We start from the raw sequence: 53109 nt of genomic DNA on the forward strand, positions 1-53109 counted from the left end.
TCCGGCGCGAGCGCGTCTTCGCCGCTGGGTGATGGGCCCCACCGGGTTGAAACTTCACCTACCGGACACCATCTCCCCGTGCCGGCATGGTGGGATGGGTCAGTGAGGTTCTCGTCCGACGAAGGTGAACAGCGGTACGACGCCGTGGTCGGTGTCGCGTCGCGCACCGTCGTCGGCCTCGACTTCGACGGCACGCTGGCCCCGATCGTCGAGGACCCCGCGAAGGCGCACATCCACCCCGCGGCCGGGGAGGCGCTCGTGGAGCTCGCCGCCGAGGTGGCCGCGATCGCGGTGATCACCGGACGACCGGCCCGGCAGGCGCTCGACCTGGGTGGCCTGGAGGAGGTCGGCGACGCCCTGCAGGCCGCCGGCAAGGAGCTCTTCGTCTTCGGCCAGTACGGCAACGAGCGGTGGAGCTCGGGGCGGCGCCGGATCCTCGGTGCGCGCCCGCCGCGGGGCCTGGCGACCTTCGAGCGGGACCTGCCGCGGACCCTGCGCCTGGCCGGCGCGAGCGAGGCCTTCGTCGAGGACAAGGGGCTCGCGGTCGCCGTCCACACCCGGCGCCTGCCCGACTCCGAGGAGGCGTTCGAGCGGCTGCTGCCGCCGATGCGCGAGCTTGCCCGCGCCCACGGCCTCGTCCTGGAGCCGGGACGCTCGGTCATCGAGGTCCGCTCGGCGGGCTCGCACAAGGGCATGGTGGTCAACCGGCTCGCGGCCGTGCTCGATGCCGAGGGCTTCGTCTTCGCCGGCGACGACCTGGGCGACGTGGAGGCCTTCGAGGCGGTCGACGAGCTCGGTCGGCAGGGCCTCGCGACCCTGCGCGTGTGCTCGGCCTCGGACGAGCAGAGCGCGCTGGTGGAGATGTCGGACGTGGTGGTGCGCGGGCCGGACGGCGTCCTCGAATTCCTCCGCGGCCTCGCCGCGGACGCGCGCGCCCGCCGCTGAGCCCCCCCCCGCCGCGCCTGATCTCACATCCCGGACGTGGATCTCGCCATTCGGGATCTCGATTCGTGGTGGGTGACCTGTCACCCGTACATTGATCTCGCTCATCCAGAGGGACTGAGGGAACGGCCCGAAGAAGTCCCGGCAACCGCCGCGAACTCCCGGACGCGCCAGCACGCTGGCGCGGACGTCGCGGAAACGGTGCCAAATCCGACCCGGCGAGAGTCGTCCGGGACAGATGAGAAGGAGGAATCCATGAGCGCCGTTGTGACCGAAGAGGCCACGTCCACCGCCAGGTCGTCCGCGTCCGGCCTCCGCGAGGGCGCCTTCGGGCACGCCACCGCGCTGTCCTGTCGCGAGTGCGGGCACCGGGTCGACCTGGGCCCGTTCTACGCCTGCCCCGAGTGCTTCGGGCCGCTGGAGATCGCCTACGACTTCCCGGCCGTCACCCGCGAGGAGATCGAGGCCGGTCCGCGCAACATCTGGCGCTACAAGGCGCTGCTGCCGGTCCCGAACGACATCGAGACCAGCCCCAACACCGAGCCGGGCTTCACCCGCCTCCTGGAGGCCGACAACCTGGCCCGCGAGCTCGGCATCGCCAAGCTGTGGGTGAAGGACGACTCCACCAACCCGACGAACTCCTTCAAGGACCGCGTCGTCGCCTGCGCCCTCAGCGCCGCCCGCGAGCTCGGCTCGACCGTGTTCGCCTGCCCCTCGACCGGCAACCTCGCCAACGCGGTCGCCGCGGCCGGTGCCCGCGCCGGCATCAAGACCGTCGTGTTCATCCCGAGCAACCTCGAGCAGCCCAAGCAGGTCAACTCGGCGATCTTCACCGAGAACCTCGTCGCCGTCGACGGCAACTACGACGACGTCAACAAGCTGGCCTCCGAGATCGCCGGCGAGGAGGAGGGCTGGGCGTTCGTCAACGTCAACGTCCGTCCCTACTACGCCGAGGGCTCGAAGACGCTGGGCTACGAGATCGCCGAGCAGCTCGGCTGGCGCCTGCCCGACCAGGTCGTCATCCCGGTCGCCTCCGGCTCGCAGCTCACCAAGGTCGACAAGGCCTTCCAAGAGCTGATCAAGCTCGGCCTGGTCGAGGACAAGCCCTACCGGATCTTCGGCGCCCAGGCCGAGGGCTGCGGCCCCGTCGCCACCGCCTTCAAGGCCGGCACCGACGCGATCCGCCCGGTCAAGCCCGACACGATCGCCAAGAGCCTCGCGATCGGCAACCCGGCCGACGGCATCTACGTCCTCGACATCGCCCGTCGTACCGGTGGTGCGATCGAGGAGGTCAACGACGACGAGATCCGCGCCGGCATCGTCCTGCTCGCCCGCACCGAGGGCATCTTCACCGAGACCGCCGGCGGCACGACCACCGCGGTCACGAAGAAGCTCGTGGAGACCGGTCAGCTCGACCCGGAGCTCGAGACGGTCATCATCAACACCGGCCACGGTCTCAAGACCCTCGACGCGGTCTCCGGCCACGTCAGCGCCGCCGCGACCATCGCCCCGACCTACAGCGCCTTCAAGGCGACCGGTCTCTGAGCACCCCCACCACCTGAGCACGAAGGAACACCCATGGCAGTCAGCGTCCGGATCCCCACCATCCTCCGCACCTACACCGGTGGCGAGTCCGAGGTGAGCGCCACCGGCGCCACCGTGTCCGAGATCCTGGACGACCTGGACGCCAACTACGCCGGCATCAAGGGCCGCATCGTCGACGAGGACGGCAAGCTGCGCCGCTTCGTCAACGTCTACGTCAACAACGACGACGTGCGCTTCGAGCAGGACCTCGCCACCCCGACGCCGGACGGCGCCGAGGTGTCGGTGATCCCCGCGGTCGCGGGCGGCTGCTGACCCACCCGAACCGACGAGGACGCCGCGGACCGGTCTCGGTCCGCGGCGTTCTCCTCTTTCGTACGACTTTCGTACGACGCCGGGCCGGTCCTGCGGCGGCCGGTTGGCTCAGAGCGTCGCCCGTCGCGCGATCAGGTGCGCCCGCTCGGCGTCGTTGCGGCACAGCGCGATCGCCGCGTCGTAGGCCCGCCGGGCCTCGTCGATCCGGCCGAGCCGCGCCAGCAGCTCGGCCCGGACCGCGGGCAGCCGGTGGGTCGGCAGCGCCACCTCGGCCAGGGCGGCCAGCCCGGCCTCGGGTCCGTCCCGCTCGGCGAGCGCCACGGCGCGGTTGAGGCGCACCACCGGCGAGTCCTGCAGGGCCACCAGCTCGTCGTACCTCTCGACGATGCGGTGCCACGCCGTGTCCTCGGCACGGAACGCGATGGCGTGCTCGGCGGCGATGAGCGCCTGCAGGAGGTACGGCGCCGGCGGGGCCGTCACGAGCGGGCGGAGCAGGTCGAGGGCCTCCAGCACCTCTGCGTGGTGCCAGCGGGTGCGGTCCTGGTCGGCGAGCAGGACCAGCTCCCCGTCGACCACGCGGGCGCCGCGGCGGGCGTGCAGCAGCACCATCAGGGCGAGCAGCGCGTCCAGCTCGGACCGGTCGACCTCCGCCGGCAGGACCGAGCGCAGGACCCGGACCAGGCGGATCGCCTCGCCGGCGAGGCCGGGGCGGTGCACGTCGGTGCCGCTGCCGGGGGCGTAGCCGGCGGTGAAGGCGAGATAGGCGATGTCACCGACGACCCCGACGCGTTCGGCCAGTCCGGCCGTGTCGGGGAGCGTGAACTCCGCGCCGGCCAGCTTCTTGCGGGCGCGGGTCAGTCGGGCGGCCATCGTCGCCGCGGGCACGAGGAAGAGGCGGGCGATGTCCTCGGTCGGTACGCCGAGGACCAGGCGCAGGGTGAGCGCCGCCGCGGCCTCGGGCGACAGCCGGGGGTGGGCGCACAGCAGCACCAGCCGGAGCCGTTCGTCGGTGAGCACCTCGCCTCCGTCCGCCATCACCCGCTGGGCCGCCTCGGCGGCGTACGCGTCGACGACGAGCAGCGGCAGCTTGGTCGCGTGCACCGACTCCGACCGCAACCGGTCGAGGACCTTGCGCCGAGCGGTCGTCAGCAGCCACGCGGGGGGATTGTCCGGGACGCCGTCGACCGGCCAGTGCCGGGCCGCAGCCTCGAACGCGTCGGCCAGCCCGTCCTCGGCGAGGTCGAGCCGGCGGAAGCGTGCGACGAGCAGGGCCAGCAGCCGGCCCCACTCGTCGCGGTGGAGCCGGCCCAGCGCGTCGGCGCTGCTCAACCGCTCGCCGGCCAAACCGTCAGACGGGCTGCTCGACGGCCGGCCGGACGTCGACGGTGGTGTCGCCGTCGGCCAGTACCGCGCAGATCTCGAGCAGGTCGTCGAGGTCGTCGCTCTGCACGGAGTAGTAGCCGCCGACCTGCTCGACGGCCTCGGCGAACGGGCCGTCGGTGACGGTGACGTTGCCGTCGCTACCGCGCGCGACGCGCTTGGTCGCGCGGGAGTGGGTCAGCTCGGCGCCGCCGGTCACGGTGTGGCCGCGCTCGGCGAGCAGCCGCGAGAACTCCTCGTGGCGGGCGAACATCGCGACCCTCTGCTCGTCGGTGGCGTTGTCCCAGACGTTCTCGTCGGCGGTGAGGAGGACGACGTACTCGGTCATGGTGGTCTCCATAGGTGTGATGGAAGGGAGTCTTTCACCGCGATGACGCGCGGGGACGCCCCCGATCGACAACCGACGGGAAAAAATCAGCCCAGCAGTTGCGCGGCCAGGGCCGCGCTCGCCGGGTAGTCCACCTTGCTCACCGGGGTCCGCGGCACCGTGTCGACGAAGAGCACCGCCTTGGGCACCTTGTAGTTGGAGATCAGCGCGCGGCAGTGGTCGCGGACGTCGTCCTCGTCGAGCTGGACGCCCTCGCGGCGCTGGACGAGGGCGGTGACCTGCTGGCCCCAGCGCTCGTGCGGGGTCCCGACCACGACGGCGTCGAAGATGTCCTCGTGGCGCAGCAGGACCGCCTCGACCTCCTCGGGGTGCACCTTCTCGCCGCCGGTGTTGATGCAGACCGAGCCGCGGCCGAGCACGGTCACGGAGCCGTCCTCCTCGCGGCGCGCGAAGTCGCCGGGGATCACCCACCGGACGCCGTCGACCTCCTTGAAGGTGGCGGCGGTCTTGACCGGGTCCTTGTAGTAGCCGAGCGGGACCGGGCCGGTGCGCGCGAGCATGCCGTCGACGCCCGGCGGGCACGGCTTCATCTCGGGGTCGAACACCTCGACCTGGTCGTTGACCGTGAAGCGCGGCGCCGCCGAGCCGCCCTCGGAGCCGTCGTCGACCCGGGAGCCGGCGGCGCCGGACTCCGAGGAGCCGTAGGAGTCGAGGATGAACCGGCCGGGCAGCGCGCGACGGATCTCCTCGCGCACCCCGTCGGACAGGGGAGCGGCGCCGTTGGAGACCGCGGCCAGGCTGGAGAGGTCCCAGCGGTCCGGCTCGGCGAGGATCGCCTCGGCGACCGGGCGGCCCATCGCGTCGCCGAGGAAGGTCAGCGAGACCACCTTCGCCTTCTCGACGAGGTCGAGGATGCCGGTCGCGCTGAAGTTGGGCTCCGTGTAGAGCGCGATCGTCTGGCCCGCCACGTGGCCGTTGCCGAGGATCCACTGGCTGCCGCCGTGCATCATCGGGCCGCAGGCGAGCAGGACCATCGGGTTCTCGACCGCGACCGCCTCCTCGACCAGCTGCTCGACCGAGTCGAGCGGAGCGCCGTACCGGGCCGCGTTGAGCGCCGCCCGGATCAGGTCCTCGATGCGCCACACCACGCCCTTGGGGTTGCCCGTGGTGCCGCCGGTGTAGAGGACGTAGTGGTCGTCGGCGCAGCGGCCGTTGACCGGGCGCTCCGGCGAGGCGGCGGCGAGCGCGGCGTCGTACCCCTCGCCGAGGACGACCATCTCGCGCAGGGTGGGCGTGTCGAGGGCCGTGACCGCGTCGACGTACTCGGGCGCGATGATCGCGGCGACGCAGTCGGCGTTGTCGTAGAGGTACGCGAGCTCGTCGTGGAGGTACTTGTAGTTGATGTTGATCGGCACGGCGCGTGCCTTGAGGCACCCGTAGAGCGCGTCGACCCACTCGATCCGGTTGGTGGCGTGGACCGCGACGTGCTCACCGGGCCGGATGCCGAGTCCGGTCAGGTGGTTGGCCAGGCGGGTGGCCCGGTCGTCGATCTCGGCGAAGGTCCAGGCCCGCTCCATCGTGAAGACGGCGACCCGGTCGGGGACGGCGTCGGCCATCGCCTCGAGGATGTCGGCGAGGTTGATCGGGCGCGGGGCGGCTGTGGCGGCGGTCACAGCTGACAGCCTGCCAAACTAGAACAAGTTCTCGCTAGCGTTCTCGGACAGAATGGGACCATGGCCTCGCACCACTACGCCCTCGACCTGACCTGGCAGGGCAACCGCGGCACGGGCACCTCCGGCTACCGCGACTACGGACGTGACGTCCTGCTCCGGGCGGCCGGGAAGCCCGACCTCGCAGGGTCCGCCGACCCGACCTTCCGCGGCGACGCCACCCGCTGGAACCCCGAGGAGCTGCTGCTCGCCGCGCTCGCCCAGTGCCACCTGCTGTCCTACCTCCACTCGGCCGTCAACCACGGCGTCGTCGTGACGTCGTACGACGACAGCCCGGTCGGCACGATGGCCCAGGTCGGCCAGGGTGGCCACTTCACCGAGGTCGTGCTCCGGCCGCGGGTCACCGTCGCCGACGTCGCCATGGTCGCGACCGCGCGGGAGATCCACGGCGAGGCGAGCACGAACTGCTTCATCGCGGCGTCGGTGAACTTCCCCGTCCGGCACGAGCCGGTGATCGAGGTCGCGCCGGCCTGACATCCCCGGGCCACCGGGCCGCCACGATCCGTTCAGGACGGTCTGGTTCAAAGCGTCCATGAGTCGTACCCGCAAGGCCCTCGTCGGCGCCGGTGTCGCGCTCGCCGGCATCGGGGTCACCACCGGCGGCGGTCGGGAGCTGCTGCGCCGCCAGGCCGCGATCGCCCGGGCCCGGATCGGCAAGCCGCTCGGCGAGCAGGCGTTGCCCGCGGACAAGACGTGGAAGCGGAAGTCCTACGCCGGCGCGCCCCTCGAGCTGCTCGTCCTCGGTGACTCGATCGCCGCCGGGCTGGGCGCCGAGCGGCCGAAGGACACCCTCGGGGCGCGGATCGCCCGGGGCCTGGCGCGGGAGCTGCACCGACCGGTGCGGCTGCGGACCGCAGCGGTCGTGGGCTCGGAGACCTCGGCCCTCGCCGGCCAGCTCGACGGCCTGCCGGACGGCTACCTGGCCGACGTGGCCGTCATCGTGGTCGGCGGCAACGACGTCACCCACCGCGTCCCCGTCGCCACCTCGGCCGCCCAGCTGGAGGAGGCCGTCGTACGGCTGCGGGCGCAGGGCACGGAGGTCGTCGTCGGCACCTGTCCCGACCTGGGGGCGCTGCGCCCCGTCCCGCAGCCGCTGCGCTCACTGGGCTCGCGGATGTCGCGCCAGCTCGCCACGGCGCAGGCGGAGGTCGCCGTCCGCAACGGCGCGCACGCCGTGTCGCTGGCCCGGGTGGTGGGCCCGTTCTTCATCACCAACCCGGACGAGATGTTCAGCCTCGACCGCTTCCACCCCAGCGCGCTGGGCTACAAGCGGACGGCGAAGGCGCTCGTCCCGTCGGTCCTGCTGGCGCTCGGCCACGCCGTCGACCTGCCCTTCGGGCACCACCCACCCCGCTCGTAGCCTCGGTCCCGTGACCACCGTGCTGCTCGCGACCTTCGACCTGATGCCCGAGGGCGAGCCCGGTGGCGAGCTGCTGCTGGCCGCCCTGGCGGAGCGCGGGATCGAGGCCCGCTGGGTGCGCTGGGACGACCCAGACGTCGCCTGGGCCGAGGCCGACCTGGTCGCGGTCCGCTCGACGTGGGACTACCACCGCCGCCTCGCCGCCTTCCTCGCGTGGGCGGAGCGGGTGGAGGCGGTGACACCGCTGCTGAACGGTGCGGAGGCCTTCGCCTGGAACGCCGACAAGGCCTACCTGACGGAGATCGCGGACGTCGTACCCACGGTGCCGACGGCGCTGCTCGACGACACCGACCTCGCGGGTGGGCTGGCGCGGGCGTTGGAGCGGTGGGGGCGCGTCGTCATCAAGCCACGTACCGGCGCCGGTGGCGTCGGCGTGGTCGTCGCCGAGAGCGTGGACGACGGCCGGCTCGAGGGCCTGGTCGCGGGTCCGTGGATCGTGCAGCCGGTCGTCGAGTCGGTGCGGACGACGGGGGAGTCGTCGGTCTACGTCCTCGACCGCGCGCCCGTCGCGCAGGTCGACAAGGTCGCGGCGGCCGGGGAGCTGCGCGTGCACGAGCTGTACGGCGGCAGCAGCCGCCCGGTCGCCCTCGACCCGGGCCGCGCGCGGGTCGCGGCGGACGCCGTGCGGGCGGTGGAGGCCCGCACGGGGGCCGAGCTCGCCTACGCGCGCGTCGACCTGATGGCCTGGCAGGACCAGTGGGTCGTGAGCGAGCTGGAGCTGATCGAGCCGGGCCTCTACCTCGACGTGGACCCGGCGAACGCGGGACGGTTCGCCGAGATGGTCCGCGCCCGGCTGAATCCGGCCTGAGAAGAGCCCCTTCTCCTTGCACTCGCCATGGTCGAGTGCTAAACATGATGCTGGCACTCTCGCCTTGAGAGTGATAACGGACATCGCGAAGGAATCGCAGGAGTTATGTCGAAGCTGATTGCTTTCAACGAGGAGGCCCGGCGTGGCCTCGAGCGGGGTATGAACACGCTCGCCGACGCCGTCAAGGTCACCCTTGGCCCCAAGGGCCGCAATGTCGTCCTGGAGAAGAAGTGGGGCGCCCCCACGATCACCAACGACGGTGTGTCCATCGCCAAGGAGATCGAGCTCGAGGACCCCTACGAGAAGATCGGCGCCGAGCTGGTCAAGGAGGTCGCGAAGAAGACCGACGACGTCGCCGGTGACGGTACGACGACCGCGACCGTCCTCGCCCAGGCGCTCGTCCGCGAGGGTCTGCGCAATGTCGCCGCCGGCGCGAACCCGATGGGTCTCAAGCGCGGCATCGAGGCTGCCGTGAGCGCTGTCTCCGAGCAGCTCCTCGGCATGGCCAAGGACGTCGAGACCCGCGAGCAGATCGCCGCCACCGCCACCATCTCCGCCGGTGGCGACGCCACCGTCGGTGACGCCATCGCCGAGGCGATGGACAAGGTCGGCAAGGAGGGCGTGATCACGGTCGAGGAGTCGAACACCTTCGGCATCGACCTCGAGCTCACCGAGGGCATGCGGTTCGACAAGGGCTACATCTCGGCCTACTTCGTCACCGACCCCGAGCGCATGGAGACCGTCCTCGAGGACGCCTACGTGCTCATCGCCAACAGCAAGATCAGCAACGTCAAGGACCTGCTGCCGCTGCTGGAGAAGGTCATGCAGTCGGGCAAGCCGCTCGTCATCCTCGCCGAGGACGTCGACGGCGAGGCGCTGTCGACCCTGGTCGTCAACAAGATCCGCGGCACGTTCAAGTCCGTCGCCGTCAAGGCCCCGGGCTTCGGCGACCGCCGCAAGGCCATGCTGCAGGACATCGCGATCCTGACCGGCGGCCAGGTCATCTCCGAGGAGGTCGGCCTCAAGCTGGAGTCGGCCGGCATCGAGCTGCTCGGCCAGGCCCGCAAGGTCGTCATCACCAAGGACGAGACCACCATCGTCGAGGGTGCCGGTGACCAGGCCCAGATCGAGGGCCGGGTCAACCAGATCCGCGCCGAGATCGAGAACTCCGACTCCGACTACGACCGCGAGAAGCTCCAGGAGCGCCTCGCCAAGCTGGCCGGCGGCGTGGCCGTCATCAAGGTCGGCGCGGCCACCGAGGTCGAGCTCAAGGAGCGCAAGCACCGCATCGAGGACGCCGTCCGCAACGCGAAGGCGGCCGTCGAGGAGGGCATCCTCCCCGGTGGTGGCGTCGCGCTGGTGCAGGCCGCTGCCGCCGCGTTCGAGAAGCTCGAGCTCGAGGGCGACGAGGCCACCGGTGCCGCGATCGTCAAGGCGTCGGTCTCCGCGCCGCTGAAGCAGATCGCGATCAACGCCGGCCTCGAGGGCGGCGTCGTCGCGGAGAAGGTCGCCAACCTCCCCGCCGGCCAGGGCCTCAACGCCGCGACCGGTGAGTACGTCGACCTGCTGGCCAACGGCATCATCGACCCGGCCAAGGTGACCCGCTCGGCGCTGCAGAACGCCGCGTCGATCGCCGCGCTGTTCCTCACCACCGAGGCCGTCGTGGCCGACAAGCCGGAGAAGGCCGCCCCCGCGGGCGACCCGACCGGTGGCATGGGCGGCATGGACTTCTGAGCGAAGCGAACGAGCTTCGACTCGGCTGAGTCCGGTCGCTCCCTGAGCACCACCAGCAAGGCCCCTGCTCCGGCAGGGGCCTTGCGCCATTTCTGTGGCAGGGTCGATCCCGTGAGTGTCACCGGGCTCCTGCTCGCCGCCGGCGCCGGCTCCCGGATGGGGATGCCGAAGGCACTGGTCCGCGACGACGCGGGCCGGCCGTGGCTGACCCGAGCCGTGACCGTGCTGCTCGAGGGCGGCTGCGACGAGGTCACGGTCGTGCTCGGCGCATCCGCCGACGAGGCGGAGTGGGTGCTCGCCGACGGGCTGGGCGACCTGACCCGGGTCCATGCCGTGCGGGCACTGGCCTGGCAGGCCGGCATGGGCGCGTCCCTGCGCACCGGCCTCCGGGAGCTGGCCGGCACCGGCCACGACGCCGCACTGGTCCACCTCGTCGACCTGCCCGACGTCACCGCCGCGGTGGTCGCTCGGGTGCTCGGGCAGGCGGACACCGGTCCGTCGGCGCTCGCGCGGGCGTCGTACGACGGCACGCCGGGGCACCCCGTGCTGCTCGGGCGCGAGCACTGGGCGCCGGTCGGCGACGCGGCGTCGGGGGACCGGGGTGCGCGCCTGTACCTCTCGGTCAACGACCCGCAGCTCGTCGAGTGCGGCGACCTGGCGTCGGGAGTCGACGTCGACGAGCCAACCTCGGACCAACGACCCGCTCAATAGCCTCGCCCCATGGACGCCCGTGTCGCCGAGCTGGCGCGCCGTTTGGGGGAGACCGGCTACCTCTGCGACGACGACCTGGCGACCGTCCTGTTCCTGTCCCTGGAGATGGGGCGTCCGCTGCTGCTCGAGGGAGAGCCGGGCACCGGCAAGACCGCGCTGGCGGAGGCGATCGCCGAGGCGCTCGAGCGGCCGCTGATCCGGCTGCAGTGCTACGAGGGCATCGACGCGACCCAGGCGCTCTACGACTGGGACTTCCCGCGCCAGATCCTGCACCTGCGCGCCCTCGAGGCGGTCTCCGGAGGCGCGTCGGCCGGTGGACGCGGTGACGTGGAGGAGGCCGAGAAGAGCCTGTACGACGAGCGCTTCCTCCTCGCCCGCCCGGTGCTGGCCGCGCTGCAGCAGAGCCCCGCGGTGCTGCTGGTCGACGAGGTCGACCGCGCCGACGACGAGTTCGAGGCGTTCCTGCTGGAGGTGCTGTCGACGTACCAGGTCACGATCCCCGAGCTCGGGACGGTGCAGGCCGCGACCCCGCCGACCGTCGTGCTCACCTCCAACCGCACCCGCGAGCTGCACGACGCCCTCAAGCGCCGCTGCCTCTACCACTGGATCGACCACCCGGGGCTGGACCGCGAGGTGGCGATCGTCCGCTCGCGCGCCCCCGAGGTGAGCGCCGAGCTGGCCCGGCAGGTGGTCCAGGTCGTGCAGCAGCTGCGCCAGGGCTCCGACCTGCTCAAGCCGCCCGGTGTCGCCGAGACGCTCGACTGGGGCCGCGCGCTGCAGCACCTCGGCACCGTCGAGCTCGACGTCGAGACGGCCGCCCTGACGCTCGGCGCCCTGGTGAAGTACCGCGACGACGCCGAGCGGGTGCGCGCCGCCCTCGACCGGATGCTGGCCCGATGAGCACGCCGCTGCTGGTCCGCGACGCCGACGAGGTCCTGCTCGGCTTCACGACCGCGCTGCGCGCCGCCGGCGTCGCGGTCACCCAGGACCGCACCCGCACCTATCTCGACGCGGTCGCCCTCGTCGGGATCGCCGACCGCGACGCCACCCGGACCGCCGGCCGGGCGACGCTCTGCGCCACGCCGGAGGACGTCGAGCGGCACGACCGCGTCTTCGACGAGTGGTTCGGCCGCGACAACACCGCGCCCACGCTGCGACCCCGCGGCGCCCAGCCGCGGACCGGGGTGGGCCTGCTCCCCGACGACCAGGGCGACGGCGCGGGTGCCGACCCCGACGACGACCCGGTGCGTGCGGCGGCCAGCGCCGCCGAGGTGCTGCGGCACCGTGACGTCGCGACGCTCGACGCCACCGAGCGGGCCCTGCTCGCGGGGATGTTCGCCTCGCTGCGGGTGCGGTTGCCGCGACGCGCCACTGCTCGTCGTACACCTCGCCGGAGGGGTGACGTCGACGCCTCCCGCACCCTGCGCGCCAGCCTGCGCCGGATGGGGGAGCCGGACCGGATCCGCTACCGGCGCCGGGCGACGCGCAACCGCCGCGTCGTGCTGCTGGTCGACGTGTCCGGGTCGATGAGCGGGTACGCCGACGCGCTGCTCCGCCTCGCCCACCGCATCAGTGCCGCCTCCGGGTCGGCGGCCGGCGAGGTCGAGGTCTTCACCCTCGGCACCCGGCTGACCCGGATCACCCGCCCGCTGCGGCTGCGGGACCCGGACCGCGCGCTCGCGGCCGCCGGGGAGGTCGTCCCCGACTGGTCGGGCGGCACGCGTCTCGGGGAGACGCTCCAGGCATTCCTCGACCGCCACGGGCAACGGGGAATGGCGCGCGGTGCGGCCGTGGTGGTCTTCAGCGACGGCTGGGAACGTGGGGAGCCACGGCTGCTCGGTGAGCAGGTCGCCCGGCTGCACCGTCTCGCGCACACCGTCGTGTGGGTCAACCCGCACCGGGGGAAGGACGGCTACGCGCCCGTGCAGCAGGGGATCGTCGCCGTCCTGCCGCACGTCGACCACTTCCTCGCCGGCCACTCGCTGGCGACCTTCGCCGAGCTCACGGAGGTGCTCGCCGATGCGTGAGGTGCTGCCCCAGTTGCTCGCCTGGTGGGAGGCCGGCGAGAGCGTCGGCATGGGGACCGTCATCGCCACCTTCCGCTCCGCCCCGCGCCCGCCGGGCGCGTCGATGCTGGTCGGTCCGGACGCGTCCGCGGTCGGCTCGGTCTCGGGCGGTTGCGTCGAGGGCGCCGTGTACGACGTCGCGCAGTCCGTCGCCGCGTCCGGCGTCCCCGAGCTGCACCGCTACGGCGTCTCCGACGACGACGCCTTCGCCGTCGGCCTGACCTGCGGCGGGATCCTCGACGTCTACGTCGAGAAGGTCAGCCGGGAGACCTTCCCCGAGCTCGGTGAGGTCGCGGCCGACATCGAGGCCGGCCGGCCGGTCGCGGTCGCCACCGTGGTCGACCACCCGGACCCGTCGTACGTCGGCCGGCGGGTGCTCATCCGCCCGGACGCCGACCTCGACGGCGGCCTCAGCGGCAGCCTCGGCAGCGCGCGGATCGACGCCGCCGTCCACGACGACGCCCTCGGCCTGCTCGCCGCCGGGCACAACGGCACCCTGTCCTACGGCCCCGACGGCGAGCGCCGGGGTGAGGGGCTGCGGGTGTTCGTGTGGGCGTTCGCGCCCGCCCCGCGGCTGCTGGTCTTCGGTGCGATCGACTTCGCCGCCGCCGTCGCGCGGGTCGGCGGCTTCCTCGGCTACCGGGTGACCGTCTGCGACGCCCGGCCGGTCTTCGCCACCACGAGCCGCTTCCCGGGCGCCGACGAGGTCGTCGTCGACTGGCCACACCGCTACCTGCAGGCCGAGCAGGAGGCCGGCCGGATCGACGGGCGCACCGTCATCACGGTGCTGACCCACGACCCGAAGTTCGACGTCCCGCTGCTCGAGGTGGCCCTGCGCCTGCCCGAGGTCGGGTACGTCGGGGCGATGGGCTCGCGTCGTACCCACGACGACCGGATGGAGCGGCTGCGCGAGGCCGGCGTCAGCGAGGCGGAGCTGCGGCGGCTGCACAGCCCCATCGGCCTCGACCTCGGTGCGCGCACCCCGGAGGAGACCGCGATCAGCATCGCCGCGGAGATCGTGGCCGGGCGCTGGGGAGGATCGGGGGAGCCGCTCGCCGAGCGCGAGGGCCGGATCCACGCGTAGGCGCCCTACCTCCGAAGGGGAGTGATCACCGTCACACCCCGGGAGTAGTGTGCTGGCATGGACGAGCTCCAGGAGCGGCGGAGGGCTGCGCTCTCGGCGTGGACCACCTTCGTCGAGCAGGGCGACCGCGCGGCGCCGCTCGTGCGCCCGGAGATCCGGGACAGCTGGGAGCGGTCCGGCGCGGTCGTCGCCCGCGACGTCGTCGAGGCGCCGCTGGCCGACGAGTCGGAGACCCGCTCGTTCTGGCAGGGCTCGCCGCTCCAGGTCGCCGTCGAGCGGGTCGAGGACGAGCTGCGCCGTACGGCCGAGGACGGCGACCTGGTGCTCGCCGTCACCGACCCGGACACCCGCGTGCTGTGGACCTACGGCGGCCGGGTGATGCGCCGCAAGGCCGAGACCGTCAACTTCGTGATGGGCGGGCGCTGGGACGACCAGTCGGTCGGCACCAACGCCCTCGACCTCGCCAACCGGCTCGACCGGCCCGCGATGGTGTTCAGCGCCGAGCACTACGCGCCGATCGTGCACAACTGGGTCTGCTGGGCGGCGCCCGTGCACGACCCGGTCAGCGGTGCCAAGCTCGGCGTGCTCGACATCTCGACCACCTGGGACCGCACCCACCCGATCGGCCTCGCCACCGCGCGGGTGCTGGCCCGACTGGTCGAGCAGGCCCTGCCCCGCACCCAGCAGTACCTCCACGAGGCCGCCCCCGGCGACGAGCTGGTCGAGCCCGGTCTCGTCCTCAGCCTGCTCGGCACCGCCGAGGCCCGGATCGACGGCCAGCGCCTCCTGCTCAACCGCCGGCAGACCGAGATCCTCGCCCTGCTCGCGTTGCACCCCGACGGGCTCTCCCTCGACCAGCTCCACGCGATGCTCTACGGCGATCACGCGGTCACCTTCTCCACCCTCAAGGCCGAGGTCTCCCACCTGCGCCACGCCCTCGCCGGCCAGCTCGCGTCGCGGCCCTACCGCCTGCTGATGCCGATCGCCACCGACGTCGACCACGTGCTCGGCCTGCTCCGCCGCGGCGAGGTCGCGGCCGCCGTCGAGGCCTACGGCGGCGACCTCCTCCCCGGCACCGAGAGCCCGGCCCTCGTCGAGATGGGCGAGTACGTCGCCGTCGCCGTCCGCGAGGCGCTGCTGGCCGACCCCCAGCCCGACGCCGTCCTGCACTACGCCGAGCTGGCGCCGTACGACACCGCGGTGCTGGAGGCCTGCCTCGCCCGCCTCGCCCTCGACGGTCGTGTCGCCCACCCCTCGGTCCCGTTGCTGAAGGCGCGGTTGGCGGTCGCCGACGTCTGACCCGGTGGTCGAGGAGGTCGCGCAGCGACCGTCACGAGACCCCTGGCTCCGGTGCACCCGTTGTGCCCTTCGGTTGGGTGGGTGGTCGGGTCTTCAAACGCAGCGACGAGCGGCATGGGTGCGGGACTGGGTCGCGCGGTCGGGTGCGGTCCGGCAGCCCGTGTTCACTCGTTGCACCACTTGTTCTGCACACCCCGTCGAGGGACTTTCCCCTGTCCACAGGCGGGTTTCCGTCGCTTCTTTGTGTCGGAGGTCGATGGGAGAATCCAGTCATGGATCTCGGAACCAGCGGCACCGCGACAGCGGTTTCGACAGCCTCGCTGCTGTCGTGGATCGCTGACGACGCCGAGGTCCGTGACCACCTCCTGATCCGGGAGTGGATGAACATCGCCGCCTGGGCTGAGGCCAACATCGTCGAAAGTCCCGAGGGTGCAGCGACGTTGACGGAGGGCTATCTCGACACCGGTGTCCCGATCGCCGGCCCGGGTGCCCCGCTCGTGAGCGAGTTCCGGTTGATGGAGCTGATCGCGGTGCTTGGCAGGTCGCCGGATGGTGGCCGGTCGTATGTGGGTCAGGTCATCGAGTGCGCCTGGCGCCTGCCGCTGCTGTATGCCGCCGTGGTGGACGGCCGGGTGGCGCCGTGGCGGGCCCAGCGCATCGCTGACCTGACGAGGTCGCTGCCGGCAGAAGCCGCGGAGTTCGTGGACCGGCACCTCGACGCCGCCGTCGGTGGGGTCGGCTGGGCGCAGCTCGAACGCCTCGTCACCGAGGCGATCCTCCGGTTCGACCCCGAACGCGCCGAGGCCGAACGGCAGGCCGCGAACGAGCACCGTCACTGCAACATCACCGACACCGATGAGCACGGCGGCGTGCACCTCGAGGCCTACCTCGATGCGGCCGACGGCCACGACCTCAACCAAGCCATCTCCCGGGAAGCAGCACTGCGGGGCCAGCTCGGCGACACCGACTCCCTCGATGTGCGTCGGGCGAAGGCGGTCGGTGCGATCGCCCGCCGCGACCTCGCCCTCGACCTGCTGATCGCCGACGAGACCACCGGCGAGGTCATCGCCCAAGCGCCCGGACGGCGGGTCGAGCTGAATGTCCACATCACCGACACCGCCCTCACCGGCGACAACAACGTCGGGCGGTGTGAGGAGACCAGGTCACCCGTCCAGACGGCCCAGGTGAAGGAGTGGCTGCAGGTCCCCGGCACGACCGTCATCGTCCGGCCCGTCATCGACCTGGCCGACTGCATCCCGGTCGACTCCTACGAGATCCCCGACCGCCACCAGCGACGCGTCCGGCTGCGCGACCACACCTGCCGGTTCCCCAACTGCCCCCAACAAGCGGTCCGCTGCGACCTCGACCACGCCAAGCCCCATGGCGAGGGCGGGAAGACGTGTCCCTGCAACCTCGTCCCGCTCTGCCGCAGGCACCACCGCGCCAAGACCCACAGCCAATGGCGCTACCTCGTGATCCAGCCCGGCCACTACCTGTGGACCAGCCCCCACGGCCACCACTTCCACGTCGGCCCCGCCGGCACCACGATCCTCGACGGCTACTGACCACCAAGCCCCACACCCCGCCCCACCGGCGGGGCCACCGGCATGTCCGGGCGACAAATCGGACGACAGGCGGGCCGGCGCGTGACGAGACTGGCCAGGTGACCGCACCTGACGCGCCCGACGACGTGCTCTGGGAGTCCGCCGTCCCCGGGAACGGCGTCGTACGCACGGTCATCGTCGACGGCGTCCACGCTGCCCGCTTCGACGACCTGAACGGTGACGGCCGCGAGATCGAGGTCAGCGTCTTCGTCCGGCGCGACCGGACCTGGTCGCGCGTCGGCCACCAGGACGACGTCGGGATCCCGGCAGTCGACGAAACACCGCTCTTCGGATGGATCGGCACAGGCGGCTGGGCGGTCGGTCGGGCGACGCCGGGGGACCGGGTGGAGGTCGACTGGATGGGCGAGCGCGCCGTGGTCGGCGTCGACGCCGGTGGATGGTGGTTGGCGGTGGTCTCCGGGGAGGTGCCGGAGGAGGATGACGAGCTGTCCTGGACCGGGCCGCGCACCCGCTCCTTCACTTGACCAGGTAGGCGGGGTGGTCCTCGTCCATCAACCAGTCCCGTGTGATGTGCACCTTCGTCAGCCGCTCGAGCAGCGTCCACGACGCCGGCCCGGTGTCGTTCTCCAGGTCGAGCCCCTTCTCCTCGGGCAGGTGCTTCGACTTGAGATAGTCCTGGCCGAGGAAGGGGTCGAAGCTGCGGACGACCTTGCCGTCGCGCGCGACGAGGACGTGGTCGTCGCCGTTGACGGTGTTGCCGTACGACGCGGCGAGGCCACCGATACGGCTGAGCGCGACGACCCTGTCCTCGTCGACGAGCCCCCAGGTGAAGAGCACGACGCCGCCGTCGTGCTCGGCCACGCGGATCGCCCAGAAGCGCTCCGGGCTGACCTTCCGGCGGTTCGGGCCCAGGGCCTCGAGCGCCTCGGCGGCGGTGGCGTCCGGTACGACGACGATCTGGTAGCCGGAGGAGAACGAGTCGTCCGTGGCGGCCCAGCTGTAGGGCCGGCCGGGCTCGCGGGCGAGCTCCTCGTTGAGGTAGTCCAGCTCGTCCTCGGAGAGCGTCCAGCGCCCGGAGCCGATCTCGACGTAGGCGGGGGCGTGGCAGGCCGTGAGCGGTTCCCCGTCGTCACCCGGAGGCATCAGGAGCCCGACCTGCACGCCGCCCGACCAGCCGACGGTGAGGTCGTCCTGGAGGGCCTGGCCCGCGCCGTCCGACTGGGCGCAGTGCAGCGTCGGTGGATCGAGCGGCTGTTCGGTCCCCGTGCTGTTCGAGTAGTCCACCCTGACGTTCAGCCAAGGTCGCTGGCCGTCGCCGCCGACCGACTCCACCACGATGTCGATCAGCAGCCCGGGGGAGATCTCCTGCTGCCCGCCCGACGCCGGGGTCGGGCGGCGCTCGTTGAGCTCGTCGACGATGTCGTCGGGCACGGTCCAGGCCTGCATGGTGCTTGACGAGCGCTCGCCCCGCAGGGTGAGGTCGATCGTGACCTCGCCCGTGCACTTCGGGATCGAATCGCCCCTCGCGCCCCCACCGAGCATCGACAACCGCTCCTGGTACTCGACCGAGCCGTCGGCTGGGACGCGCCCAGGCCTCGGCGCCTCGCCCTCGACGGTGGCGCCGAAACCGCTCTCCTGCCCGTCGCAGGAGAGCTCGAGCTCAGGGATCACCCGCGACCTCGCGCCGGTGTTCTCGACCCGGACCGCCATCGCCAGCCACGCACCGCTGTCGTCGCCGTCGACCCCGACGACGTCCGCCCGGATCCGCAGCGTGTCGTCCCAGTCGACGTACTCTCCGAGGGGGTACTTCCCCTCCTCGAAGACCACCGGCGAGCCGGTGACGAAGCCCGGGTCCTCGCCGTAGGCGCCCGGGGTCGTCGGGTCGTTCGTGCCGCAGGCCGCCAGCATCGTCGCCGCACCCAGCACCAGCGCCGGCACCACGCCCCGAGACCACCTCATGGCCGCAGACCGTAACCGCCAACGCCCCCGCGCCGGGGCAGAACAGGAAGAACCGGGACCCCGACCCGGCGCGCAACCATCTGCCAACCTCACCATCCCTAGCGTGAGCCGCATCACAGGTCCCCTCGCGCTCAAGGGAGAGTCATGGCCCGGATCAACCTCACCGTCGACGGCCAGCAGGTCGCCGACGACGTCGAACCCCGGATGCTCCTCGTGCAGTACCTCCGGGAGAAGCTCGGCAAGACCGGCACCGTCATCGGTTGCGACACCAGCAACTGCGGCGCGTGCACGGTCCACCTCAACGGCAGGAGCGTGAAGTCCTGCAACGTGCTGGCGGTCCAGGCCGACGGCGGGGAGGTCACGACCATCGAGGGCCTGGCCGGGGAGGACGGCCAGCTGCACAGGGTGCAGGAGTCGTTCCGGGAGTGCCACGGCCTGCAGTGCGGGTTCTGCACGCCCGGGATGATCATGCAGACCGTCGACCTGCTCAACGAGAACCCGAGCCCCTCCGAGGAGGCCATCCGGCTCGGCCTCGAGGGCAACCTGTGCCGCTGCACCGGCTACCACAACATCGTGCGCGCCGTTCAGCACGCCGCCGGTACGACGGAGGGGGCATCGGCATGACCGCGACCCAGGAGCCCACGACCGGCCAGGAGATCGGCCGCGACCGGCGACGCAAGGAGGACCAGCGCCTGATCACCGGCCGGACGCGGTGGACGGACAACATCACGCTGCCCGGGATGCTCCACCTGGCGATGGTCCGCAGCCCGTTCCCGCACGCGCGGATCACGAACATCGACACGGACGCGGCGAAGGCCGCGACCAACGTGGTGGCGGTGCTGACCGGCGCCGACCTCGACGAGGGCCAGGGCGCCTGCATCAACGCGTGGCCGGTCGTCACCGACCAGGTCACCCCGGCGCACCTGCCGATGCCGACCGACCGGGTCGCCTTCGCGGGCGAGACGGTCGCCGTCGTGGTCGCCCGGTCCGCCGCGGAGGCGCGCGACGCCGCCGAGCTGGTGGAGGTCGACTACGAGGAGCTGCCGGCCGCGCTCGACCTCAAGGAGGCGGCCACCGCGCACGAGACCGGGGGAGCGATCGCGCACCCCGACCTCGGCACCAACGTCAGCGCCGTCTGGCGCTTCGACTCGGCCGAGGCCGGGACCGGCGGCGACGTCGAGGCCGCGATCGCCGAGGCGCGCGCCAACGGCATCGTCATCGAGCGGGAGTACCGCCAGCAGCGGCTGATCCCGGCGTTCATGGAGCCGCGCAGCACGGTCGTCGACCCGACGGGCGAGCAGATCACGGTCTGGTCGGCCACCCAGGTCCCGCACATCCTGCGCTTCGCGATCGCCGCGACCACGGGCGTCCCCGAGTCGAAGATCCGGGTGATCGCCCCCGACGTGGGTGGCGGCTTCGGCGGCAAGCTGCAGCAGACGCCGGAGGAGATGATCACCTTCGCGGTGGCCCGCCGGCTCGGCAAGCCGGTGAAGTTCACCGAGACCCGCAGCGAGTCGCTGCTCACGGCCCACCACGGGCGCGACCAGTGGCAGCGGCTCACCCTCGCGGCGACCAAGGAGGGCCGGGTCACCGGCCTCAAGGTCGACCTGCTCGCGGACCTGGGCGCCTATGTCGCGATCGTGGGCGGCGGGGTGCCGGTGCTGGGCGCGTTCATGTTCAACGCGATCTACAAGTTCCCGGCGTACCAGTTCCAGACGACCAACATCCTCACCAACAAGACCTGGACCGACGCCTACCGCGGCGCCGGCCGGCCCGAGGCCACCTTCGCCATCGAGCGGCTGATGGACGAGCTCGCGGCCGAGCTCGGCAAGGACCCGCTCGAGGTCCGCGAGATGAACTGGATCAAGCACGAGGAGTTCCCGTTCACCACGGTCGCCGGCCTGGAGTACGACTCCGGCAACTACGAGGCCGCCACCGCGCGGGCCAAGGAGATGTTCGGGTACGACGCCCTCCGCGCCGAGCAGGCCGAGCGACGGGCCCGTGGCGACAAGGTCCAGCTCGGGCTGGGCGTCTCGACCTTCACCGAGATGTGCGGCCTCGCGCCGTCCCGCGTCCTGGGCAGCCTCAACTACGGGGCGGGCGGCTGGGAGCATGCCGAGGTCCGGATGCTCGCGACCGGCAAGGTCGAGGTCGTCACCGGGGCGTCGGCCCACGGACAGGGGCACGAGACGGCGTTCAGCCAGATCGTGGCCGACCGGCTCGGCGTACCGTTCGAGGACGTCGAGATCCTGCACGGCGACACGCAGATCTCCCACAAGGGCCTGGACACCTACGGGTCCCGCAGCCTGGTCGTCGGCGGAGAGGCCCTGGTGCGGGCGCTCGACAAGGTCATCGAGAAGGCGCGGCCCGTCGCGGCCCACCTCCTCGAGGCCTCCGCCGACGACCTCGAGTTCAGCGGCGGCCGGTTCACCGTCAAGGGGACCGACCAGGGCATGGCGATCCAGGAGATCGCCACCGCCGTCTTCGCCGCGCACAACCTGCCCGACGGGATGGAGCCCTCGCTCGACTCCGAGGCGACCTACGACCCGGTGAACTTCAACTACCCCCACGGCACGCACCTGTGCGCGGTGGAGGTGGACACGGAGACCGGCCAGGTCAGGCTGCGCAAGTACGTCTGCTGTGACGACATCGGCGTGGTGATCAACCCGCTCATCGTCGCGGGCCAGGTCCATGGCGGCCTGGTGCAGGGCATCGCCCAGGCGCTCTGGGAGGAGGCCGTGTACGACGACAACGGCACCCTCGTCACCGGGTCGTTCGTCGACTACCTGCTGCCCACGGCGGCCGACACGATCAGCTTCGAGATCGACCACACCACCTCTCCGTCGACCACCAACTCGCTCGGCACCAAGGGCGTCGGCGAGGCCGGCACGATCGCCTCGACGCCGGCCGTCGTCAACGCGGTCGTCGACGCGCTGCGCCCGCTGGGCGTCCACGACGTCGCGATGCCGTGCACGCCCGAGCGGGTGTGGCGGGCCATCAACAGCGGGTCGTCCGGTGGCCGGACGACGGAGTCGGCCATGCCCCACTTCGACGAGTCGGAAGGAGGGGTCCAGTGATCCCCGCAGCCTTCGAGTACGTCGCCCCGACCTCGGTCGAGGAGGCCGTGGCCGCGCTGGCCGAGCACGGCGACGACGCCAAGATCATCGCCGGCGGGCAGAGCCTGCTGCCGGTGCTCCGGATGCGGCTCAACGCCCCGGAGTGGGTCATCGACCTCGGTCGCATCGACAGCCTGCGGGGTGTCCGCGACGCCGGCGACCACCTGGTGATCGGCGCGATGACGACGCACCACGACGTCGGCCAGGACCCGCTCGTCCACGAGCACGCCCTGCTGATCAGCAAGGCGATCACCCATCTCGCCGATGCCCAGGTCCGGCATCGGGGCACCTTCGGCGGCGCGCTCGCGCACGCCGACCCCGCGGGCGATCTCGGGGCGCCCGCGCGGGCGCTCGGCGCGACCTTCGTCGTGCAGGGGCCCGGTGGCACCCGGGAGGTGGCGGCCGAGGCCTTCTTCGTCGACCTCTTCGAGACCGCGCTGTCCGACGACGAGATCCTCACCGCGGTGAAGGTCCCCAAGTACGACGGCTGGGGGGCGTCGTACGAGAAGTTCGTCCGGATCGCGCACCAGTGGCCGATCGTCGCGGTGGCGGCGACGGTCCGGCTCGACGGCGACACGATCGCGGAGGCGCGGATCGGGCTGACCAACATGGGCTCGACCCCGCTGCGTGCGGAGGCCGCCGAGCAGGCGCTGGTCGGGCAGCCGGCGACCGAGGAGGGCGTGGCCGCCGCTGCCGCGCTCGCCGCGGAGGGCACGAACCCGCCCAGCGACCTCAACGGCGACGCCGACTACCGCCGCCACCTCGCGACCGTGCTGACCCGTCGGGCCGTGCTCGCGGCGGCAGCCCGGAGCTGAGGAGCAGGATGGACCTCAGCCACTCCTTCACCGTCCCGACCTCGGTCGAGGCGACCTGGGCGCACTTCCAGGACATCGGCGCGCTCGCCGAGTGCTTCCCAGGCGCCCAGGTCACCGCCGTCGGCGAGGACGCCGACGGCAACCCGACCTTCGAGGGCACCTGCAAGGTCAAGCTCGGCCCGATCGCGCTCGTGTACGCCGGCGCGGGCAGCTTCGTCGAGCGCGACGAGGCCGCGCGCCGGTTCGTCGTCGACGCCAAGGGCCGCGACAAGCGCGGCAACGGCACGGCGGGCGCGAAGGTCACCGTGACCATGGCGGCCGCCGACGGCGGCTCCACGCAGGTCGACGTCGTCACCGACCTCGCCATCACCGGCAAGCCGGCCCAGTTCGGGCGTGGCGTGATGCAGGACGTCTCCGACAAGCTGCTCGGCCAGTTCGTGACCTGCCTCGAGCAGCGCCTCGCCGCCGAGGCGGCTCCGGAGGCTCCGGTTCAACAACCGAATTCGTCGTCCGCCGCGGCCGGGGACGACAAATCCGGTAGTGGCGTGGCGGATCAGGAGCCCCCGCGCCCGGCGCCCGCACGCCCAGCCGCGCCGGCCAACGACGACGACGCGCTCGACCTGGGCTCGGCCGTCCTGCCGGTGCTCCTCAAGAGCTACGGCAAGCAGGCGGCGATCGCGGTGCTCGCGCTGATCGGCCTGCGCCTGCTGGTCCGGACGCTGCGCAGGTAGCAGGACAGCACGCACCTGTCCGTTCGGGCAGGTGCGTGCCAACCTCGTTGCAACGTTCGAGGAGCAGTGTGGTGCCTGTCACATCGGCGAAGGGATCACCATGGTGCTCACGGCAACTCCGGCCCGACCCCGGCTCTCGGGCGGTGCCGACGAGGAGCCGACCGGGCTGGTGAAGTTCCACGCGCCGGAGGTGGTCTTCGGCACCGGGTCGCTCAGCGAGGCCGGCTTCGCAGCGGCCCGGCTCGGCGCGCGTCGCCCCCTGGTCGTCACCGACCCCGGCATCATCGCCGCCGGCTGGGTCGACGAGCTGCTCGGCCACCTGCGGGAGGCGGGCCTGCGTCCGGTGGTGTGGTCGCAGGTGACCCCGAACCCGCGCGACCACGAGGTCCGGGCGGCGTTCGCGCACTACCTGGAGTGGGAGTGCGACGTCATCATCGGCATCGGCGGCGGCTCCTGCGCCGACGCCGCGAAGGGCGTGGCGGTGCTGTCCGGCAACGGCGGCGACATCCTCGACTACCGCGGCGTCGACCGGATGACCCAGCCCATCCCGCCCCTGCTGATCATCCCCAGCACGTCGGGCACGGGGGCCGACGTCAGCCAGTTCTGCATCGTCACCGACACCGCCCGCTCGGTGAAGGTGACGATCATGGGCCGTGCCCTGGTCCCGGACATCTCGATCACCGACCCGCGGCTGCTCGTCACGATGCCGGACCTGCTCAACGCCGCGACCGGCCTCGACGCGCTGACCCACGGCATCGAGGCGTTCGTGTCGCTGGCCCACAACCCGCTCGCCGACACCCACGCCCTCAACGCCGTCGGCCTGGTCTGCGGCCACCTCCGCTCCACCATCACCGACCCCCTCGAGACCGAGCACCGCCGCAAGATGGCGCAGGCCAGCCTGCAGGCCGGACTCGCGTTCTCCAACGCGATCCTCGGTGCCACCCACGCGATGAGCCACCAGGTCGGCGGCCTGCTCGACGCCCCGCACGGGGTCGTCAACGGCGTGCTGCTGCCGCACGTGATCCGCTACAACGCCCGCGCGACGCCCGACCGCTTCGTCGCGCTCGCCGCGGCGGCCGGGCTCGACGTCGCGGGGATGCCCGGGGAGGAGGCCGCGGACCTGCTCGCCGACCACGTGCGCCGGCTGGCCGACGACGTCGGAGTGCCACGGGGGCTGCGCGAGCTCGGGGTGACGGAGGCCGACGTACCCCGCCTCGCGGACACGACCCTCGACGACGCGTGCCTGACGACCAACCCGCGTGCCGCCACGTTGCACGACGTGGAGAAGCTCTTCCTCGAAGCGCTGTGACGGGGCGCGCCATGACCGAGCAGCTCGACCTGGCGACGCTGACCGGGGTCCGGTCCGGCAAGCGGTCCTACTACCGCGCCTACGTGCGCTCCGACGAGCGCATGCAGCGGGCGGTCCGCGCGATGGACTCGATCTCCCGCGGCCTGGTCAGCACCGTGGAGGGGCCGCGAGGACTGCTCGAGCAGGTGGCGCGGGCCGCCGCGGAGCACCTCAACGCGGCGTGGCTGATCCTGGGCCTCGCCGACGGCCAGCTCCCCGGCGCCCGGCCCCGCTTCCTCGTCGTCGACGGCACGCGCGGCGCACTGGTCGACGACGACACCCACCTGCCCCCCGGGGTACGACGCGAGCTCGGCGCCATCCGTGCCGGGCACGCCACGCGGACGCCCCGCGACGACTCCTGGGTGCGGGTGCCGATGACCCTCGCCGGTGACCCCATCGGCAGCCTGGTCGGGCTGCACGGCCTCGACGACGAGCCGGAGCCGGGCGACCTGTCCGTGCTGCGCATCCTCGCCAACGAGGCCGCCGTCGCGCTGCACACCTCCGAGCAGTACCAGGCCGGTCTCGCGCTGCACCGCCGCGCCCAGCGCCTGTACGACGAGACCGCCGCCCAGGCCCGCGACCTCGCCGAGCGCACCCGCGAGCTGCGCCACGCGGAGGAGCGGCTGCTGGTGGCCCACCAGCGCGAGCTGCTCGACCACGAGCGGCACCGGATCGCGCGCGAGCTCCACGACAGCGTCACGCAGTACGTCCTGTCCGCCGGCATGGCCGTCGAGGTCGCCCGGGGCATGGCGGCCGACGAGGGGCGCGAGGCGATCGAGGCGCGGCTGAGCACCGCCAAGGAGCTCAGCGCCCAGGCGGTCGACCAGCTCCGCCGCGCGATCTACGCCCTCCACCAGCCCCAGCGCGACGTCGTGCACGCCCTTCCCGAGCTGCTGCTGGAGGTCGCCGAGCACCACCGCCCGCACCTCGCGGTGACGGTCCGGGTCGACGGCTCCGTCGCGGAGCTGACCGCCGACGCGGACCACGAGATCGCCCGCGCGGTGGGGGAGGCGCTGTTCAACGTCGCCACCCACGCCGAGGCGAGCCGGGCCGTCGTACGGCTGCGCTACCGGCCGGACGAGCTGTTCGTCAGCGTGGCCGACGACGGCACGGGCGACCCGTCCGAGCTGGCCCGGCGGCTGCGTCTGGAGCGCGGGCCGTCCGCCGACGGGCGCCACCGCGGCCTGGCCAACATCGAGTGCCGCATCACCGAGCTCGGTGGCTCGATCGCCTTCCGGAGGGCCCGCATCGGCGGCGTCCGGGTGGAGATGCGGATTCCCTTGCCCCTGGACGCGCAGCGTCCGGGCATCATCGCAGGCCTGGTCGGAACCGGGCCGGAACAGGTGGAACCATGGCAACCCTGACCGAGGCGACGACGCCGGCACCGACGCCGGCACCGGCGCGGACCGTCGACATCATGCTGGTCGACGACCACGCGATCGTGCGCCAGGGCCTGCGCTCGATCCTCGAGCGCGAGCACGACCTGCGCGTCGTCGCCGAGGCCTCCACGGCGGCCGAGGCGCTGGCCGTCGTCGGACGTGCCCGTCCGGCGATCGTGCTGCTCGACCTGAAGCTGTCGACGTCGTCCGACACCGAGGGCCTGGACCTGTGCGAGGCGCTGGCCGCGGAGTACCCCGAGCTCGCGATCCTGGTGCTCACCACCTTCCTCGACGAGCAGCTGGTGCTGCGGGCCGTGAAGGCCGGCGCGCGCGGCTATGTCGTCAAGGACGTCGACATGACCGGCCTGGTCCGCTCGATCCGCGACGTCGCACGAGGCGAGAGCGCCTTCGACGCCCGCTCGGCCGCGGCGATGGTGCGCGGGCTCAAGGCCCCGCCGGTGACCGACGAGAAGAAGCTGACCGCCCGCGAGCGGGAGGTCCTCGGCCTGCTCGCGCGCGGCCTGTCCAACCGCGACATCGGCAGCCGGCTCTTCATCTCCGAGACGACGGCGAAGTTCCACGTCGGCAACATCCTGCGCAAGCTCGACGTCACCCGCCGGGCCGAGGCCGTCTACGAGGCCTCCAAGATGGGCGTGATCTGACGGCCGCACAGCCCGGCCGGTCGCCGACCGGCCGGGCTGCGGTGCGCCCCGAGGGTCAGGGGAGCGGGAGGAGCGTGCGGTCCCACGTGGTGTTCACGATGACCGCGGCGGAGGCGTAGAGGGCCAGCGCGGCGTCGGCGACGAGCACGTAGCCGGCGAGGTGGCCCAGGCCCGTGCTCTCGCTGAAGGCGCCGAGGGCTGCGAGGTAGAAGACGGCGCAGAGCAGCACGAAGATCGCCACGGTGGTGGTGTTCGTGCGCAGCGCCGCGAGGAGCATGTACGTCGAGAAGAGGGCCCAGGCCAGCAGGAACATGCCGGTCACGGCGGCACCGTCGGCGGTCACCATGGGTGCGTAGAACTGGACGAGCAGCGCGTAGCTGAGCCAGAAGCCGGCGTACGCGGTGAAGACGAGGCCGGGGAAGGTCTCGCCCCGCCGGAAGTGGATGACGCCGGCGACGATCTCGGTGAGGAAGCCGAGGGCGAGCGCGAGGGACAGGACGGCCGGGGTGGCGGCCGCATCGATCATCCCGGACATCACGCTGGCGAGGACGAGGGCGGAGATGCCGAAGCTGGCGAGGCCGAGGGGGAACGGGTCGCCCCACTCGGGTGCCGCGGCCGCGGCAGGAACGGTGCTCGCGGGGATGCTGGCGGGGGTGCTGGCGGGTGCGGTGTCGGTCATGCTGGATCCTTCGGGAGGGTGGGTGGTTTCCGCAGGACGCGGGGCGCGCCTGTGGCTCTGGCCCCGACCGGGTCCTCGACGTCGACGACCAGCCACCCGCCGTGGTGGTCGTCGACGCGGTAGGGCAGGCCGGTGGCCCGTCCCCACGCGTCGAGGTCGGTCAGGGAGATCGTGCGGACGTGGCCCCAGGTCGCGTCCGCCTCGTCCTCGAGGGGGACCGCGACCACGACCCGGCGCCGCGCGAGGCGGAGCGCCTCGGCGAGGACCCGCGCCCCGTGCGCGGCGTCGAGGTGCTCGAGCAGGTGGATCGCCAGCACGTTGTCGACGCTGCGGTCCGGGGCGTGCACGCGCGCGGCGTCGTCCACCCGGGTCGTCAGCGGCACCCCGAGGCGCGGCGCGACCGCCGCGAGCAGGTCGACCGTGCCGGGGGAGATGTCGGAGGCGGTGACCTGGAGGCCCGCCTGGGCCAGACGCAGGGCCAAGAACCCGAAGCAGCAGCCGAGCTCCAGCACGGTGCCCTCCGCGAGCAGCTCCTCGACCCGGGCGTACACCGGCGCGTAGTCGGCGATCGTGCCGTGCGCTCCCGCCGACGGGCCCTCGATCGCGTCCCCGACCCGGTCGAGGGTGCGGCGGTAGAAGCCCTCCCACGCGACGACCGGGTCGGGATGGGAGCTGAGGACGATGCCGGTGAACAGGTGCTCGAAGAGCTCGCCCCCGCGCAGCCAGCCCGGCTGGAAGAGCTCGTCCGCCAGCAGCCCGGACAGGTCGTCGTCGATCCGCTCCGGCGGCACCCGGTGCACCACCACCGCCCGGTGCCCTACGGCGGTCAGGTCGAAGTGCGGCGTGCGCACGGTGTGCAGGTCGAGGCGGGGCGTGGCCCCGGCCTGGGCGCGGACCTCGACCAGCTCGTCGCGGTAGACACCGTCGCACGGTGCCTCGAGCGGCTGGATCTGCGCGGCGCTCATCGCGGGACCGGGACCGGCACCGCCACCCGGTCGAGGCCGCGGAGGTTGCGCACGACCTCGACCCGGTCGCAGTGCTCGGCGTAGAGCGGGAGGTCGCAGCTGCCCAGGCCCCACGAGTACCGCGGCTCGGGCGTCAGCCAGATCGTCGAGCGGGCGCGGCGGGCGATCTCCTCGAAGGCGCGCAGGCCCGGGTCCTGGCCGTTGTTGCGGCCGTCGCCGAGCACCACGACCGTCGTACGACGGTTGACGGCGGAGCCGTGCCGCTCGAGGAACTCCGTGAAGGCGTTGCCGTGGTCGGAGTCGGCGTCGACGTCGAGCACGCCGCCGGCCGGCAGCCCGGCCATGACGAGCGACAGGGCGTCCTCGATGCGGTGCTCGGCGAAGAGGTCGGTGATCTCCACGAGGTCCTTGACGAAGGCGAAGGTGCGCACGCTGGAGGCCATCGCCTGCAGGCTGTGCACGAGGTGCAGCGTGAACCGCGCGGTGGAGCGCACCGACAACGAGACGTCGCACAGCACGACCAGCCGGGGCCGGTCCTCGACCTTGCTGACCGTGACCGGACGGAACGGGACGCCGTCGTACCTCATGTTGGTGCGCATGGTCCGGCGACCGTCGACGACGCCGCTGGCCGCGGCCTTGCGGCGGGGCCGCGGCGCGCCGTGCAGCGAGCGCAGCAACCGGCGCAGCGACTCCTCCAGCTCGGCCCGCTCGTGCTCGTCGACCGTCTCGGCCCGGACCGCCTCGAGCTCGCGGGTCTCGATCTCCCGCTCCAGGGACATCAGCTGCTCGAGGTGCTCGCGGATCCGCTCCGGCAGCTGGTCCAGCCACGGCGCGAGCGCGGCACGCAGCGCCGCCAGCGAGGCTGCCGCCTCCGGGTCGTCGTCCCCCTCGTCGGCCACGCGCTCGTCGAGCCAGCTGAGCAGTGCGAGCTCCTGCTGCACCGACAGCTCCGAGTCCAACTGCAGGCCGGTCGAGCGGGCCAGGTCGGCCGGGTTGCCGGGGTTGTGCATCCGGCTGACCGTCAGCTGCACCCGCGCCGCCTGCGACGGGTCCAGCCTCGTGTCGTCCGACAGCACGATCTCGTCGGTCAGCGACGCGATGTCGATCTTGTTGGCCTCCTGGTGCAGGTTGAACTGCTGGGCCATGTCCTCGGGCTTGAAGAACTCCCGGATGTCGTCCGGCTTGCCGTGCGAGTGCCCGTCCGCCGGTACGTCGCCCGGTTGCTCGGACAGGGTGAAGTCGGTCAGCTCCCCGTCGTCCGACAGGTCGTCGTGCGCGTGCCCGTGGCCGTGCCCGACCTCCTCGTCGACCACCGCCCGGAGGCCGAAGAAGCGGTCGAAGACGTGGTCGAAGGCCGCGAGGTCGCGGCGGTCCTTGACCAGGCTGACCCGCAGGGCCGCTCGGAGCAGCGTGCGGTCGTCGAGCACGCCGGGCTGCGCGGCGGCGTACAGGCCGTCGATCAGCTCGGCGGTGCTGATCCGCAGGCCGTGCAGGCGCAGCAGGCGGACGAAGCGGTGGACGGCGCCCTCCACGACGGCGTCCTCACACCGGACGCTTGCGGGTGGAGAACGACCGGGAGCCCTGGCCGCTGCTGACCTCGCGCACGCCGAGCGGCTTGCCCTTGCCGCCGTAGTAGGCCTCGTGGTGGCGGCCCGGCTCGTCCTTCTCCGCGCGCTTCCGGCGCCCCTCGTCGCGGTCCTCGGGCGTCGCGCCGTGGGGGTGGTCGTCGTGGTCGTGCCCGTGGTCGTGTCCGTGCCCGTGCCCGTGTCCGTGCCCGTGGCCGTGCAGCGACGCGGGCACCTCGGCGTTGGGGTCGACCAGGCGGTGGAGCGCCTCGCGCGAGAGCCGCAGGTCGCGCTCGTACTTCACGACCACGTTGAGGGTCGCCGAGAGCACGTCGGCGCTGAGCTCCTCGACGCCCAGGACGGCCAGGGTGCGTGCCCAGTCGATCGTCTCGGAGATGCTCGGCGCCTTGCGGAGGTCGAGCTCGCGCAGCCCGCGGACGATGTCGACCAGGTGGGCGGCCAGCTCGTCGGCGAGCCCGGTCTCCTTGGACCGGATGATCTCGAGCTCGCGCTCCGGGTCGGGGTAGTCGAGGAAGAGGTGCAGGCAGCGCCGCTTGAGGGCGGCGGAGAGGTCGCGGGTGTTGTTCGACGTCAGCACCACGTACGGCGCGTGCTTGGCGCGGATCGTGCCGACCTCGGGGATCGAGATCTGGTACTCCGCGAGCAGCTCGAGCAGCACCGCCTCGAGCGCCTCGTCGGCCCGGTCGACCTCGTCGATCAGCAGTACGACGGGGTCCTCGGAGTCGATCGCCTCGAGCAGCGGGCGCGGGGTGAGGAAGCGCTCGGAGAAGAACACCGAGTCCTGCTTGGCGATCTGCTCGACGGCGTCGGTGAGGTCGGTGGCGTCCTTGACGACCTGGCCGATCTTCTCGCGCAGGATCTGGGTGTAGAGCAGCTGCTTGCCGTAGTCCCACTCATAGAGGGCCTTGGTCTCGTCCTGGCCCTCGTAGCACTGGAGGCGCAGCAGCCGCCGTCCGGTGGCTCGGGCCAGGCTCAGCGCGAGCTGGGTCTTGCCGACGCCGGCAGGGCCCTCGAGCAGCACCGGCTTGTCCAGCCGGGACTGGAGGAAGACGGTCGTGGCCAGCTGGTCGTCGGCGAGGTAGCCCTCCTGGGCGAACCGGGCGCGGGTGTCGGCGACGTCGGCGAAGTCGAAGTCGGTGTCGGTCACGGGAGAGCTCCTCGACGGTGGGGCCGGATGGGGGAACGGCTGGGGGGACGGGTCGGTGCGCCGGCCCGCGAAGGGCGGGAGGGGCCGGCGCACCGGGGCGATCAGGACAGGAGGTCGTCCAGGTCGCCGTTCATGCAGTGCTCCACGACCGGGCGCACCGTCTCGAAGGTGCACTCCTTGGCGTTGCCCGGGGTGCAGGCGTCGCCGAGGACGTGGTTGGTGATCCGGTCGACGTCCGCGGCGTCGCCGATGATCGTGGGCGCGTTCTGGTAGAACGGCGTCGGGCCCTGGCCCAGGCGGTTCTTCGAGTACGTGTCCTTCGTGACGTCGGTGAACTTCTCGGTGATCCCCACGTCGCGCAGCAGCCGGATCGCCGCGGCCAGCGCCGCGTCGGCGGCCTGCACGGTCGACATGCCGTGCGTGTCGACGCCCATCGCTTCGGCGATCTCGGCGAAGCGCTTGTAGTGCGTGGGCATGTTGAACGCCCACACCCGCGGCAGCGCGATCGCGTTGTTGAGGCCGTGGTGGGTGTCGTAGAAGGCCGAGATCGCGTGCGAGATCGAGTGGATGATCCCGAGGCCGCCGGAGTTGAAGGCCTGGGCGGCGATGTACTGGGCGTACATCATGCCCTCGCGGCCCTTCAGGTCCTGGCCGTTCCAGACCGCCTCGCGCAGGTTCTCCGCGGTGAGCTTGATGGCCCGGATCGCGTTGCCGAGCGAGGGCTCGAAGTTGAGCCGCGAGACGTACGGCTCGGAGGCGTGCGCGAGCACGTCGAAGCCGCACTGGGCGGTGTAGTCCACCGGGCAGTCGTAGTAGAGCACCGGGTCGTCGATGGCCAGGGTGGCGACGCTGGCGTCGTCGAACGCGACGTACTTGTGCGGGTTGTCGGGGTCGGTCGTGGTGTCGGTGATGACATAGGCCCACGACGTCTCCGAGCCGGTGCCGGCCGTCGTGGAGACCGCGATGTGCGGCGGGTTCTTCGGGTTCTCGGACATGTTGAAGCCCTCGAACTCGTTGACATTGCGGCCGTCGTGCGCGACCGAGACGCGGGCGCCCTTGCAGGCGTCGTGCGAGGAGCCGCCACCGATGGAGACGAACGAGTCGCACTCGTTCTCCTGGTAGAGCTTGACCGAGTCCATGACGTTGTAGTCCTTGGGGTTGGACTCGACCTTGTCGTACACGACGACCTCGAGGCCGTGGTACTTCATCGACTCCACGATCTTGTGGACGATGTCGGTGCCGCGCAGGCCCGACGTCATCACGAGGGTCTTGCGGAAGCCGAGCTTGAGGGCCTCCGGTCCGATCATCTCGTGTGCCCCCGGGCCCATGAGGGCGCGCGGGAACGGGTGGAACTCCTTGATCGGGAACGGCTTGAGCAGGTCGTCGACTTGCATCGCTGGAACCTCCGGGCGGGGTGGGTGGCTGACGTCCAGCGACGCTAGGCAGCGTGACGGGGGTCACGACAGACGAGGATCCGGAAACACGCAGGAGGGTCAGGCCCGGACCTGTCCGACCCGATAGGTGGCGCCCCCACGCCGGCGGGCGCGGGGGAGGGGATCACCAGGTCTCGGGACGCGTGTAGTCCTGGTCGTCGTAGAGGTCCTGCTCGTCGCTGCGCTGGTCGCGGCCCTGCTGGTTGTTGCGCTCGAGCCGCTCCTCGCGCGGGTCCTCGCCCTCGTCGGGCTCCTCGCCCGGCTGCTGCTGCGGCTGGTCCGGCTGCTGCTGCTGGGGGTCCTGCTGCTGTTGCTGGTCCTGCGCCTGCTGCAGCTTGTCGTGCAGCCGCTCGTCGACCGCCTTCGCGTCGTCGGTCTGCTCCTGCCCGCGGCCGGAGTCGGTCGGACAGTCACCGGCCGCGAGGACGTCGATGCCCTGCTGCCACGACTCGATGGCACCGTCGAGGTCCTGGTCGGACTGCTGCCGGTCGCCGACGGCCTCGTGCGCGAGCGCGAGGTTGATCCGCACCGTGCACTCCTCGCGCTCCGGCACGCTCTCCAGCGCCTTCTCGTACGCCGTGATCGCGTCGTCGTAGGCGCCTTCGGCGTGGTGGGAGGCTCCTTCGTCGAAGGGTGCGATCCACGACTCGAACCAGTTGAGGTCGCGGGTCTCGAAGAACTCCGCGGCGGCGCCGTCGTAGTCGCCGCGCTCGAAGGAGTCGCGCCCGGCCGCGTTGTGCTGCAGCATCAGGCCGACCTTGACGAGGTAGCCGAGCACGAGCAGCGCCGGCAGCGCGCCGGCGACCAGCAGTGCCAGGCGCAGCCGGGCCCGCGGGTTGGGGCGTCTCGTCCGCTTCACGGCCCGACCTGCTTCCCCGGCGCCAGCGCGTCCTGCGAGCGCCACACCGCGCGCCAGCCGGACCGCAGCTCCACGAGCACGAGCCCGAGCAGCAGCAGGCCGAGCAGCCAGGTGAGGTCGTGCGCGGCCGGCGGCCCGTCGCCGCGCTCGCCGTCGACGTACGACGCCTCGAAGGAGTCGACGATCCGGTCCATGTGACCGGTGCCCGTGCGGTGCGAGAAGTCGACGTCGAGCTCGTCGGCGATCTCCTGCAGGTTGTCGAGGTCGGCGCGGGAGATCGCCGGCTCGCCGGTCTCGGGGTCCTCGACGTAGCCGGAGTCGAGGCCGAGGTCGTCGGCCGCGGGCATCTCGGCGCCGTCGGTCGTGCCGTAGCCGAGCACCGCGCCGCCGACGACGAGGTCGGCGACCTGGTCGAAGGAGTCGCCGGAGCCAGCGGACGTGGTGTCCTCGCCGTCGCCGACGTAGACGACCACGCGGCGCCGGTCAGGCCGCCGCTCGGCCGCCCGCTCCAGCACGTCGACGACCTCCGCCACCGGCCGGGTCGCCGAGGACCCGTCGCCCTCGCGCGGACGCTCCAGGTCGAGGGTCTCGACGGCGGACTGGAAGGCGGAGACGTCGGTCGTGAACGGGAGGGTCAGCCGGCTCTCCGCGCCGAAGCCGATCATCGCGAAGCGGGCGCCCGGCAGCTCCTCGGCCAGCGCGTCGAGGTCGTCGCGGACGCCCTCGATCCGCGGCTTGCGGCCGGCGTAGTCGAGGGCGGCCATCGACCGGGTGCGGTCGACGACGACCAGCACGTCGACGTCGGAGAGCTGGGTCGGGACGTCGGCCGTGCCGACGCCGGGCCGCAGCAGCACGAGCACGAAGGTGACCGCGATCGCCACCCGTCGTACGACGAGCAGGGTGGTGGCGCGGGAGGGGCTCATGACTCGTCCTCCTGCCGGGCGCGCACGGCGAGGAGCCCCTGGACCAGCCAGACCGCACCGAGCCCACCGACGCCGACCCCGGCGAGGACCGTGCCGAGCGTCGGCCGGTCGAGCACCTGGACGACGGGCGGTCGCTCGATCTCCTTGGCCTCGAGGTCGCCGATCGCCTCGATCACCCCGGCTGCGCTGCCGTCCTGCCCGAGCAGCGAGAAGGTCCCGCCGGTGCTGGTGACGGCGTCCTGGAACCGTCGTACCGCGCTGGGCCGGTCCGCGGTCATCGGGGCGGCGATGCCGTGCACGACGACCTTCTCGTCGCGGGCGAGCTCGGCCGCTCCGTCGAGGTCGTAGATGCCCTCGCCGATCGGCTCGTTGTCGGAGGCCAGCACGATGGCGCGGCTGCGGTCCTGGTCGCGGTGGTCGAAGCGCTGGACGCAGGACGCGAGCCCGTCGCCGAGCTGCGACTGCACCTCCCAGTCGATGACGGTGCCGGCCGTGTAGATGGCGTAGTCGTCGGTGTAGACGCCGCCGGTGCCGAAGGCGTCCTCCGCCTCGGTGAGCTGGTCGAGCACGAAGTCGTAGTCGTCGGTCAGCGGGAAGATCGTGATCGCGACGCCGCTCCAGATGGTCAGGCCGACGCGCTCGCCGCGCAGCCCGCTGACGATGGTGCGGAACTCGCGCAGCACCTCGGCGTCGACCTCCGCCATCGAGCCGGAGGCGTCCAGGCACAGGATGATGTCGCGCGAGCGGTCGTCCTGCACGAGCGTCTGGCGCTCCTGGATGCGCCCGCCGAGCACGATCGCGCCGGAGCAGGCGACCAGCGCCGCGATGGTCAGGCAGGCGCCGATCGCCACCTGCCGACGGACGAGGGCCTGGTAGCGGGGCAGGGTGCGCAGGCGCGCGGCGTGGGCGACGTACGACGCCCCGGCGGTGGTACGACGCCCGCGGCTCCGCGCCCACCACACCATCAGCACGACGACGAGCAGCACCAGGGCGGGCACCAGCCACGGCCAGCGGAAGCCGGTGTCGCCGCCGTTCCAGGTCATGTCCATGTCAGCCCCATGTCAGCCCCACGTCCCCACCAGCCGGCGCGAGCGGTCGACCGCGTCGTCGAAGCTGGCGAGCGGGTCGGTGTCGGCCGCGTCGGGTGCGAACTCGGGCGGGTACATCAGCTCGATCGCGTCGACCAGCTCCTGCGGCGCCCGGTCGCGGAAGTCCGCCAGCGCCATGGTCCGCGCGGGCAGCGTGGTGACGGTGGCGACATAGGACCGGACCAGCTCGCTGAGCTGCTGGTGCCCGTCGCGGGGGCCGACCTCGCCGGCGCGCACCCGGGCGACGAGCGCGTCGATGCGCGCGAGGTGGTCGCGCTGGGCGTCGGGCACGTCGACCTCGCGACGCGGCACCGCCGGCGGTCGCGGCGGCCGGGTGAACCACCACGAGGCGAGGTAGTAGAGGACGACCAGCGCGAGCAGGGCGAGGCCGATCCACAGCCAGCGGTCGCTGTAGGCGACCGGACCGGTGAACTCCTCCGGCATCCCGGGGACGTCGGCGACCACCAGGTCAGCGGCGGCGGGCATGACGCTGCCTCTCCAGCAGGCGGAACACCGCCGTGACCGCCGAGTCGGTGTCCCGCACCCGCTCGTGTACGACGCCCAGCTGGTCGAGCCGGTGCCGCAGCTGCTGCTCCTCCCGGCCCACCAGGTCGGCCAGCTCACGACGCAGGCGCCGGTCGTGGCGGAGCCAGCCGGGCACCTCGGCGGTGGTGTCGACGTCGACGAGCCGGCGACCGGCCACGGCGGGCAGGGTCGGGTCGAGGTCGCCGATGGTCAGCAGGAGCACCTCGTGCTGGACGGTCAGCCGGCGCAGCAGGTCGGCGCTCTCCGGCGGGATGTGGGTGTCGTCGCAGACCACGACGAGGATGGTCCGCCGGCGCACGGTCCGCGCGACGTAGCGCAGCAGGGCGGCCAGGTCGGCAGGGGCGCCGTCGGGCCGGATCGCGTCGTGGACCTTGCCGAGCAGTCGCTCGAGGTGCAGCTCGCCTCCCTTGGGCGGCTCCGCGTGCCGCTCGGCGGCGTCGCCGTGGACGAGGCTGACCAGGTCGCCGTGCTGGACGGCCAGCAGGCCCATCAGGCCCGCGACGAACACCGTGAGCTCGCGCTTGGAGACGGCGGCGTCGTTCATCGCCGCCATGCTGCGCCCGGTCGAGACGCAGAGCAGCACCGTGTGCTTGCGCTCGGCGACATAGCGCTTGACGAGGAGCTGGCGGCTGCGGGCCGACGCCTTCCAGTCGATGTCCTTCACGTCGTCGCCGCGGACGTACTCCCGCAGGTCGTTGAAGTCGATCCCGCGCCCGACGTGGACGGCGGCGTACTCGCCCTCGAGCAGGCCCCGCACCTTGCGGTGGGCGTGGATCGAGACGCGGGCCTTGATCCGGGGCAGGTGGGCGGGCATGGCGGTCGCTCGGCGGGGGTCAGGGAGTCGGGACGGCGCGGAACACGGCGTCGATCACCGTCTCGGGACGGACCCGGTCGGCGAGCGCCTCGAAGCTGAGGTGGATCCGGTGGCGCAGCACGCTGTGGCGCAGCTCGCGGACGTCCTCCGGGATGACGTAGTGACGGCCCTGCACGACCGCCATCGCCCGCGCCGCCTGGAAGAACGCGATCGAGCCGCGCGGGCTGGCGCCGATCTCGACGTAGTTGCCCAGCTCGGGCCCGAGCAGCTCGGTGACCGTGCGGGTCGCCCGGACCAGGCTGGTGATGTAGCGGCGGATCGCCGGGTCGACGTACACGCGACGGACCAGGCCCTGCAGCTCGACGACGTCGTCGGTGTCGGCGACCGCGACGACGTCGGCCATGTGCTGCCCGAGGGTGCCGTCGTCGATCCGCTCGAGGACCATCAGCTCGTCGTCCTCGCTCGGGTAGTCGACGATCTCCTTGAGCAGGAATCGGTCCATCTGGGCGTGGGGGAGGACGTAGGTGCCCTCCTCCTCGATGGGGTTCTGCGTCGCCAGCACCATGAACGGGTCGGGCAGCGGGTGGATGGTGCCGGCGATCGAGGTCTGCCGCTCCTGCATCGCCTCGAGCAGCGCCGACTGGGTCTTCGCGCTCGCACGGTTGATCTCGTCGAGGAGCACGAAGTTGGCGTGCACCGGACCGAGCTGGGTCTCGAACTCGTGGCGGCGCGGGTCGTAGACCTGGGTGCCGATGATGTCGCTGGGCAGCAGGTCGGGCGTGCACTGGATGCGGGCGAAGCGCGCGTTGACGGCCTCGGCCAGCGTCGCCGACGCCAGCGTCTTGGCCAGGCCGGGGACGCTCTCCAGCAGGACGTGGCCCTCGGCGAGCAGCGTGACGAGCAGGCCGGTGCGGATCCGGTGCTGGCCGACCACGCGGCTGGAGAAGGCCTCGGAGATCCGGCCGATCAGGTCGGAGGCGCGAGCCAGCTCGTCCTCGGTCAGCGGCAACGTCGCGTCGACGGGTGCCCGGCGCGGCACCGTGGAGGCCTCGGTCATGCGGCCAACCTACCCAGCAGGTGTGCGGGTCATGTGCCCGATCTGCGGGCGGTGGGGGTGCGCTCCAGCAGGCGCGTGCGCAGCGCGTCGTCGCGGCGCAGCCGGGCCAGGTCGCGCTCGCGGCGCTCCGCGACGATCGCCATCAGCACGTACTCCGGCGGAGCGTTGGGCGGCGGCGCCGGCGCGACATGGGGGAGTACGTCGACCAGGAGCCCGCGCGCGACGCGCTCCCGCGACGCCGGGTCCAGCGTGGCGAGCCTGCTGAGGAACTGGCGGACGGCCAGCGCGGTGCCCGTCGGCAGGGCCGCGAGGTCGGCCCGGCGGGCCCAGGCGGCCAGCGGCGGCGGCATCTGCGGGGGCAGCGGCAACCGCAGCGGGACCCGGTCGCGCACGACGTACGTGCCGGCGGCGAAGTCGCCGAGCCGCTTGCCCCGGTTGCTGACCATGATCGCGAGGAAGGCCGGTGCGCCCCAGAAGGCGTAGATCTCGACGACGCCGATCAGCGAGCGCACCAGCGCGTGGTGGAACGAGATCGCACCACCGTCGTCGCGCACGGTGCGCAGGCCGAGGGCCAGCTTGCCGAGGGAGCGACCCCGGGTGAGGGTCTCCAGGGTCGTGGGGATCGCCAGCAGGCCGGTGATCGTCGCGAGCACGACGGCGGCACCCACGGCCGCCTCGTCCCGGAGCAGCAGCGCGGCGACGACGAGCAGGATGTAGATGACCACGAACGACACGATCGTGACGACCAGGTCGATCAGCCCGCTCGCCAGGCGCAGCCCGAGCGAGGCCGCAGGCAGGTCGAGCGCGACGCCCTCGCCGGTGACGAGGTCATCGGCGGTGACGGTGGCGAAGTCGGGTGCAGACATCGCCGACAGCCTAGAGGCAGACCGTAGGCTGCACCCGTGCCCCGGATCGACCTCGACGCCTACGTGGCGGCCCACTCGCACTCGTGGGCGCGCCTCGAGCAGCTGGTGCGCCAGCGCCGGCGCTCCGGTGCGGAGGCCGACGAGCTGGTCGACCGCTACCAGCAGGTCGCGACCCACCTGTCCGTCGTGCGCACCTCGGCGCCGGACGCCCAGCTGGTCGCCTATCTCTCCTCCCTGCTCGGCCGGGCGCGGATCTCGATGCTGGCTGCACGGGTGCCGAGCTGGCGCGGGGTGGCGCACTTCTTCTCCGACCGGTTCCCCGCCGCGCTCTACCGGCTGCGCTGGTGGTGGCTGGCCTGCCTCGCGGGCAATGTCGTCGTCACCGGCGTGATGATGGCCTGGCTCGCCGGCAACCCGTCCGTCGAGCAGAACCTCCTCGACCCGCAGGCGGTCCAGCAGCTGGTCAACAGCGACTTCGAGACCTACTACAGCGAGAACGCCGCGGGTGCCTTCGCCGCCCACGTCTGGCTCAACAACACCTGGGTCTCGGCGCTGTGCATCGCGCTCGGCATCCTCGGGCTGCCGGTGATCTGGCTGCTCTTCCAGAACATCGCCAACCTCGCCATCGTCGGCTCGATCATGATGCGCCACGACCGGGGCGAGGTCTTCTGGGGCCTGATCCTCCCGCACGGCCTCCTCGAGCTGACCTGCGTCTTCGTCGCCGGAGGCGTCGGGCTGCGGCTCTTCTGGTCGTGGGTCGAGCCGCGCGGCGTGACCCGGGCCACCGCGATCGCCCGCGAGGGCCGCACCGCGGTGACCGTCGCCCTCGGCCTCGGCGTCGTCCTCGCGATCAGCGGCGCGATCGAGGCCTTCGTGACGCCCTCGCCGCTGCCCACCTGGGCGCGGATCGCGATCGGCATCCTCGCCGAGCTGACCTTCCTCGCCTACGTGTTCGTGATCGGCCGCGCGGCGGTCGCGCGCGGCGGCACCGGCGACATCGGCGCCGAGCTGCTCGAGGACCGGGTCTCGACGCAGGCCTGAGCCCGCCCGGCCCCGGCGCGGCTACAGCAGTCCCTGCGCCTTGAGGTGCAGGTAGTGGTCCGCGAGGGCGGGCGGCAGCTGGGCGGCGTCCGCGTCGACGACGTCGACACCCAGCCGGGCCAGCACGTCGCGCATCCGCGCACGACGGTCGAGCTCGTGCTCGGCCGCCGCGGCGTCGTACACGAGGTCGGCGGAGGGACGCTCGGCGGCCTCGACGTCGGCGAGCCGGCCGAGCTCGGGGTCGCGGACGGAGGCGAGGACCACCCGGTGGTGGCGGGTCAGCGCGGGCAGCACCGGGAGCAGCCCGTCGGCGATCGCGGAGGGCTCCAGCGCCGTCAGGAGTACGACGAGCGCGCGCTGGCGCCCGAACTCCTGGACCCCACCGGCGAGGGCGTCCCAGTCGGCCTCGACCAGCGTCGGGTCGAGGTCGGCCATCTGCTCCTGCAGACGCGCGGCGACGTCGCGGACGCCGTGGATCCGCTGGCGGGCGCGCACCCGGCGGTCGCCGGCGAGGAAGTCGATCCGGTCGCCGGCCCGGGAGGCGAGCGCGCCGAGCAGGAGGGCGGCGTCCATCGCGGCGTCGAGGCGGGGGATCCCGTCGATCGCGTCCTCGCCGGCGGTGCGGGCGACCCGGCCCGCGGAGGTGCGGGAGGTGTCGAGGACGATCACCACGCGCCGGTCGCGCTCGGGCTGCCAGGTGCGGACCACGACGTGGGGGGTCCGCGCGGAGGCCCGCCAGTCGATCGAGCGGACGTCGTCGCCACGGACGTACTCGCGCAGCGAGTCGAACTCGGTGCCCTGGCCGCGGACCCGGACCGCGGCGCGGCCGTCGAGGTCGCGCAGCCGGGCGAGCCGGGAGGGCAGGTGCTTGCGGGACTCGAAGGGCGGCAGCGCGCGCACGGTGCCCGGGACGTCGTACGTCCTCTGGCGCGCGGCGATGCCCAGCGGGCCCCACGTCCGCACGGTCACCCCGGCGGCGCCGAGGTCGCCCCGGCGGCGCGGGAGCAGGGGAGTGGCCAGCCGCCGCGGCTCTCCGGCCCGGAGCCGCAGGCGGTGCCGGTTGTCGCTCGCCCCGGCCGAGGGCTGCCACGCGTCGCGCAGCTGCACCCGTCCGCTGCGCGCCGCCGTGACGCTCAGGCCGGCGGTGGCGGGATCGCCGAGGCGCACCGTGCCGGGCTCCTTGCGACGCAGGGTGACCGAGCCGGGTGCCGCGGCCAGGGCGAGGTCGATGCCGGTGAGCACCAGCACGCCGAGCAGCCACAGCCACACCGTGCTGGCCTCGGGGCGCAGCACGACCGCCACCAGCCCCAGCAGGAGCAGCAGCGGGAAGCGCCCGGAGATCGCCATCGGGTTCGCCGGCCTCAGCGCGGGACGGGCACCGAGGCGATGGCCGAGGCCAGCACCTGCGCGACGTCGACGCCCTCGAGCTCCGCCTCGGGACGGAGCCCGAGCCGGTGCACGAGCGCCGCCTGGGCGAGCGCCTTCACGTCGTCGGGGGTCACGAAGTCGCGACCCGACAGCCACGCCCACGCCCGCGCCGCGCGCAGCAGTGCCGTCGCGCCACGCGGGCTGACGCCCAGCGACAGGCTCGGCGACTGCCGGGTCGCCCGCGCGATGTCGACGATGTACGCCGCCACCTCGGGGGAGACCTGCACCGTCCGCACCGCCGCCTGCGCCGCCGCGATGTCCTCGCCGCTCGCGACGGCCCGGACCCCGGCACCGGCGACGTCGCGCGGGTCGAAGCCGGCGGCGTGCCGGCTGAGGATGGTGACCTCGTCGTCGCGCGGCGGGATCGGCAGCACGACCTTGAGCAGGAACCGGTCCAGCTGCGCCTCCGGCAGCGGGTAGGTGCCCTCGAACTCGACCGGGTTCTGCGTGGCCGCGACCAGGAAGGGGCGCGGGAGCGGGCGGGTGACGCCGTCGGCCGAGACCTGGCCCTCCTCCATCGCCTCGAGCAGCGCCGACTGGGTCTTCGGGGGCGTGCGGTTGATCTCGTCGGCGAGCAGCAGGTTGGTGAAGATCGGTCCCTCGCGGAAGGACAGCTCACCCGCGGTCGAGTCGATCACGAGCGAGCCGGTGATGTCGCCGGGCATCAGGTCGGGGGTGAACTGCACCCGGCGGGTCTGCACCGACAGGCTCTGCGCCAGGGTGCGCACGAGCAGGGTCTTGGCGGTGCCGGGCACGCCCTCCATCAGCACGTGGCCGCCGCACAGCAGCGCCACGAGCAGGCCGGACACGGCGGCGTCCTGGCCGACCACGGCCTTCGCGACCTCCTGGCGTACGGCGAGCAGCCGCTCCCGGAGCGCGTCGTCACCGCTGCCACCGGCCGGCGGGGGCGGAGGCGGGGCGTCCTTGGTCAGATCGGTCATCCTCGTCGTACCTCTCTCCTGAGTCGGGCGAGCTCCTGGGCGAGCGCGACCAGGTCCTGGTCGGTCGCGGGCGTGTAGGTCGTGTCGTCGAGCAGGGTCGCGACCTGGGCGGGCGGCGCCCCGGTGTGCCGCGCGGTCGCGTCGACCACCTCGGCGGCACTGGCGCGGCGGTCGAGGCCGAGCCGCGCGGCGACGTCGGCGCGCGCGGCGCGCCGCAGGGCCCCGGCGGCGTGGGCCCGGTCCCCACTGCGTCGGTACATCCGCCCGCGGCTCCGTGCCGTCTCCACGGCGCGGACGACCACCGGCAGCGGCTCGGTCGACAGGGGGCCGAGGCGACGGACCCGCCACAGCAGGAGGCCGAACAGCGCCAGCAGGCCGAGCCACATCCCGGGCACGACCCAGCGGGGGATGAGGGAGCGGAGGCTGACCGTCTCGTCGGCGCCCGCGTCGGTCGGGTCGGGGACGTACCAGACCAGCCGCTCGCTCGCGCCCGCCAGGCGCAGCGCGACGGCGGCGTTGTCGGCGCGGAGGACCTGGTCGTTGGTGAGCGCCTCGCCGGCGCCGAAGAGCACGAGGTCCTGCGCCTTCGACTCCGCCACGACCGCGCCGCCGCCGGTGGCGAAGCACCGGGCGCCGTCGAGCGTCGCGCCGTCGTCGCTGAAGACGGTCACCTGGTCGGCCTCGATCCGCAGCCCGGACAGGTCGGTGCCGGCCGGGCCGTCGCCGCCGGTGCAGTCGGCGTCCACCTCGTCGGGGAAGGCCGTCGTGGCGTGCAGGTCGTCGTCGATCTCCTGGGCGAGCGTGTACGACGGGTCCACCAGCACGACCCGGCCCGCCCGCGCGTGCTCCCGGAGCCGGTCCAGGGTGCGGGGCGAGAGCGACGCGGTGTCGGTCACGAGCACGGTCGTGGCGGCGTCGACCCGCTGCTCCTCGAGCTCGTCGGCCGAGCGGGCGATGGTGACGTCGACGCCCTGGTCCTCGAGGACCTCGGCCACCGCCTGGGCGCCGTCCGGGCCCGGGTTGCGGGGGTCGAGCGGGATCGGGAACTCCTCGTTGCCCCGCGTCGACCACACGGCCACGACGACGGCGGCGACGAGCGCCAGGCCGATCAGCAGCCAGCTGCGGCCGGGTCCCCTCCGGCTCATCGGCGGGCCGCCCGGCCGGCGAGGGCGTCGTCGAGGGCCAGCAGCTCGAGGGCCTGCTCGCGGGTGGCCCGCCGCTCGCCGTACAGGGTCTGGTCGAAGAGGTCGGCGCCGTGGTGGACCGCGCCGGCCTGCGCCGGGAACTCCACCGCGAGCGCCCGGGCGAGCTCGTGGGCCGTCGCCTGGGGCACGTCCTCGATCCGCTCCCGCTCGACCTGCCGCACCGCCAGCGCGCGGAAGGCGTCGACCAGGGCCGCGGACGCGTCGCCGGCCGCCAGCGCCGCCTCGGCCCGGGCGCGCAGCTCGGCGGCCGTGATCACCTCGTCGGTGAGGGCCGCCGCCGGGCGTCGGTCGGCCTGCGCCGTCCGGCGGGCGCGCGACACGATCAGGATGATCGCCGCGACCAGGGCGAGCGCCACGATGATCGCCAGCAGGGTGGACAACGGGCCCGACGCGGAGACCCCGGAGATCGTGTCGTCGACCAGCCGCCCGAGCCAGTCCATTAGGCGCTGCAGGATGTTGGCGTCGTAGTACCTGGGGTCGGCCAGCTCGCGCCGCAGCATCCGGCGCGCCTCGTCGCCGCTGGGGTCCAGCGGCGGCTCGAGGCTCCCGGCGAGGAGGGCGGCGAGCGGCGTCATGCGGAGATGATCCCCGCTTCCCGCAGCAGCTCGACGTCGAGCGCCTCCTTGCGGATCCGGAGGTCGAGGTACTGCATCGACGTCACGCTGGCGAGGAAGGGCGCGCTGAACGCGTTCTGGACGACCATGCCGATCGCCTGGGTGAGCACCAGGAGGAGGGCGCCGTACTCCGGGGCCACCAGGAGGCCGATCTGGCCGGCGAAGCCGAACGGGGTCGACAGGATGCTGCCGCCGACCGCGCCGATGATCGCCGTCAGCAGGGCGATGCCGAAGGTTCGCCAGAAGTGCCGGGTGGTGAGCGACCACGCCCGCGCGATCGCGCCGAACACACCGGTGTCCTCGAGCATCAGGATCGGCACGGCCAGGTAGTAGCCCTTGATCCACAGCCACACGCAGAGCGCGATGTAGGCCGGGACGGTGACCAGGCCCCACACGACGAGGACCCAGGGCCCCACGCCGGCGACGACCAGCACGATCCACAGCAGCACGTAGACGACGGTGGCAACGAAGTAGGCGACGATCGACAGCAGGACCAGCGCGATCAGCCGCCAGCGCTTCCCGCGCGTCGCAGCCCAGGCCTCGGCGAGGCCGAGCCGCCGCCCGACCGCGGCCGCCCGGGTCACGTGGACCACCATCCCGGTGACGAGCGCGATGCCGACGAAGGACAGGAAGTAGGACAGGAGGAGCGAGCCGTACGCCGCCAGCAGCCCGACGGCCTCCCCGGCGCTCAGGTCGCTCTCGTACTCACCCGAGGCGTCCACCGCCAGGCCGACCGTGAAGGTGAGCACGGTCGTCACCACGATCGGGACGATCATCGCCACGGCGGTGACCAGCACGGCGGCCCCGACCGTCGCCTTCGGGTTGAACCGGATGATCCGGAACGCGCCGTCGTACATGTCGCCCAGGCCCAGCGGGCGCAGCGGGAAGGCGCCCGGCTTGTGGGCGGCGCCCAGGGCCAGCCCGGGCCGCGGACCGTTGCCCGACGTGGGGTACGGCGCCCAGCCGGCGGGGACCTCGGGGGCCGGCGGGGCCCCGGGCGCGGGGAAGGCCTGGGGGAAGGCCTGGGGGAGGGGCGCGGGCTGCTCCGGCGGCGGCGCACCCGGCGGCGGGAACGCCTGCGGGCCGTCGGTCATGGCTCTCCTCGGTCGATCGGGGGTGCGCCCATCCTTGCAGGCGTCACGAATTCGCCTTGTCGATTTGTTGGGCACGCCGAACTCTGCCAAGATGTTCCGGTTGCTCCGACGGGGTTCGTCGGGGTGCACCACACCTTGACTACTGAATCGTGTCTCCCACGCGGAGCCGGCGGTCCGGATCACCGGATGCTCCTGCACCGCGGTGAGCGTGCCCGGTGGTCGACGTCTGGTCGCACCGTGTCGAGACCCGAAGCAGCCGAGAACAACAGCTCCACTTCCCCTGGTGGGAGACGTGTGTGCCTGCAAGCAGGTGCGACACGCCCGACCTCGGGGGTCGGAGCTGGCCCACAGGAACGAGCCGACACGGCACGGTCGTACGACGAGTAAGGACGAGAGAGACCTATGGCGGGACAGAAGATCCGCATCAGGCTCAAGGCCTATGACCACGAGGTGATCGACACCTCGGCGCGCAAGATCGTTGACACGGTCACCCGCACGGGTGCCAAGGTCGCTGGCCCGGTGCCGCTGCCGACGGAGAAGAACGTCTTCTGCGTCATCCGCTCGCCGCACAAGTACAAGGACTCGCGCGAGCACTTCGAGATGCGCACCCACAAGCGGCTCATCGACATCATCGACCCCACGCCGAAGACCGTCGACAGCCTCATGCGCCTCGACCTCCCGGCCGGTGTCGACATCGAGATCAAGCTCTGAGGTTTGCCGACATGACTATTGAGCGCAACGTGAAGGGCCTGCTGGGCACCAAGCTCGGCATGACCCAGCTGTGGGACGAGAACAACCGCGTCGTCCCGGTGACCGTGGTCGCCGCTGGCACCAACGTCGTCACCCAGGTCCGCCAGCCCGAGCCGGACGGCTACAACGCCATCCAGATCGGCTTCGGCGAGATCGAGGGCCGCAAGGTCAACAAGCCGCAGGCGGGTCACTTCGCCAAGGCCGGTACGACCCCGCGCCGCCACGTGGTGGAGATCCGCACCGCCGACGCCGCCGAGTACACCGTCGGCCAGGAGCTGCCCGTCGACACGTTCGAGGCCGGCCAGGCCATCGACGTGACCGGCACCAGCAAGGGCAAGGGCTTCGCCGGTGTCATGAAGCGCCACGGCTTCGCCGGTGTGAGCGCCTCGCACGGTGCCCACCGCAACCACCGCAAGCCGGGCTCGATCGGCGCCTGCGCCACGCCGGGCCGCGTGTTCAAGGGCCTGCGCATGGCCGGCCGCATGGGCACGGACACCGTCACCACCCAGAACGTCACCGTCCACGCCGTCGACGTCGAGAAGGGCCTCGTCCTCCTCAAGGGCGCCGTCCCCGGCCCCAAGGGCGGCCTCGTCGTCCTGCGCACGGCCGCGAAGAAGGGCTGATTCCACCATGGCCAAGACTGTTTCCGTTGAGTTCCCTGCCGCGATCTTCGACGTGGAGGTCAGCGTCCCGCTGATCCACCAGGTCGTCGTCGCACAGCAGGCGGCCGCTCGCCAGGGCACGCACGCGACCAAGCGTCGCGGCGAGGTCCGCGGTGGCGGCAAGAAGCCCTACAAGCAGAAGGGCACCGGTCGCGCCCGCCAGGGCTCGACCCGCGCCCCGCAGTTCGCCGGCGGTGGCGTCGTCCACGGCCCGCAGCCGCGTGACTACTCGCAGCGCACGCCCAAGAAGATGAAGGCCGCCGCCCTGCGCGGTGCCCTCACCGACCGGGCCCGCAACGAGCGCATCCACGTCGTCGAGGGCCTCGTCGCCGGCGACAAGCCGTCCACCAAGGCCGCCCTCGCGTCGCTCTTCGAGCTGACCGACCGCCGCAAGTTCCTCGTGGTGCTCGAGCGGACCGACAGCCTCACCTGGCTGTCGCTGCGCAACGCCACCGAGGTGCACATCGTGGCCGTCGACCAGCTCAACACCTACGACGTCCTCGCGAGCGACGACGTGGTGTTCAGCAAGGCCGCGTTCGACCTGTTCGTCGCCGGTGGCAACGCTGGCGCCCAGGAGGAGAGCAACTGATGAGCACCCTGCACAAGGACCACCGCGACATCCTGATCGCGCCGGTCGTGTCGGAGAAGAGCTACGGGCTCCTCGACAACAACAAGTACACGTTCCTGGTGCGCCCCGACGCCAACAAGACCGAGATCAAGATCGCGGTCGAGAAGGTGTTCGGCGTCAAGGTCACCTCGGTCAACACCCTCAACCGCCCGGGCAAGGTCCGCCGTACCCGCAACGGTCTCGGCAAGCGCAAGGACACCAAGCGCGCGATCGTCAGCCTGGCCGAGGGTCACCGCATCGACATCTTCGGAGGTCAGGCCTGATGGCTATCCGCAAGTTCAAGCCGACCACCCCGGGCCGTCGTGGCTCGTCGGTGGCCGACTTCGCCGAGATCACCCGGACCACGCCGGAGAAGTCGCTGACGCGCCCGCTGCCCAAGAAGGGCGGCCGCAACAACCAGGGCCGGATCACCACCCGGCACCACGGTGGCGGTCACAAGCGCGCCTACCGCATCATCGACTTCCGTCGCTACGACAAGGACGGCGTGCCGGCCAAGGTCGCGCACATCGAGTACGACCCCAACCGCACCGCGCGCATCGCGCTGCTGCACTACGCCGACGGCGAGAAGCGCTACATCGTGGCGCCGAAGGACCTCGTCCAGGGCATGCGGGTCGAGTCGGGCGTCGGCGCTGACATCAAGCCGGGCAACAACCTGCCGCTGCGCAACATCCCCGTCGGTACGACCATCCACTGCGTGGAGCTCCGCCCCGGTGGCGGCGCCAAGCTGGCCCGCTCGGCCGGCAACAGCGCGCAGCTGGTCGCCCGTGAGGGTTCGCGTGCCACGCTGCGTCTGCCCTCGGGCGAGATGCGCTACGTCGACGTGCGCTGCCGCGCCACCGTCGGCGAGGTGGGCAACGCCGAGCAGTCGAACATCAACTGGGGCAAGGCCGGCCGCATGCGCTGGAAGGGCAAGCGCCCGACCGTCCGCGGTGTCGTCATGAACCCGGTCGACCACCCGCACGGTGGTGGTGAGGGCAAGACGTCCGGTGGTCGCCACCCCGTCTCGCCGTGGGGCAAGCCCGAGGGCCGTACGCGCAAGCGCAAGGCCAGCGACTCCCAGATCATCCGACGCCGCAAGTCCGGCAAGAACAAGCGCTGAAGGAACTGAGAGATGCCTCGCAGCCTGAAGAAGGGCCCCTTCGTCGACGGCCACCTTCTCAAGAAGGTGGACGCCGAGAACGACAAGGGCACCCACAACGTCATCAAGACCTGGTCGCGCCGGTCCATGATCATCCCCTCGATGATCGGCCACACGATCGCCGTCCACGACGGTCGCAAGCACGTCCCGGTCTTCATCTCCGACTCCATGGTCGGCCACAAGCTCGGTGAGTTCGCTCCGACGCGCACCTACCGCGGCCACGTGAAGGAAGACCGGAAGGGACGCCGTCGATGAGCACCACTGAGCGTCACCGCACCAGCGCGCATCGCGAGTCGCTCCTGGGCGACGAGCCCGGCGCGTTCGCCACCGCCCGCTTCGTGCGGATCACCCCGATGAAGGCGCGCCGCGTCATCGACCTGGTCCGCGGCCTGCCCGCGGACGAGGCGCTGACCCTGCTGCAGTTCCAGCCGCAGGCCGCCGCCGAGACCGTGCACAAGGTGCTGCAGAGCGCCGTCGCCAACGCGTCCACCACCGAGGGCCTCGCCACCGGTGACCTGGTCGTGTCGGTCGCGCGAGTCGACGAGGGCCCGACGATGAAGCGTTGGCGTCCGCGTGCGCAGGGCCGGGCCACCCGGATCAACAAGCGCACCAGCCACATCACCATCGCGGTCCAGCCGGCCGATGTCGTCGCGAAGAAGGGCAAGAAGTAATGGGTCAGAAGATCAACCCGAACGGCTTCCGCCTCGGCATCTCGACCGACCACAAGTCGCGTTGGTACGCCGACAAGCTGTACAAGTCCTACGTCGGCGAGGACGTCGCGATCCGCAAGCTGCTCAGCAAGGGCATGGAGCGGGCCGGCATCGCCAAGGTCGAGATCGAGCGCACCCGTGACCGGGTCCGCGTCGACATCCACACCGCGCGTCCGGGCATCGTCATCGGTCGCCGCGGCGCCGAGGCCGACCGGATCCGTGGCGAGCTCGAGAAGCTCACCGGCAAGCAGGTCCAGCTGAACATCCTCGAGGTCAAGAACCCCGAGATCGACGCGCAGCTGGTTGCCCAGGGTGTCGCCGAGCAGCTGTCGGGCCGCGTGCAGTTCCGCCGCGCGATGCGCAAGGCCATGCAGACCTCGATGCGTTCCGGTGCCAAGGGCATCCGGATCCAGTGCTCGGGCCGCCTCAACGGCGCCGAGATGTCGCGCACCGAGTTCTACCGCGAGGGCCGCGTCCCGCTGCACACGCTGCGTGCCGACATCGACTACGGCTTCTACGAGGCCCGCACCACCTTCGGCCGCATCGGCGTGAAGGTGTGGATCTACAAGGGCGAGGTCGCCGGCACCCGTGCCGAGCGCCAGGCCCAGGCTGCCGCCCGCGCCGGTGTCCCCGGTCGCGGTGGCCGCCCCAGCCGTGGTGGCGACCGTCCGACCCGTGGGTCGCGCGGCGACCGCCCGAACCGCTCGGACCGCAGCTCGGACGCTCCCGCCGTGGAGTCGAACCCCGAGGCCACCGCGGTGGAGCCGACCACCGGAACGGAGTCCTGACCATGTTGATGCCGCGTCGCGTCAAGCACCGCAAGCAGCACCACCCGAAGCGTCGGGGTGCGGCCAAGGGCGGTACGTCGCTGGCGTTCGGTGACTTCGGTATCCAGGCGATCGAGGGTGCCTACGTCACCAACCGCCAGATCGAGTCGGCCCGTATCGCCATGACCCGTCACATCAAGCGTGGCGGAAAGGTCTGGATCAACATCTACCCGGACCGTCCGCTCACCAAGAAGCCGGCTGAGACCCGCATGGGTTCCGGTAAGGGCTCGCCCGAGTGGTGGGTCGCCAACGTCAAGCCGGGCCGCGTCATGTTCGAGCTCTCGGGTGTGCCGGAGGACGTGGCCCGTGAGGCCATGCGCCGTGCGATCCACAAGCTGCCCATGAAGGCCCGATTCATCACGCGAGAGGCTGGTGAGTTCTGATGGCGAACGTCATCCGCGCCCACGAGCTGGACGAGCTCAACGACGTCGACCTCGAGGCCAAGCTGCGCGAGGCCAAGGAGGAGCTGTTCAACCTGCGGTTCCAGGCGGCCACCGGCCAGCTGGAGAGCCACGGCCGGCTCCGCACGGTCAAGAAGGACATCGCCCGGATCTACACCGTGGTGCGTGAGCGCGAGCTCGGCATCCGGACCGCTCCGGGAACGGAAGAGGAGAACTGATGACCGAGTCGACCGAGACCCAGCGCAACGCCCGCAAGACCCGTGAGGGTCTGGTGGTCAGCGACAAGATGGACAAGACCGTGGTCGTGTCCGTCGAGGACCGCGTCAAGCACGCTCTGTACGGCAAGGTCATGCGTCGCAACACGCGGCTCAAGGCCCACGACGAGCAGAACGACTGCGGCGTCGGCGACCGCGTCCTCATCATGGAGACCCGCCCGCTGTCGGCCACCAAGCGCTGGCGCGTGGTGGAGATCCTCGAGCGCGCCAAGTAATTCCGTTCGGCCAGGCTCGATCCCCTGTTGAGGGGTCGAGAACCGGCACGACAACCAGGAGAAATCGATGATTCAGCAGGAGTCGCGACTCAAGGTCGCCGACAACACCGGTGCGAAGGAGATCCTTTGCATCCGCGTGCTCGGCGGCTCCGGTCGTCGCTACGCCGGTATCGGTGACGTCATCGTCGCCACCGTCAAGGACGCCATCCCCGGCGGCAACGTGAAGAAGGGCGACGTCGTCAAGGCGGTCGTCGTGCGCACCGTCAAGGAGCGCCGCCGTCCCGACGGTTCGTACATCCGCTTCGACGAGAACGCCGCGGTGATCCTCAAGAACGACGGCGAGCCGCGTGGCACGCGCATCTTCGGCCCCGTGGGCCGCGAGCTGCGCGAGAAGAAGTTCATGAAGATCATCTCGCTCGCCCCGGAGGTGCTGTGATGGCTGCCCGCAAGAAGTCGGAGCAGGACCGCAAGCGTCCCAACCTCCACGTCAAGAAGGGCGACACCGTCAAGGTCATCGCCGGCAAGGACAAGGGTGCCGAGGGCAAGATCATCAAGGTTCTCCGTGAGGAGCGCCGGGTGATCGTCGAGGGTGTCAACCGGATCAAGAAGCACACCAAGGTCGTCGACCAGGGTGGTCGCTCCGGCAACACCGGCGGCATCATCACCACCGAGGCGCCGATCCACGTGTCCAACGTGATGCTGGTCGAGGGTGACGGCGTCACCCGCGTCGGCCACAAGCGGGTCGAGGTCACCAAGCGTCGTCCCGACGGCTCGGAGTACTCCTCGACGCGCAGCGTCCGCATCTCCCGCAAGACCGGGAAGGAAATCTGATGACCGAGAGCACCATCGAGAAGGTCACGCCCCGGCTGAAGACCAAGTACCGCGAGGAGATCCTCCCGGCGCTCAAGGCCGAGTTCGAGATCGCCAACATCATGCAGGTGCCCGGCCTGACCAAGATCGTGGTCAACATGGGCGTCGGCGAGGCCGCGCGTGACTCGAAGCTGATCGAGGGCGCGATCCGCGACCTCACCGCGATCACCGGCCAGAAGCCGGCCGTCACCAAGGCCCGCAAGTCCATCGCGCAGTTCAAGCTGCGCGAGGGCATGCCGATCGGCACGCACGTCACGCTGCGCGGCGACCGGATGTGGGAGTTCCTGGACCGCCTGCTGGCCCTGGCCCTGCCGCGTATCCGCGACTTCCGTGGTCTGTCGCCGAAGCAGTTCGACGGCCGCGGCAACTACACGTTCGGTCTGACCGAGCAGGTCATGTTCCACGAGATCGACCAGGACAAGGTCGACCGCCAGCGGGGCATGGACATCACCATCGTCACCACGGCGACCAACGACGAGCAGGGGCGCGCGCTGCTGAAGCAGCTCGGTTTCCCGTTCGCTGAGCGCTGAGTCAACGAGGAGAGAAGACATGGCGAAGACTGCCCTCAAGGTCAAGGCCGCTCGCAAGCCGAAGTTCGCGGTTCGCGGCTACACCCGCTGCCAGCGGTGTGGCCGCCCCAAGGCCGTGTACCGCAAGTTCGGCCTGTGCCGTATCTGCCTGCGCGAGATGGCGCACCGTGGCGAGCTGCCCGGTGTCACCAAGTCGAGCTGGTAACCCCACCACGTAGCAGGTCGCTCCGGCTGGTCCGGTGCGAAACCACTTCGAGAAAGAACACACATCATGACGATGACTGACCCGATCGCAGACATGCTCACGCGTCTGCGCAACGCCAACCAGGCGTACCACGACGCGGTGACCATGCCGTACAGCAAGCTCAAGGAGGGCGTTGCCGAGATCCTCAAGCAGGAGGGCTACGTCACCTCCTACGAGGTCGCGGACAACGAGAACGGCGTCGGCAAGCTGCTGACCGTCACCCTCAAGTACGGCCGCAACCGCGAGCGTTCCATCGCCGGCGTTCGCCGGATCAGCAAGCCCGGCCTCCGGGTCTACGCCAAGCACACGGGCCTGCCCAAGGTGCTCGGCGGCCTCGGCGTCGCGATCATCTCGACGAGCCAGGGTCTGCTGACCGACCGCCAGGCCAACCAGAAGGGCGTGGGTGGGGAAGTCCTCGCCTACGTCTGGTGACAAGGGAAGGAGAGAGAAGAACATGTCGCGCATCGGCAAGCTCCCCGTCCCGGTCCCCGCGGGCGTCGACGTCCAGGTGGACGGCCCCGTCGTCACGGTGAAGGGCCCCAAGGGCACCCTGAGCCACACCGTGGTCGCTCCGATCACGGTCGAGAAGGGCGAGGGCGTCCTGGACGTCAAGCGTCCCGACGACGAGCGGCTCTCGAA

60 protein-coding genes and 1 riboswitch (1 of these 61 only partly in view) are annotated in these 53109 nt (G+C 72.0%); of the genes, 39 read left to right on the forward strand and 21 right to left on the reverse strand.

From position 1 onward, the window contains the following. Positions 1–102: 102 nt before the first annotated feature. The 3 genes from otsB to AC2YHB_RS23315 all read left to right on the forward strand — a co-directional run bounded on the left by otsB (position 103) and on the right by AC2YHB_RS23315 (position 2799). Entirely contained in the window at positions 103–945 is an 843-nt protein-coding gene (gene otsB, locus AC2YHB_RS23305) for a trehalose-phosphatase (RefSeq protein WP_036547782.1), read from the forward strand. Positions 946–1043: 98 nt separating this feature from the next. After that, positions 1044–1187, forward strand: a riboswitch (SAM riboswitch). 10 nt (positions 1188–1197) lie between these two features. Next, entirely contained in the window at positions 1198–2487 is a 1290-nt protein-coding gene (gene thrC / locus AC2YHB_RS23310; RefSeq protein ID WP_487354710.1) for a threonine synthase, read from the forward strand. Between the two features lie 33 nt (positions 2488–2520). Then, the gene (locus AC2YHB_RS23315) at positions 2521–2799 is read left to right on the forward strand and encodes a ubiquitin-like small modifier protein 1 (protein WP_036547788.1); all 279 of its coding nucleotides are present in this window, start codon (positions 2521–2523) and stop codon (positions 2797–2799) included. Positions 2800–2907: 108 nt separating this feature from the next. Here AC2YHB_RS23315 and AC2YHB_RS23320 read toward each other — a convergent pair whose 3' ends face one another. The 3 genes from AC2YHB_RS23320 to AC2YHB_RS23330 form a co-directional block, all read right to left on the reverse strand. Then, on the reverse strand, positions 2908–4128 hold the full coding sequence (locus tag AC2YHB_RS23320) for an RNA polymerase sigma factor (protein ID WP_257026897.1): 1221 nt from the start codon (positions 4126–4128) through the stop codon (positions 2908–2910). Between the two features lie 19 nt (positions 4129–4147). Next, positions 4148–4519, reverse strand: coding sequence for a YciI family protein (locus AC2YHB_RS23325; protein WP_218864719.1), 372 nt, complete (start codon positions 4517–4519; stop codon positions 4148–4150). 74 nt (positions 4520–4593) lie between these two features. Further along, the gene (locus AC2YHB_RS23330) at positions 4594–6180 is read right to left on the reverse strand and encodes an AMP-binding protein (RefSeq protein ID WP_179649867.1); all 1587 of its coding nucleotides are present in this window, start codon (positions 6178–6180) and stop codon (positions 4594–4596) included. Positions 6181–6240: 60 nt separating this feature from the next. On the opposite strand from AC2YHB_RS23330, the gene AC2YHB_RS23335 reads away from it, so the two are divergent. The 11 genes from AC2YHB_RS23335 (at position 6241) to AC2YHB_RS23385 (ending at position 17448) form a co-directional block, all read left to right on the forward strand. Beyond that, on the forward strand, positions 6241–6711 hold the full coding sequence (locus AC2YHB_RS23335; RefSeq protein WP_179649869.1) for an OsmC family protein: 471 nt from the start codon (positions 6241–6243) through the stop codon (positions 6709–6711). A 58-nt stretch (positions 6712–6769) separates the two neighbouring features. Next, positions 6770–7597, forward strand: a complete 828-nt coding sequence (locus AC2YHB_RS23340; protein ID WP_179649871.1) for an SGNH/GDSL hydrolase family protein — start codon at positions 6770–6772, stop codon at positions 7595–7597. Positions 7598–7607: 10 nt separating this feature from the next. Further along, on the forward strand, positions 7608–8465 hold the full coding sequence (locus tag AC2YHB_RS23345; RefSeq protein ID WP_179649873.1) for an ATP-grasp domain-containing protein: 858 nt from the start codon (positions 7608–7610) through the stop codon (positions 8463–8465). Positions 8466–8570: 105 nt separating this feature from the next. Next, a complete protein-coding gene (gene groL / locus AC2YHB_RS23350; RefSeq protein WP_036547800.1) occupies positions 8571–10199 on the forward strand; it encodes a chaperonin GroEL in 1629 nt (542 codons plus the stop codon). A 111-nt stretch (positions 10200–10310) separates the two neighbouring features. Further along, positions 10311–10910 (forward strand): nucleotidyltransferase family protein, encoded by a 600-nt coding sequence (locus AC2YHB_RS23355; RefSeq protein ID WP_179649875.1) that lies wholly within the window; start codon positions 10311–10313, stop codon positions 10908–10910. A 9-nt stretch (positions 10911–10919) separates the two neighbouring features. Beyond that, the gene (locus AC2YHB_RS23360) at positions 10920–11810 is read left to right on the forward strand and encodes an AAA family ATPase (RefSeq protein ID WP_179649877.1); all 891 of its coding nucleotides are present in this window, start codon (positions 10920–10922) and stop codon (positions 11808–11810) included. Beyond that, entirely contained in the window at positions 11807–12937 is a 1131-nt protein-coding gene (locus AC2YHB_RS23365; protein WP_179649879.1) for a vWA domain-containing protein, read from the forward strand. The genes AC2YHB_RS23360 and AC2YHB_RS23365 overlap by 4 nt, the downstream gene beginning before the upstream one ends. After that, a complete protein-coding gene (locus AC2YHB_RS23370; RefSeq protein ID WP_179649881.1) occupies positions 12930–14060 on the forward strand; it encodes an XdhC family protein in 1131 nt (376 codons plus the stop codon). Before AC2YHB_RS23365 ends, AC2YHB_RS23370 begins: the two co-directional genes overlap by 8 nt. Positions 14061–14117: 57 nt before the next feature. Continuing rightward, positions 14118–15359 (forward strand): transcriptional regulator, encoded by a 1242-nt coding sequence (locus AC2YHB_RS23375; RefSeq protein WP_179649883.1) that lies wholly within the window; start codon positions 14118–14120, stop codon positions 15357–15359. 272 nt (positions 15360–15631) lie between these two features. Next, positions 15632–16924 (forward strand): HNH endonuclease signature motif containing protein, encoded by a 1293-nt coding sequence (locus AC2YHB_RS23380; RefSeq protein ID WP_179649885.1) that lies wholly within the window; start codon positions 15632–15634, stop codon positions 16922–16924. 98 nt (positions 16925–17022) lie between these two features. Then, entirely contained in the window at positions 17023–17448 is a 426-nt protein-coding gene (locus AC2YHB_RS23385; protein ID WP_179649887.1) for a hypothetical protein, read from the forward strand. On the opposite strand, the gene AC2YHB_RS23390 is transcribed toward AC2YHB_RS23385, so the two are convergent. Further along, entirely contained in the window at positions 17441–18883 is a 1443-nt protein-coding gene (locus tag AC2YHB_RS23390; RefSeq protein WP_487354711.1) for a hypothetical protein, read from the reverse strand. The two genes, AC2YHB_RS23385 and AC2YHB_RS23390, sit on opposite strands and share 8 nt — an antisense overlap. 144 nt (positions 18884–19027) lie before the next feature. On the opposite strand from AC2YHB_RS23390, the gene AC2YHB_RS23395 reads away from it, so the two are divergent. The 7 genes from AC2YHB_RS23395 to AC2YHB_RS23425 all read left to right on the forward strand — a co-directional run bounded on the left by AC2YHB_RS23395 (position 19028) and on the right by AC2YHB_RS23425 (position 26934). Then, entirely contained in the window at positions 19028–19507 is a 480-nt protein-coding gene (locus tag AC2YHB_RS23395) for a (2Fe-2S)-binding protein (RefSeq protein ID WP_036547828.1), read from the forward strand. Continuing rightward, complete coding sequence (locus AC2YHB_RS23400; protein WP_179649891.1) at positions 19504–21960, forward strand: xanthine dehydrogenase family protein molybdopterin-binding subunit; 2457 nt, start codon at positions 19504–19506, stop codon at positions 21958–21960. The genes AC2YHB_RS23395 and AC2YHB_RS23400 overlap by 4 nt, the downstream gene beginning before the upstream one ends. Next, a complete protein-coding gene (locus AC2YHB_RS23405; protein ID WP_179649893.1) occupies positions 21957–22814 on the forward strand; it encodes an FAD binding domain-containing protein in 858 nt (285 codons plus the stop codon). The genes AC2YHB_RS23400 and AC2YHB_RS23405 overlap by 4 nt, the downstream gene beginning before the upstream one ends. An 8-nt stretch (positions 22815–22822) precedes the next feature. Next, on the forward strand, positions 22823–23545 hold the full coding sequence (locus AC2YHB_RS23410; protein ID WP_179649895.1) for an SRPBCC family protein: 723 nt from the start codon (positions 22823–22825) through the stop codon (positions 23543–23545). A gap of 100 nt (positions 23546–23645) precedes the next feature. Then, entirely contained in the window at positions 23646–24854 is a 1209-nt protein-coding gene (locus tag AC2YHB_RS23415; protein ID WP_179649897.1) for an iron-containing alcohol dehydrogenase, read from the forward strand. A gap of 11 nt (positions 24855–24865) precedes the next feature. Then, on the forward strand, positions 24866–26257 hold the full coding sequence (locus AC2YHB_RS23420) for a MadS family sensor histidine kinase (protein ID WP_179649899.1): 1392 nt from the start codon (positions 24866–24868) through the stop codon (positions 26255–26257). Continuing rightward, complete coding sequence (locus AC2YHB_RS23425) at positions 26245–26934, forward strand: MadR family response regulator transcription factor (RefSeq protein ID WP_179649901.1); 690 nt, start codon at positions 26245–26247, stop codon at positions 26932–26934. The genes AC2YHB_RS23420 and AC2YHB_RS23425 overlap by 13 nt, the downstream gene beginning before the upstream one ends. A 55-nt stretch (positions 26935–26989) precedes the next feature. Here AC2YHB_RS23425 and AC2YHB_RS23430 read toward each other — a convergent pair whose 3' ends face one another. The 12 genes from AC2YHB_RS23430 to AC2YHB_RS23485 all read right to left on the reverse strand — a co-directional run bounded on the left by AC2YHB_RS23430 (position 26990) and on the right by AC2YHB_RS23485 (position 38897). Continuing rightward, positions 26990–27613 carry an acetate uptake transporter gene (locus AC2YHB_RS23430; protein WP_179649903.1) on the reverse strand — a complete coding sequence of 208 codons (624 nt, stop codon included), beginning with the start codon at positions 27611–27613 and terminating at the stop codon, positions 26990–26992. After that, the gene (gene mftM / locus AC2YHB_RS23435; RefSeq protein ID WP_179649905.1) at positions 27610–28578 is read right to left on the reverse strand and encodes a mycofactocin oligosaccharide methyltransferase MftM; all 969 of its coding nucleotides are present in this window, start codon (positions 28576–28578) and stop codon (positions 27610–27612) included. The genes AC2YHB_RS23430 and mftM overlap by 4 nt, the downstream gene beginning before the upstream one ends. After that, positions 28575–30110, reverse strand: a complete 1536-nt coding sequence (locus AC2YHB_RS23440; RefSeq protein ID WP_179649907.1) for a VWA domain-containing protein — start codon at positions 30108–30110, stop codon at positions 28575–28577. The genes mftM and AC2YHB_RS23440 overlap by 4 nt, the downstream gene beginning before the upstream one ends. Before the next feature lie 10 nt (positions 30111–30120). After that, on the reverse strand, positions 30121–31311 hold the full coding sequence (locus AC2YHB_RS23445) for an AAA family ATPase (protein WP_179649909.1): 1191 nt from the start codon (positions 31309–31311) through the stop codon (positions 30121–30123). A gap of 101 nt (positions 31312–31412) precedes the next feature. Then, positions 31413–32705: an NDMA-dependent methanol dehydrogenase gene (gene mdo / locus AC2YHB_RS23450; RefSeq protein ID WP_036547852.1), complete on the reverse strand. Its 1293-nt coding sequence runs from the start codon at positions 32703–32705 to the stop codon at positions 31413–31415. A gap of 163 nt (positions 32706–32868) precedes the next feature. Next, a complete protein-coding gene (locus AC2YHB_RS23455; RefSeq protein ID WP_179649911.1) occupies positions 32869–33603 on the reverse strand; it encodes a hypothetical protein in 735 nt (244 codons plus the stop codon). Next, on the reverse strand, positions 33600–34526 hold the full coding sequence (locus tag AC2YHB_RS23460; protein WP_051932442.1) for a vWA domain-containing protein: 927 nt from the start codon (positions 34524–34526) through the stop codon (positions 33600–33602). Before AC2YHB_RS23460 ends, AC2YHB_RS23455 begins: the two co-directional genes overlap by 4 nt. Further along, positions 34523–35575: a VWA domain-containing protein gene (locus tag AC2YHB_RS23465; protein ID WP_207009383.1), complete on the reverse strand. Its 1053-nt coding sequence runs from the start codon at positions 35573–35575 to the stop codon at positions 34523–34525. Before AC2YHB_RS23465 ends, AC2YHB_RS23460 begins: the two co-directional genes overlap by 4 nt. Positions 35576–35587: 12 nt before the next feature. Next, the gene (locus tag AC2YHB_RS23470; RefSeq protein WP_179649915.1) at positions 35588–36100 is read right to left on the reverse strand and encodes a hypothetical protein; all 513 of its coding nucleotides are present in this window, start codon (positions 36098–36100) and stop codon (positions 35588–35590) included. Beyond that, positions 36084–36974, reverse strand: coding sequence for a DUF58 domain-containing protein (locus AC2YHB_RS23475; RefSeq protein WP_036547857.1), 891 nt, complete (start codon positions 36972–36974; stop codon positions 36084–36086). The genes AC2YHB_RS23470 and AC2YHB_RS23475 overlap by 17 nt, the downstream gene beginning before the upstream one ends. Positions 36975–36993: 19 nt before the next feature. After that, the gene (locus AC2YHB_RS23480) at positions 36994–38031 is read right to left on the reverse strand and encodes an AAA family ATPase (RefSeq protein ID WP_179649917.1); all 1038 of its coding nucleotides are present in this window, start codon (positions 38029–38031) and stop codon (positions 36994–36996) included. A 29-nt stretch (positions 38032–38060) separates the two neighbouring features. Next, positions 38061–38897 carry an RDD family protein gene (locus AC2YHB_RS23485; RefSeq protein WP_179649919.1) on the reverse strand — a complete coding sequence of 279 codons (837 nt, stop codon included), beginning with the start codon at positions 38895–38897 and terminating at the stop codon, positions 38061–38063. A 36-nt stretch (positions 38898–38933) separates the two neighbouring features. On the opposite strand from AC2YHB_RS23485, the gene AC2YHB_RS23490 reads away from it, so the two are divergent. Continuing rightward, positions 38934–39938 (forward strand): stage II sporulation protein M, encoded by a 1005-nt coding sequence (locus AC2YHB_RS23490; RefSeq protein ID WP_308645598.1) that lies wholly within the window; start codon positions 38934–38936, stop codon positions 39936–39938. A gap of 21 nt (positions 39939–39959) precedes the next feature. Here AC2YHB_RS23490 and AC2YHB_RS23495 read toward each other — a convergent pair whose 3' ends face one another. From AC2YHB_RS23495 to AC2YHB_RS23515, 5 genes are read right to left on the reverse strand one after another with little or no spacing between them, the layout of a single operon-like run. Beyond that, the gene (locus tag AC2YHB_RS23495) at positions 39960–41285 is read right to left on the reverse strand and encodes a DUF58 domain-containing protein (protein ID WP_179649921.1); all 1326 of its coding nucleotides are present in this window, start codon (positions 41283–41285) and stop codon (positions 39960–39962) included. Positions 41286–41299: 14 nt separating this feature from the next. After that, a complete protein-coding gene (locus AC2YHB_RS23500) occupies positions 41300–42307 on the reverse strand; it encodes an AAA family ATPase (RefSeq protein ID WP_036547866.1) in 1008 nt (335 codons plus the stop codon). Beyond that, a complete protein-coding gene (locus AC2YHB_RS23505; RefSeq protein WP_487354712.1) occupies positions 42304–43452 on the reverse strand; it encodes a DUF4350 domain-containing protein in 1149 nt (382 codons plus the stop codon). The genes AC2YHB_RS23500 and AC2YHB_RS23505 overlap by 4 nt, the downstream gene beginning before the upstream one ends. Further along, positions 43449–44087, reverse strand: coding sequence for a DUF4129 domain-containing protein (locus AC2YHB_RS23510; RefSeq protein WP_487354713.1), 639 nt, complete (start codon positions 44085–44087; stop codon positions 43449–43451). The genes AC2YHB_RS23505 and AC2YHB_RS23510 overlap by 4 nt, the downstream gene beginning before the upstream one ends. After that, positions 44084–45220, reverse strand: a complete 1137-nt coding sequence (locus tag AC2YHB_RS23515; RefSeq protein WP_487354714.1) for a hypothetical protein — start codon at positions 45218–45220, stop codon at positions 44084–44086. The genes AC2YHB_RS23510 and AC2YHB_RS23515 overlap by 4 nt, the downstream gene beginning before the upstream one ends. Positions 45221–45622: 402 nt before the next feature. Between AC2YHB_RS23515 and rpsJ the strand changes: the two genes are divergently transcribed. The 17 genes from rpsJ to rplF form a co-directional block, all read left to right on the forward strand. Next, positions 45623–45931 carry a 30S ribosomal protein S10 gene (gene rpsJ / locus AC2YHB_RS23520; protein ID WP_007078637.1) on the forward strand — a complete coding sequence of 103 codons (309 nt, stop codon included), beginning with the start codon at positions 45623–45625 and terminating at the stop codon, positions 45929–45931. Positions 45932–45942: 11 nt separating this feature from the next. After that, positions 45943–46593 carry a 50S ribosomal protein L3 gene (gene rplC, locus AC2YHB_RS23525; protein WP_051932448.1) on the forward strand — a complete coding sequence of 217 codons (651 nt, stop codon included), beginning with the start codon at positions 45943–45945 and terminating at the stop codon, positions 46591–46593. A gap of 7 nt (positions 46594–46600) precedes the next feature. Next, positions 46601–47221: a 50S ribosomal protein L4 gene (rplD, locus tag AC2YHB_RS23530; RefSeq protein ID WP_036547872.1), complete on the forward strand. Its 621-nt coding sequence runs from the start codon at positions 46601–46603 to the stop codon at positions 47219–47221. Beyond that, positions 47221–47523, forward strand: a complete 303-nt coding sequence (rplW, locus tag AC2YHB_RS23535; RefSeq protein WP_036547875.1) for a 50S ribosomal protein L23 — start codon at positions 47221–47223, stop codon at positions 47521–47523. Before rplD ends, rplW begins: the two co-directional genes overlap by 1 nt. Continuing rightward, the gene (gene rplB, locus AC2YHB_RS23540) at positions 47523–48359 is read left to right on the forward strand and encodes a 50S ribosomal protein L2 (RefSeq protein WP_036547877.1); all 837 of its coding nucleotides are present in this window, start codon (positions 47523–47525) and stop codon (positions 48357–48359) included. Before rplW ends, rplB begins: the two co-directional genes overlap by 1 nt. Positions 48360–48371: 12 nt before the next feature. After that, a complete protein-coding gene (rpsS, locus tag AC2YHB_RS23545) occupies positions 48372–48653 on the forward strand; it encodes a 30S ribosomal protein S19 (RefSeq protein WP_036547879.1) in 282 nt (93 codons plus the stop codon). Continuing rightward, a complete protein-coding gene (rplV, locus tag AC2YHB_RS23550; RefSeq protein ID WP_487354715.1) occupies positions 48650–49069 on the forward strand; it encodes a 50S ribosomal protein L22 in 420 nt (139 codons plus the stop codon). Before rpsS ends, rplV begins: the two co-directional genes overlap by 4 nt. Further along, complete coding sequence (gene rpsC / locus AC2YHB_RS23555; RefSeq protein WP_036547881.1) at positions 49069–49896, forward strand: 30S ribosomal protein S3; 828 nt, start codon at positions 49069–49071, stop codon at positions 49894–49896. Before rplV ends, rpsC begins: the two co-directional genes overlap by 1 nt. Positions 49897–49898: 2 nt before the next feature. Then, entirely contained in the window at positions 49899–50318 is a 420-nt protein-coding gene (rplP, locus tag AC2YHB_RS23560) for a 50S ribosomal protein L16 (protein ID WP_028656350.1), read from the forward strand. Next, entirely contained in the window at positions 50318–50554 is a 237-nt protein-coding gene (gene rpmC, locus AC2YHB_RS23565; RefSeq protein ID WP_036547884.1) for a 50S ribosomal protein L29, read from the forward strand. The genes rplP and rpmC overlap by 1 nt, the downstream gene beginning before the upstream one ends. Then, complete coding sequence (gene rpsQ / locus AC2YHB_RS23570; RefSeq protein WP_036547886.1) at positions 50554–50826, forward strand: 30S ribosomal protein S17; 273 nt, start codon at positions 50554–50556, stop codon at positions 50824–50826. Before rpmC ends, rpsQ begins: the two co-directional genes overlap by 1 nt. A gap of 67 nt (positions 50827–50893) precedes the next feature. Further along, complete coding sequence (gene rplN / locus AC2YHB_RS23575) at positions 50894–51262, forward strand: 50S ribosomal protein L14 (RefSeq protein ID WP_011757324.1); 369 nt, start codon at positions 50894–50896, stop codon at positions 51260–51262. Continuing rightward, positions 51262–51657, forward strand: a complete 396-nt coding sequence (gene rplX / locus AC2YHB_RS23580) for a 50S ribosomal protein L24 (RefSeq protein ID WP_036547889.1) — start codon at positions 51262–51264, stop codon at positions 51655–51657. The genes rplN and rplX overlap by 1 nt, the downstream gene beginning before the upstream one ends. Beyond that, positions 51657–52226 carry a 50S ribosomal protein L5 gene (rplE, locus tag AC2YHB_RS23585; RefSeq protein WP_036547893.1) on the forward strand — a complete coding sequence of 190 codons (570 nt, stop codon included), beginning with the start codon at positions 51657–51659 and terminating at the stop codon, positions 52224–52226. Before rplX ends, rplE begins: the two co-directional genes overlap by 1 nt. Before the next feature lie 19 nt (positions 52227–52245). Beyond that, positions 52246–52431, forward strand: a complete 186-nt coding sequence (locus AC2YHB_RS23590) for a type Z 30S ribosomal protein S14 (protein WP_011757321.1) — start codon at positions 52246–52248, stop codon at positions 52429–52431. A gap of 66 nt (positions 52432–52497) precedes the next feature. Further along, positions 52498–52902 carry a 30S ribosomal protein S8 gene (gene rpsH, locus AC2YHB_RS23595; RefSeq protein ID WP_036547896.1) on the forward strand — a complete coding sequence of 135 codons (405 nt, stop codon included), beginning with the start codon at positions 52498–52500 and terminating at the stop codon, positions 52900–52902. 22 nt (positions 52903–52924) lie between these two features. Further along, positions 52925–53109 carry the 5' end (the start) of a 50S ribosomal protein L6 gene (gene rplF / locus AC2YHB_RS23600; RefSeq protein ID WP_036547898.1) on the forward strand. Its footprint extends 355 nt past the window's final position, so 185 of the gene's 540 nt are visible here — the first part of the coding sequence; its start codon is at positions 52925–52927; its stop codon lies off the right edge, out of view.

This window comes from Nocardioides sp. SRI_004, from assembly GCF_057586415.1.

What these genes read in the sequence shown, in the direction of transcription:
- thrC (WP_487354710.1), top strand. Translation starts at nt 1,198, where the DNA reads ATGAGCGCCGTTGTGACCGAAGAGGCCACGTCCACCGCCAGGTCGTCC.
- AC2YHB_RS23315 (WP_036547788.1), top strand. Translation starts at nt 2,521, where the DNA reads ATGGCAGTCAGCGTCCGGATCCCCACCATCCTCCGCACCTACACCGGT.
- AC2YHB_RS23325 (WP_218864719.1), bottom strand. Translation starts at nt 4,519, where the DNA reads ATGGAGACCACCATGACCGAGTACGTCGTCCTCCTCACCGCCGACGAG.
- AC2YHB_RS23335 (WP_179649869.1), top strand. Translation starts at nt 6,241, where the DNA reads ATGGCCTCGCACCACTACGCCCTCGACCTGACCTGGCAGGGCAACCGC.
- AC2YHB_RS23340 (WP_179649871.1), top strand. Translation starts at nt 6,770, where the DNA reads ATGAGTCGTACCCGCAAGGCCCTCGTCGGCGCCGGTGTCGCGCTCGCC.
- groL (WP_036547800.1), top strand. Translation starts at nt 8,571, where the DNA reads ATGTCGAAGCTGATTGCTTTCAACGAGGAGGCCCGGCGTGGCCTCGAG.
- AC2YHB_RS23360 (WP_179649877.1), top strand. Translation starts at nt 10,920, where the DNA reads ATGGACGCCCGTGTCGCCGAGCTGGCGCGCCGTTTGGGGGAGACCGGC.
- AC2YHB_RS23365 (WP_179649879.1), top strand. Translation starts at nt 11,807, where the DNA reads ATGAGCACGCCGCTGCTGGTCCGCGACGCCGACGAGGTCCTGCTCGGC.
- AC2YHB_RS23370 (WP_179649881.1), top strand. Translation starts at nt 12,930, where the DNA reads ATGCGTGAGGTGCTGCCCCAGTTGCTCGCCTGGTGGGAGGCCGGCGAG.
- AC2YHB_RS23375 (WP_179649883.1), top strand. Translation starts at nt 14,118, where the DNA reads ATGGACGAGCTCCAGGAGCGGCGGAGGGCTGCGCTCTCGGCGTGGACC.
- AC2YHB_RS23380 (WP_179649885.1), top strand. Translation starts at nt 15,632, where the DNA reads ATGGATCTCGGAACCAGCGGCACCGCGACAGCGGTTTCGACAGCCTCG.
- AC2YHB_RS23390 (WP_487354711.1), bottom strand. Translation starts at nt 18,883, where the DNA reads ATGAGGTGGTCTCGGGGCGTGGTGCCGGCGCTGGTGCTGGGTGCGGCG.
- AC2YHB_RS23395 (WP_036547828.1), top strand. Translation starts at nt 19,028, where the DNA reads ATGGCCCGGATCAACCTCACCGTCGACGGCCAGCAGGTCGCCGACGAC.
- AC2YHB_RS23400 (WP_179649891.1), top strand. Translation starts at nt 19,504, where the DNA reads ATGACCGCGACCCAGGAGCCCACGACCGGCCAGGAGATCGGCCGCGAC.
- AC2YHB_RS23410 (WP_179649895.1), top strand. Translation starts at nt 22,823, where the DNA reads ATGGACCTCAGCCACTCCTTCACCGTCCCGACCTCGGTCGAGGCGACC.
- AC2YHB_RS23415 (WP_179649897.1), top strand. Translation starts at nt 23,646, where the DNA reads ATGGTGCTCACGGCAACTCCGGCCCGACCCCGGCTCTCGGGCGGTGCC.
- AC2YHB_RS23420 (WP_179649899.1), top strand. Translation starts at nt 24,866, where the DNA reads ATGACCGAGCAGCTCGACCTGGCGACGCTGACCGGGGTCCGGTCCGGC.
- AC2YHB_RS23425 (WP_179649901.1), top strand. Translation starts at nt 26,245, where the DNA reads ATGGCAACCCTGACCGAGGCGACGACGCCGGCACCGACGCCGGCACCG.
- AC2YHB_RS23430 (WP_179649903.1), bottom strand. Translation starts at nt 27,613, where the DNA reads ATGACCGACACCGCACCCGCCAGCACCCCCGCCAGCATCCCCGCGAGC.
- mftM (WP_179649905.1), bottom strand. Translation starts at nt 28,578, where the DNA reads ATGAGCGCCGCGCAGATCCAGCCGCTCGAGGCACCGTGCGACGGTGTC.
- mdo (WP_036547852.1), bottom strand. Translation starts at nt 32,705, where the DNA reads ATGCAAGTCGACGACCTGCTCAAGCCGTTCCCGATCAAGGAGTTCCAC.
- AC2YHB_RS23460 (WP_051932442.1), bottom strand. Translation starts at nt 34,526, where the DNA reads ATGAGCCCCTCCCGCGCCACCACCCTGCTCGTCGTACGACGGGTGGCG.
- AC2YHB_RS23465 (WP_207009383.1), bottom strand. Translation starts at nt 35,575, where the DNA reads ATGGACATGACCTGGAACGGCGGCGACACCGGCTTCCGCTGGCCGTGG.
- AC2YHB_RS23470 (WP_179649915.1), bottom strand. Translation starts at nt 36,100, where the DNA reads ATGCCCGCCGCCGCTGACCTGGTGGTCGCCGACGTCCCCGGGATGCCG.
- AC2YHB_RS23475 (WP_036547857.1), bottom strand. Translation starts at nt 36,974, where the DNA reads ATGCCCGCCCACCTGCCCCGGATCAAGGCCCGCGTCTCGATCCACGCC.
- AC2YHB_RS23480 (WP_179649917.1), bottom strand. Translation starts at nt 38,031, where the DNA reads ATGACCGAGGCCTCCACGGTGCCGCGCCGGGCACCCGTCGACGCGACG.
- AC2YHB_RS23485 (WP_179649919.1), bottom strand. Translation starts at nt 38,897, where the DNA reads ATGTCTGCACCCGACTTCGCCACCGTCACCGCCGATGACCTCGTCACC.
- AC2YHB_RS23495 (WP_179649921.1), bottom strand. Translation starts at nt 41,285, where the DNA reads ATGGCGATCTCCGGGCGCTTCCCGCTGCTGCTCCTGCTGGGGCTGGTG.
- AC2YHB_RS23500 (WP_036547866.1), bottom strand. Translation starts at nt 42,307, where the DNA reads ATGACCGATCTGACCAAGGACGCCCCGCCTCCGCCCCCGCCGGCCGGT.
- AC2YHB_RS23505 (WP_487354712.1), bottom strand. Translation starts at nt 43,452, where the DNA reads ATGAGCCGGAGGGGACCCGGCCGCAGCTGGCTGCTGATCGGCCTGGCG.
- AC2YHB_RS23510 (WP_487354713.1), bottom strand. Translation starts at nt 44,087, where the DNA reads ATGACGCCGCTCGCCGCCCTCCTCGCCGGGAGCCTCGAGCCGCCGCTG.
- AC2YHB_RS23515 (WP_487354714.1), bottom strand. Translation starts at nt 45,220, where the DNA reads ATGACCGACGGCCCGCAGGCGTTCCCGCCGCCGGGTGCGCCGCCGCCG.
- rpsJ (WP_007078637.1), top strand. Translation starts at nt 45,623, where the DNA reads ATGGCGGGACAGAAGATCCGCATCAGGCTCAAGGCCTATGACCACGAG.
- rplC (WP_051932448.1), top strand. Translation starts at nt 45,943, where the DNA reads ATGACTATTGAGCGCAACGTGAAGGGCCTGCTGGGCACCAAGCTCGGC.
- rplD (WP_036547872.1), top strand. Translation starts at nt 46,601, where the DNA reads ATGGCCAAGACTGTTTCCGTTGAGTTCCCTGCCGCGATCTTCGACGTG.
- rplW (WP_036547875.1), top strand. Translation starts at nt 47,221, where the DNA reads ATGAGCACCCTGCACAAGGACCACCGCGACATCCTGATCGCGCCGGTC.
- rplB (WP_036547877.1), top strand. Translation starts at nt 47,523, where the DNA reads ATGGCTATCCGCAAGTTCAAGCCGACCACCCCGGGCCGTCGTGGCTCG.
- rpsS (WP_036547879.1), top strand. Translation starts at nt 48,372, where the DNA reads ATGCCTCGCAGCCTGAAGAAGGGCCCCTTCGTCGACGGCCACCTTCTC.
- rplV (WP_487354715.1), top strand. Translation starts at nt 48,650, where the DNA reads ATGAGCACCACTGAGCGTCACCGCACCAGCGCGCATCGCGAGTCGCTC.
- rpsC (WP_036547881.1), top strand. Translation starts at nt 49,069, where the DNA reads ATGGGTCAGAAGATCAACCCGAACGGCTTCCGCCTCGGCATCTCGACC.
- rplP (WP_028656350.1), top strand. Translation starts at nt 49,899, where the DNA reads ATGTTGATGCCGCGTCGCGTCAAGCACCGCAAGCAGCACCACCCGAAG.
- rpmC (WP_036547884.1), top strand. Translation starts at nt 50,318, where the DNA reads ATGGCGAACGTCATCCGCGCCCACGAGCTGGACGAGCTCAACGACGTC.
- rpsQ (WP_036547886.1), top strand. Translation starts at nt 50,554, where the DNA reads ATGACCGAGTCGACCGAGACCCAGCGCAACGCCCGCAAGACCCGTGAG.
- rplN (WP_011757324.1), top strand. Translation starts at nt 50,894, where the DNA reads ATGATTCAGCAGGAGTCGCGACTCAAGGTCGCCGACAACACCGGTGCG.
- rplX (WP_036547889.1), top strand. Translation starts at nt 51,262, where the DNA reads ATGGCTGCCCGCAAGAAGTCGGAGCAGGACCGCAAGCGTCCCAACCTC.
- rplE (WP_036547893.1), top strand. Translation starts at nt 51,657, where the DNA reads ATGACCGAGAGCACCATCGAGAAGGTCACGCCCCGGCTGAAGACCAAG.
- AC2YHB_RS23590 (WP_011757321.1), top strand. Translation starts at nt 52,246, where the DNA reads ATGGCGAAGACTGCCCTCAAGGTCAAGGCCGCTCGCAAGCCGAAGTTC.
- rpsH (WP_036547896.1), top strand. Translation starts at nt 52,498, where the DNA reads ATGACGATGACTGACCCGATCGCAGACATGCTCACGCGTCTGCGCAAC.